This window comes from Chitinophaga arvensicola, from assembly GCF_900110835.1.
Classification (GTDB): domain Bacteria; phylum Bacteroidota; class Bacteroidia; order Chitinophagales; family Chitinophagaceae; genus Chitinophaga; species Chitinophaga arvensicola.
The window spans coordinates 1,571,078-1,628,748 of record NZ_FOJG01000001.1; the positions used below are offsets into that span (position 1 = coordinate 1,571,078).

Here is a 57,671-nt window from a genome sequence, read left to right on the forward strand (position 1 = left end):
TGCCTGCGTCATACAGGCTGAAAATAACATCGATATCTTCCGGGTTGCTATGAATAATGTACCTCATAGCTACAAAATTGAAACATAAAGCGCAAATAAAACAGATTCAGTTTTGTTTATTTTTACCATATCAGATGGCTTATTGTGCTTATCAGTGAGGTGTATGCTAATTATATCTATCTTTATAAAGTAACTAAGATTCTCAGATGAAACTAACGATATCCGGTTATTCTACAGCATTGTTTTCCACCTGGTACTTCCTGGAAGAACTGGGTATTTTAATGGATGCCGGCGATGGACTAACCGCAGCGCTTTTACAGAAAAGCAGGAAGATCAGTCATGTATTTATTTCACATGCCGACAGGGATCATCTCACGGGGTTATTGCAACTGAATCAGCTGAATGCCCGCGAAGGATTGCCGGTCATTTGTTATCCGAGAGACAGCAAATCTTTTCCGGCCATGGAGGAATTTTCAAAAAGATTTGATCCGCATATTCGCGGTACGCAGTGGCAGGCCGTAGGACCGGAAGAGGAGATATGGGTGAAAGATGATGTGGTAGTGGTGCCGGTGCGGAATGAGCATGTTACTACGGAGCCGCACATTATCCGGAGCCTGAGTTATAAAGTGATGCAGGTAAAACAGAAGGTGAAGCCGGAAATTGCAGCGCTTCCGCCAGAAGAAATCCGACAGATCATCCTCGAAAGAGGAAAAGAAAGTACCACTATGGAAGTAAGAACCAACCTGGTGGGGTATTCCGGTGATACGCCGGTGCAAGACCTGGCGCGTTGGGATCAGTCGGGAGTGCTGATCCATGAGGCTACTTTTTTAGCCAGCGAGGGAGATGTGAAACTTGTTGCGCACAAGAATAAACACAGTAAGCTGGAAGAAGTGATGGATATGGTAAGCCATATCCGTGTGGAGCAGCTGGTGCTGGGGCATTTCTCTTCCCGCTATAGTGCGGAGCAGATTGACCGGAGCATTAAAGATCTCTGTGAAAAATATGCGATCAATATCCCGGTGTTCCGGTTATTACCCGGACTAACGGTAAGGGATATACTTTCTACTACACCTGTTAATCAGTAAAAAGGACCGGCAAATATGCCGGTCCTTTTTTATTTGTACTATTACCAACCTTCGTTCTGTTTCATCTTCGGGTTTCTCAGTGTTTCATCCGTGTTGATGGGGATGAGGTACATCGCGTTTCGCCAGAGGCGGTCTTCCACTTTAAATTTCTCGTAACGGTAACCACCGGGAGCGCTTTCATCTGCAATGGGGCGCATACCATAAATTACCTTTTCTGTATTTTCTGCTATTTTCCACCGGCGTACATCCCAGAAGCGATGGTTTTCAAAAGCGAGTTCAATTCTTCTTTCGTTGTGGATGCGCTGGCGCATTTCGGCCTGACCTAATCCAGTAGGGAGTTCCGGCTGTCCGGCGCGGGAGCGTATCAGGTTAATATACCTGGCAATATCTGCATTACCGGGATCGTATTCATTCAGGGCTTCTGCATAGTTGAGGTAGCATTCTGCCAGGCGGAAGAGGATGCCATGTACATCTCTGCCCGGAGCCTGGTTGATGGTAATACTTTCGTCTGCCAGTTTGCGGCAGCTGTAGCCGGTTCTGCTATGATCGGTCTGTGTGCTTTGTTCGTCTTTGCCTCTTTCGAAGGTTTCGATCTTACGGCCTTTCCAGGCAGCGCCATTGTAGGAGATATCGGTATAGAAACGTTTGTCGCGGTTTTCATAAGGTTTAGCCGCATTGTAACCCGAGGCAGGATCTGTGATAGCTTTGCCATTGGCCATTTCATAATCATCGACCAGGTTCTGGGTGGGCGAGCAGCCGGACCAGCCGTTGCTGCCGTATGGAAAGAGGTAGCGGTCGTAGGAATCGTTGGTTTCCTTCATTCTCACCCAGATCACTTCTTTACTGAGGAGGGTGTTATTGGTAAACATATTGAGTCGGTCGGCCAGTGTATTTTCAAGTTTATACTCGGCGCCCTGTGTACCCTGGAGATCGATCACCTCTTTGGCAGCAGCGGCGGCTTTACGCCATTTTTCCGGATCAGTAGCACTGGTGCCGGTGCTGATATCACCCTGGTAGCTGGTTTTGCCGGCGATGGCCCAGAGCGGGCTGGCGCTGAACAGGAGCATCCTGGATTTTAAAGCCATACACGTGCCTTTGGTAACCCTGCCCACCTGTGTAGTAGGGTAGATAACGGGGAGACGTTTGATGGCTTCATCACAATCAGCAACGATCTGTGCCACACATTCATCGTAGGTGTTACGTGGCTGATTCAGTGCTACTTCATCTGATTGATCAATAGTTTTGGTGACGATGATAGCGCCGCCGTATTGACGGATCAGTTCTGCGAGATAATAAGCCCGCAGGAAATATACTTCGCCGATGCGGTTTTGTAAGGCACCGGGATTGTTGGCGTCGTCCGGCGTATTGTATTTTGCCACTCCCTCCAGGATGGCATTTGCCTGGCGGATGGCTACGTAGTTATCTCTCCAGGTGTTGCCGATAGGGTTGTTGGCGCCAGACCAGGAGCCGTTGTTAAAGCTCATGGAGCCCATCCAGGAAGAAGCATCTTTAGCTTCATCGGTGCCGGAAGACATAGAGTAGCCACCGAGATAGGTGTAAGCACCGCGCAGGCGGGAGTACAGGTTGCTGACCACCTGGTCGGTCATGGCGAAACTGGTAAAGATATCTTTGTCCTGTTGTTGTGTGGTGGCGGCTCTGTCGAGAAAGCCTTTTTTACAGGAAGCGATGGAACCCAGTAATACGATACCTAACAGCAGTTTCCACCAACCAGACATTTTTCTATAACGAGCGTACATAATTTTGAATTTAAAAAAGTTAACAGCTGTTTACTTAAAACCTAACATCAATTCCGAAGTTCCAGATCCGTTGGATAGGATACATGGCGCCGTTGCCATCGCCTATTTCCGGGTCTACCTGGTAGTCCTTCAGCTTATCCCAGGTAAGCAGGTTCATACCGTTGGCGTATATACGGAAATAGGAAAGTCCTACCGGTTTGATCCATTTTTTGGGTAATTGATAACCTATCTCCGCATTTTTAAGGCGCAGGTAACTGGCGTCTTTCACCCAGAAGGAAGAGGCCCGGTGATTATTGCCGTTGGTGCTGCTGTGCAGGCGTGGATAAGTGGCAGTAGCCGCTGTTTCAGGTGTCCAGCGGCCAAGGTGGAATGGTTTCACTTTTCCGCCCTGGAAGAATTCGTACACGGCTTCATTTTCCAGGCGCAGATCGGTATGTGTAGCGCCCTGGAATAGCAGGGAGATGTCGAAGCCTTTGTAAGCGGCGCCTAAAGTAGCTCCGAACATGATTTCCGGCGTACGTGCGTAACCGATAGCTGTTTCGTCGAAATTAGACTGTATATAATCGTAGGTATCTCCGGTGAGTTTTTTGTATTTGATATCGCCGGGACCATATTGGGAGAAGTTCTGGAACGGGCTGTTTTTTACATCGTTTTCATCTTTAAAGAATCCGTCGGCTACCAGTCCGAATTTGGTGTTAATCGGGTGACCGGTGCGTTTCATCCAGGGATATGCCTGTGGCACTTCATCCTGGAATACAATATTGTTGCGTGCGAAAGTAACATTGGGTTTGATGAAATAGGTTACGTTGCCGATGCGGTTTTCGTGGCTCAGTTCCAGTTCAAAGCCTTTATTGTCTACGATACCGATATTTTGTGCTTTGATATCCTGGCCAAATACATCAGAGAGAGTGCTACGTCTGATGAGGATCTGACTTCTTCTTTGTTTAAAAACATCCAGCGTGATGCCCAGCAAATTTTTCCAGAGGCGGGCTTCCAGTCCGATATTTGCCTGGCGGCCGCGTTCCCAGGTAACGCCGGGGTTGCCAATGGCGCCTTGTTTCCAGCCGTTTGCCTGGCCGGCGTTGGTACCAAAATAGTAGGGATCGCCACCACCCCAGGAGGTAAACCACAGGAAGCGGTCATCTCCTGCCTGGTCATTACCTACTTCACCATAGGAACCTCGTATTTTCAGGAAGCTGAGGAAGGATACATTGTCTTTGATGAAATTTTCTTCCGAGAGTACCCAGCCGGCAGATACCGATGGGAAGAAGCCATAGCGGCTTTCTTTGGGGAAGTTTTCAGATCCCTGGTAAGAGGCGCTCACTTCCAGCAGGTACTTTTGCATATAGTTGTAAGTACCACGGAACAGGAGCGACTGATACGCTTTAGGAATAGAGGCGCCACTTTCGGTAAGGCGGCGGTTCCAGAGCAACATACCGGTAGCTTCGTGTTTTCCGAATTGCCGGTTCCAGTTCATCACTGCTTCGAGATAAGTGCTGCGGTTAGCACCTCCACCGTTGAAGGAGCCGTTTGGATCTATTTTGGTATCCTGGCCGGATTGTTTGTAGCTGGTAATATTTCCCTGTGCATCGTAGAGCGGCTCAAATACGGCGTAATTGCGGCCATAGGTAGCGCTGGGGGTATTGGTGTTGTCGTAGGAGAAAGACGCTTTTGCAGTCAGATTTTTGGTGATGACATCCAGTTTACGGGTGAGTGCAAATGTTCCCTGAACGGTGTTGTTATAAAAGCGGCGGTATCCTTTCTGTGATAATTCCCCGAAGATATTGGACTGAAAGGTACCATTGCCCCACATAGAACCATTGGGGTTAAAGATGGGATAAATAGGCGCCATGCGGTTGGCGAGGTTCATGATATCGCCGGCGCTGTTGTTACCATCGCGGCGATCGGTCATGATACCGGCAATATCTACGCGGGCAGCCAGGGTAGGGGTAATATCCACGTCTACGTTAGCACGGAGGTTATAACGTTTGATGTTGTTATTGCCGTTATAGCCATCTGCATTTTCTTTGGAGTGCGCGTAAATACCATCCTGTACGTTGTATCCGGCAGAAATGAAGTAGCGGGCGATGTTGTTACCGCCGCTGACGTTCAGGTTGCCCTGGGCTACAGAAGAGGGTTTCATCATGAATTTGTAGTAATCGGTATTGGGGAGGGAGCCGTTTTTGTATCCTTCCAGTTGTTTTTGGTTAAATGCGGGTTCTGCTCCGTCGTTTACGAGTGCTTCATTGTAGAGAGTGGCGTAGTCGTAGGAACCCAGGTATTTCGGTAAGCGGGTGGCTTCGGTGATACCGGTAGAGGCGCGGAAGCTCACAGCAGGAGGGCCGGCTTTACCGCGTTTGGTAGTGATGAGGATAGCCCCGTTGGCGCCACGCATCCCGAGTACGGCGGTAGCCGCTGCATCTTTCAGGATGGTGAGGGTTTCGATGTCGTTGGGATCTACATAGTCCATAGGGCGTTCTATACCATCTACCATGATGATCGGAGAAGCGCCGTTGAGGGTGGCAACGCCCCGGATATAAAGGGAGCTGCCATCTACACCTGGTTCACCACTGCGCTGAGTGGTGATGAGGCCGGGAAGGCGGCCTGCCAGCGCGTTGGTGAGGTTAGATACCGGGCTTTGCACCAGTTCTTTGGTATTGATGGAAGCGATGGCGCCGGTAACGGTTGCTTTTTTCTGTTGGCCGTAAGCCACTACTACCACGTCTTTAAGACCGAAGCTGGCAGGTAGCAGGGTTACGTCTGTTTGATTGGATGCCGTTATTTCCACTTCCTTTGTTTCATATCCGATGAAAGAAAAGACAAGGACTTTCTGATTGGCGGGCACCTGCAGGCTGTAGGTACCATCGCTTTGTGTTTGTGTACCTCTGCTGGTGCCTTTTACCTGCACGGAAACGCCTGGTAGTACGGTGTTGGTTTTATTTTCCACCACAGAACCGATGATGGTGCGCATGGGGGCTGAATTGGTGGCGGCGGGCAGCGGATGAATGGTGGTATCGACGTTGGCGCTGAGTTGTTCTGCCGGACGAAAGATGACGATGATGTTATCGGATTGTTTAAAGTTGAGCTGCGTATCCGCCAGCAATAGTTCCAGTGTTTCTTTCACGCTGCGGGTAGCTTTGGAGAGATTCACATTTTTCCATTTATTGATTTGTTCCGGAGGGTAGGCCATCCGGAATCCGGAGAGGGCTTCTACTTTTCCCAGCGCATTTTTCAGCGTTTCATTTTTCAGTGTGAGTGTGATTTTTTTGGTAGACATGTCCTGTGCTTTCCCGGGAGAAGCCCATAGAACGGATGTCAGCATCAGCATACTCAGCGTCATTAAGGTAATGGTTTTCATCATGAGCCGCACATATTGGCTGATAGCGGGCAATAGACGGGTGCTCAGCTGTATTTGTACAGCTAATGAATTTTGCATAACGGGCAAGGATTTAAAAATTTGGAAATAGGTGGCCTTCACCGCAGTTGTGACGGCTATTTGTCAATGTTTTTTAGTGAATTAAATAGTGACTATTACAAGTTTTTAAGCAATTAATTTTGGTTTCATCGGCTTCCTTTTTTTCTATATTGTTTAACGATCTGGTATACTGTTTTTCGCTAAATTGATTTAGCAAAAAGGGCATGAAAAATCCTTCAAGTGAATAATGGTATTCACTTTTATCTCCTGGATGCAATACCGTTTTTTACTGGTTACATCCTTTTCCTCTGATCAGCACATCATGGCCGTTGTCTATTGTGTATGTTGCATTTCTTACCTGGCAAATGACATCCAATACTTCTTTCAGGGACTCTGTTCCTGTGAAAGAGACGCGTATGGGACATTGCTTCAGGGCTTCATTACTAAACTGTATGTTTACCTGGTAACGTCTGTTCAGGTTGGCAGCAATTGTTTCAAAAGTGGCATTTTCAAATGTCATATCAGTGGTGGTCCAGTTTATTTTTGCGCTGGCATTCACTGTTTGCTGAGCGGCGGTCGCATTTGTTGTATTATAAATAATTTGTTGATCAGGCGTTAATACGGCCAGTACTTTCCGGTCGTCTTCCACTTTTACCTTTCCACGTGTAACCGATACCGTTATTTCGTGTACACCCGGATAGGCCTGTATATTAAAAGCGGTACCCAATACGGTGGTCTTCAGCCTGCCCGTGTTAATGATAAAGGGTTTGAGGCTATCGCGCCGGATATCAAAGTAGGCTTCTCCGGAAAGTGTTACCTCCCTGTTGGTACCCGTAAAGGCCTCCGGGAACTGCAGCTGGCTGCCTGCATGGAGGATAACCGTACTGCCATCGGGCAGGGTGATATAGCGGTTAAAACGGGATGCTTCCATCGCGTAGCCGTTGGTTTGCCTGTTGTCGTGTAACAGGTAATAGCCTGCACCGATAGTGGCGACTACACCGATCCAGATGGCAGCATAGCGGAGCACCTTTTTCCACAGCGGTGTTTTTACCACCTGCATGGCAGCCGGCTGTCCCATACGCGATTTTAGTTCCTGCAGTTTTTGCCGGGTGAGCAATTGTGCCGCATCACTTTCCGGATCGATCACCTGATCCGGGAGTTGCCGGCCAAGCGCCGCATACCAGGCTTCCAGCGCTGCCAGTTCTGTTGCAGTACAGGTGCCCTGACTATATTTTTTTAATAAGTGATACAAGTTTTGATCATCCATAACTGCGATAACGTGGCTAGCTATTATTAAAAACACCAAATTAATCCGTTACCGTTATCTCCCCGGAAATTTTTTTTACAAGAGAACAGGGTTATACAAACCGCTAAAGAAAAAGTGAATTATTATTTAGATTTGATAAAATTTATTCCAATCGGACCAAACACGGAAAATACGGATTCGGCGCTGCTCAGTTTATGGCGGAATGGAGATGAAAGGGCATTTGAGATGATCTACTCCCGTCATTTTATCCGCCTGCTTAACCTGGCCTATAAAAAAACGGGTCATATGGAAGCATCGCAGGAACTGGTGCAGGATGTTTTTTTATCCCTTCACCGGCAGCTGCCCACGTTGCAGGAACACACCGTTCTGGAAAATTACCTCTTCATTGCCACCCGTAACCGCATTTTTAATTATCACCGGCAATTATTATTGCAATTGAAAAAGGAAGCGATGCTCCGGAATCATTTGCCTGTTGAATCCGGCGACAGCCAGGAAACGCTGGAACTAAAGGAACTGGAAACCAGGCTCCGTGCAAAGATCCAGGAACTTCCCCAGCAATGCCGTACAGTGTTCCTCCTGAGCCGCGATGAACAACTCTCCAATAAGGAAGTAGCAGAGCGGTTGCATATTTCCGTGAATACGGTAGAGCAACATATGCGCAAGGCACTCCGCATTCTCAGGGCTTCTTTCAATGATGAATTGTCCCTGATGTTATTACTCCTGCTACTGAAACACGCCACTCTCTGAAATTTTTTTTTGAAGTATTTGTTTTTGTGAATATTTATTTCCTACATTTGCATCCCGCTACACAGAAGTCGGAGACGGGGCGTAGCGTAGCCCGGTATCGCGCCTGCTTTGGGAGCAGGAGGTCGCAGGTTCGAATCCTGCCGCCCCGACTTAGAAAGAAGCCTTGCAGTTTTACTGCGAGGTTTTTTTTTGACCTTTTGTTACTTAGCAAGAATTCAATTGTTTATATACACGTGCCGCCTTAAACGAGCAGCATTTATGTTGACGCTTACAGAAGTACTGCTGGAAGGTGAACAGAAAGAGAAGGGAGCTGATTATACTAAAAGAGCCGTAGCATACATACCATTTGTAAACGGTCAATCTGAACAAATTCGCTTAAAAAACGCTTTCGAAAAACTAATCACCGAAAATTTCGTATAGTCGCCTGACTTGTTGAATTTATCAGAGAAATCAGTGAATTAGAATTATTGGTAAAACTGTTTGAGTCTACCGAGTAACATTTTCGCAAGCGCAGAAAAAGCCATCCAGGCAGGAGAAAGCTATTTGAATTTAGTTAGAGTAAGCGTCTTTTTCCTTTGTTCTTTAGCTACGGTCCAAAACGTATTTAAAGCTGTATTATCCTCCATCATTCGTTTGAGCCTTTCCATTGGAGGCTTGGAAAGCCAGATTTTAAGCTGTAATTGTTTTATATGAGCCGGTGTGTCTGTCATATTTCAAGAAGGTTGAAAGTGTTTATTTTTAGCTTGTCAATCCATGTTTTAATGTAGTCCCAATCTAAATTATCGAGCGAAGCCAGATTTTTGATATCCTCCATTTGTATCGGAGATTGAGAAGTCTGAATCCATATAAGTTTAGAAATAAGCAGATCTTCAACTGAAACTACATAGACAACTTGACCATAAAAATCTATTTGTACTCTTCTGCTGAATTCCATTTGCCTGAATGGATCAGACTTCAAAACAACAAAGTCTGCTTTAAAACCTGATGCATGATCAATAATGTTAAACATGCTTCGGCGATTTATGGCGTCTTGTATGGCATCTTTGTCACAATAATACCCATCTTCAAAATTTGCAATAAATCGATCAATATCTTTTGACTCAAGATGTATGATAAAATCAAAATCTCGTGTTGCTCTAGGTACAATATATAAACTCATTGCCACGCTGCCTGAAAGCATATATGGAATATTGAGTTTATGTAGTATTGCTATTATTTTTTCGAAAAAAGAGACCATATATAATTACAAGTTAGGGATACTCTGTGTGCGAAGCAAATTTTAAAACTAAATAAATGATTTTTATTAATTTATGATATGGTAATTTTCGAAATATCTATATTTCGATTAGGTCGGCAATAAAGAAGTTCGAAATGTGTCCTGCCGCCCCGACTTGACAGGACAAATGAGATTTATGCTCGTTTATCCTGTTTTTATTTAAGGGAAAATCCGGATCAAGTTGAAAAGTTGGGGGATGGTGTAATTTTTAAGCATAAAGTTTAGTTAATCTGTAGAGAAAAAATTCTATATCACGTACACCTCTTAGAGCATTCCTGAAGGATTTTATTTTTAGCATTAAAAGATTCTGCAGCAACATTTGTCACCCTGTTATTGAAGAAGTGGAGAATTTATTCTTGTAAAGGTGTTATCAATTCTTTTCTTTGTAAAAATACCAGGAAGTACTTTATGAAAAAGGCCGTGTCAACCCGATTAATGATTTTGCAAAAAAGCATTTGAACTCATTTATGTCAAAGGTTATCTGACAACGAGTATAGACGACATTATTGCCATAACTCAAGTAACAAAAGGCGCATTTTACTATCATTTTAAAATAAAAGATGAAATGGGCCTTGCTATCATCAACGAAATCCTGAAACCCACACTCACCAGCAGTTTTATTAAACCGTTACAAAGCGTTACAAAATTCATTAAGCGCAATTTATAATCTGATATTTTAAAGTTGAATTGTCCATTTCCACTATTTTTTAGCCCTCTGCTTTTGCTTCATAAAATTCACAAAAAATGAAATTTTCATTAGCATTAAAGGGATATATCCCCTTTAATGATTCGAAAAGGAAAAGGCACAGTAACATGACAGGAGTTGTTGAAAATTAAGGAAAGTCTTACTGTTAAGACGGCAGGTTTTTTTACGCGGCGGGTAATTTTGTAAAGACCTGATTTATAAGAATAACCAGCCACGCTATTGCTGGGCTAATCTTTTTCCTGATTTATCTGTACACGCTGGTGAAAAGAACCGGCAGGGTTGCGCTGCCGGTTCTTCAGTATACTAGAGCGCCGCAGGTACCTTGTCAGCTTTCGAATGACTGGCAGCTACATAGGTAGCCATTTTAGGTATCATATGGCTTAGGCATACACCTATGTTAAATGCTGCAGTAAAGTTCTGTGCAGTTGTTTTTACATTACCCTTTCCATCTTTTCCATTTACATCATCAGCAAAATGCCCTTCCCTATCCGTAATACCGGACATGAAAATAAAAGGTGCTTCACATAGCAGCCGTATTACGCCATGCGTGGTTTCCACCGAGCCTACAGGCTTCTTGTTACCGGTGTTAGCCAATACCTGCAGGCCGGCCTGATCAGAGGTGGCATAATCCGCATAGTTTGTGATATTCACGACGCTTACGCCAATATAGTCTTTGTCATTCATCACCTCAATATTAGGAGATGGATTCAGGTAAGGCTTTAATAAACCAGACTCTATTGCGCCGACTGTTGCTGCATCGAGGAGTTTGAAAAAGTCAGCCGAAATAGCAGATGGCAGCACTTTCTCAAAATGAGCCGGATCATCCCATTTACTTTGCGCGTTTTCGCCGTTAGGATGGAAATTATGGATAAAGATGTTGCTGCCCAGGGTGACACAGCCATTGTTATTGCTGTTATTCAATCCCAGTGCCGCAGTTCCCATAGCCACCACCAGGTCAGGCTGTTCCTTGCGATAGGCCAGCACCTTCGGAAGGCAGGCATGTTTGCCTTCTGAGCTGGATGGGTTCCACTGCGGATCCATAATGTCCTGTATACACCATAGTTCTACCGTAACGTGGGAAAAATTATCCCACACTGCCCTTGGTTTTGCAGTTCCCTGAGGAAAGGTCCAGGGATAGTTTAATTGGCCTGGATTAGGCAACGTTTGCGGACGAATGGTGTTATTCAACAGCGCATTCAATATGGGTTCTACTTCCCATGATTTGTTACCGATTAATACAATACGTTTCATAATGTGAGACTTGAGGGGGATGAATAATGGTTTTTTGAGTAATAGGATTATTGATAACGGCAATTTGCAGGTTAATAACGCAGGGCAGCAACAAAAGGTTTAAAACGGGAGAAATATGAGCATTGCCAAATATATAAGGATTCCTTATCAAATTAGTGCTGAATAAAATATTGAGATGATGAGGGGCCTTAAATATTTTTGAATATAAATATTCAGCTTTTTTTCCAAACGATCCTCTTTTTTCTTCTTGCCGGAATCCCTTTCAGATCTGCAATCCCGGAAAAAGCTTCCTTTGTTTTTGTGAATTGAAATGCCTGATTTTTTCAGCGCATAAATAACCTGTATAACGATGATATGCTGTTCACCGGATGTTACCCCGTCGCTATGATAAAATAATCACCTCCCGGTATCGGTTAATCCGGTTTGCTATGTTTATTTGGAATAATGAAAAAAAATACTAACTTCCTATTCCATATATCTAAATATAGCTGTTGTAACGCTTTATATACCTCAAAATAGATTTTATACCTCAATAACCATTTTCACTTTTAAAAATTAATACACTTATGGAACCTCAAGTAAAATCAGCAGCAATTTCCATTTCTGAAGCCATCTCTATATGCGGATGCGTCGCTATAGCAGTTGGTATTAACAAAAAAGCATCAAAGAACGGAGTAGACCCCGATCCCAATCCTTCCCTGGATGCGTATAAGGATATATGCGCAGACCCTACCTATGCCCTGTTATTAAATCCGGCATTTCTCAAGAGATTCAGGATACTATATAATATACAGATGCCAGAGAAAAGCAACTTTGTAAATGTCTGGTCTTATTTTGGTTTTATCGCACAGAATAAGATGACTAAAGATTATGTGATAGCCATCAGAGGTACGCAAAATCTTTTTGAAACCTTCGCAGATGAAGATATTATTCCAACGCTATTCAGGGAGTATAATAACGAGGCCCGTGTACCACAAGGCTTTTATAAACTTTTTGAAGCAGGCCGGATTGTATCCTTACCTGAAGATACAGACCCCATCACTCCTGTTTCGTTAAGCAAACTTGCCACCGATCCGGGTAAATATATGAACGGAGCGGGCCATCAACGGATAACAGTAACCGGGCATAGTCTGGGTGCTGCCGTGGCTACTTTCTTTGCTGCAGCTGCTACTGTTAAACTAGGGACGAAGTTTAATCTTAGCCTCTGTACTTTTGCGTCGCCTAAGACAGGCAACGAAGCATTTACCTCTCTCGCCAGCAGTACGATCGCCGAATGTCTGCGCATCTATAATGCAGAAGATACAGTTCCTGATCTTCCGGTATGGAAGGAAGCTAACAGCAACCTCTATACACATGTCACCGGAGGTTTCAAAATTGATTCAACAGGTGATCCAAATGTAAACCATGAAGGAGCAGGATGTGCACATCAACTTCCCGTTTACCTGTATCTGCTGGAGAAACTGGATGGCAACGATAACCCCGATATCATCAGCTCCGGAGATGACGCAAGATGCAGAGTCTCGTAATAAAAAAATAAGACCGGTGGCTAAATTTAGCCACCGGTCTTATTGCCTGGTTTATTCAGGTTAAATCAGATGCTTATTACGCGTTAATTTCAAGCTTATAGCCTTTACCCCTTACCACAACAATTTTGCTATCCGGATCGGGTTCAAGTTTTTTCCTGAGTTTTGATATAAACACATCCAGGCTACGACCCACAATAACCCCTTCATCTTCCCATATCTCTTTTTGCAGGCGACGTCTCTCTATGATCTCGTTGGGAGACGATGCGAAAATGAGCAGTAAACGTGTTTCCGTTCCGGTTAGGTCTATGGACTCTTTATTTATGACCAGCTGCCGCTTCTCTACATCAAATAAGACTGCGCCAAAAGTGAGTGTCCCGGTGCGCTGCGCCACTGGTAGAACTTTCGCTGGCTTAACAGATCTCAGAAAAATAAAACACACAAATGCCAGTAACGGTATACTACCCAGCAGATACCTGTTCTTTGCAGTATTTAAACCTGTTGGTTTGAATTTAACATCGATCATATAACATGCCCTGGGTTGCACTCTTCCTTTGCATGCAATAATGTCATCTTTTATGTTTTTGGATATGGCGTAACCGTAAGCTACACTGGCGTTACTACAGTTCAGAACATTCACAACATAATCACGCGCGAGCGGGTCCCGGGCCAACAAGCGCCGGGTAGTATTCACCAGGGAATCCGGTTGAAAAGTAAAATCATTCTCAAACCTGATCTGGTATTCATTTTCGGCGATCTTTTTTACCGGAAGTACCCTTGAGGTGCTGTCGCCCGACTGCAAAAGGACTTCATGTCCTATCCTGCGGAGCAAAACTTCCCTCCTGGCAATATCAAAGTCGTCGTTGCTGGTCATACTGTAAGCCACGCATATGACCGGGATAAACGCGAATAGTATAAATCCGTACAGGTAACTGCGTTTTCCGAAGAGGCGGTTTCGTACGTCAGGCATCATTTTGAGATTTATTACAAAGGTTACATTTTTATTTACAATCCTGATTACCAAGGCCGAAAGATATCAAAGTAATTTCATTGAATCAGCTTTGATATGATATGGAAAAAAAACGCGCTGTACAACCTGATGATCCTGCCGGCGGAAAGAGTACTTTATTTCCCTGCACAAGCTAAGCAAAAACATAACGCGAAGGCAGCTGCAAGGCCCATTGTCACAGAGATAATGTCAGCAGAAGGAATGTTTTTTGGGATTTTAGAAGCGAAGGATGAATGGCAGCCTTTCTTGTTACAACTTTTATAAATGGGGATGAAAGACTGCCTAAGATTACTTCAACCAGTTATAAACCGTCAGTACTGCATCGGCAAATACCTGTGGCGCTTCCTGTGGTACATTGTGACCCGTATCAGCAACGATATGGGTATGCTGACCGATAAACATGCCAGCGTGATCAGCTGTTCCACCTGGCTTAAGCGGGTCATTTGCGCCATCGATCGTTACTGTCGGCACTGTTATCTTCGGCTTTTGCGCCAGCCTGTCTTCAAGGCGCTGTAATGTAGGATCATTCACGGTATGGCCATGCATCCAGCGGTAGGTATGCACTACTACATCTACGAAATCAGGATTGTCAAATGATTTTGCCGTTCGGGCAAAAGTGGCTTCATCGAATTGCCAGTCGGGCGACCATTCGCGCCAGAGCATCCGTGGCAGTTCGTAACGGTTTTCAGCAAGGCATTCACGCCCGCGTTCCGATTGAAAAAGATGCTGATACCAGCAGACACGCTCCAGTGAAGGCGTTGCTGCATGCCGCTGCTGATTCACATCTACAATATCATAGCCGGCATATGATACAAGGCCGCCAATCTGTTCCGGCCACAGTGCCGCCGCTGTGCAGCAAGCATTGCCACCCCAATCAAAACCTGCAACAATTGGTTGTTTCAATTCCAATGCCTGGCAAAGCTGAATAACATCTCTGCCACGGGCACCCTGTTGTCCGCTACGCATCACATCGGCTGAAATGAAACGGGTTTCCCCGAAGCCCCGGGTAAAGGGCGCAATAACTCTTGCTCCTGCCTGTGTCAGAATGGAGGCCACCTCATTGAAAGAATGTGCATCGTAGGGGAATCCATGAGATAGCAGCACCGGCCAACCGTCGCTAGCACCATGTTCCAGGTAGGCGATTTGTAAACTATCGGTCGATATGATCTTAACTGGTTGCGCTGTCATAATCTGATTTTTTGATCGCTGAATGAATGGATGGGTTAATGCTTACCTGATGAACGAAGTTTTCACCATAGTCCGTGATACTTTCAAAATAGTGCCAATTGTTGATTTCCCCGGATAACGATTATATCCACAGTAAAAAAGGAAGTCCGCAGACACCATCTGCGGACTTCCTTTTTTACTGTGGATATAAATCAGCTTACTTTACTTCTTCAAAATCGCCAGGCTTCCAGCCTCCGTTAAAAGCAGCTTCTTCAGGACCATATATCCGGAAGTAGGTAAACCAGCCTTTTCCGGGAATAGTCTTGATCCATTGCTTTTCTTTTCCTGCCGGTGCTGTTGGCCCAAAGTATAAATCGATCGGAGAGGTGGTATTCAGGTCTTTGAGTTCGAATAAGGAACGGAGCGCAGCATATCCCTGATCGGTATTAATCTGGCTACGGGTTTCTGCATCGTATATAGTGACCGACCAGAATAATTTGGCAGGGACTGGTTGCGGAATGGTGAGTTTATATGTTTTGCTTCCATCAACATAATTACCCGATTGGTCATACAATCCAAGCCAGTATAATGAGCCATAGCCTGCCTTTCTTCTGAACATGGCGGGAGAAGCGCCGATAGCCTGATAAAACCATACTTCTCTTGCATCAATATCCACATAGGAAGGCGCATCAAAATCCCCGTTTTCAGGTCTTAATCCTGCCCACTCCCATCGGCGGTCTTTCCACACTACCCTGTCTTCTCTGCGGTCGGCAAAGGATTGTACCCGCATTTGTGCGTTGCCTGTTTTTGCTGCCCGTTCCAGTATTTGTTGCATCCGGGCATCGGGTGTAAATGGTTTTCCTTTTACGATGCCCAGTATGGCGAGTTCTCCATAGTAGGTGCGGTAACCTTCATACACCGGTTCCCGGTCGATTACTTTACTTAATACCTGCCAGTATTTAATATTGGTTTCCCATTCCAATGGGGTTGTATTCTGAGGTTTTCCTGTTAAATCCAGCCATTGAATGGGGGACGCAGCAGCAGATGAATTCAGCGGATAGAATTTTACGGTTTTGACTCTTTCCATGGCTGCTGATACATCACCTCCAATAGGTAAGGATCGTATGCCCACAGTGAGATTGTTGGAAGAAGACTTCCATACATGGTATCCTGCGGGAATATTGCCTTTGTATCCCGGAGGTAAAATCAGGTGTTTGCCACCCTTTCCTTCATCGGGACCGGGAATACCCATGTCGGCCACCCAGCGCTGGTTCACGTCCATTGCTACCACAATCAGCGGGCCGGGTGGCACTTCTATTACCATTGGCCCGCCAACCAGGTCAATCAGGATAGGTCCGTAAGGCGTATCAGAATTTAATGTAAAGCCGATCTGCATCGGCTTGGTATCTAAAGTTCCGGATACCGTATTCGGCTTGATGCCAATAGCAAGATTACCTTGCAGAATAGCCTCTCCGGAAACTGTTGGATAGAAAAATTTATAGGCCTGAACGGCACGATAAAAATCTGCATCATCATAAGCTTTCTGAACAGTTGCTTTTGTAGGATATCCACCGACGAACTCGTATTCAGATGGCAACGCATTTTTTGCAGCAGTAGTGTCATTACCGATATTTTTTTGCGAGGGCGACTGATTACAAGCCGCAAGTAATAATGCAGAAAGAGAAATGATGGAGATGTTCGTCATAACAAGGGTTTTAATAAATTAAAAATCGCCAGGTATGATGATTCATCGGAAATCTCAGGCATAAGACCCGAAGGCTAATTGATGGTTATGCAATAGGAATCGGGGTAACCGGTATCATGATAAGGGCCGGATAAAGGCACTTTTTATACAATGGGAAGTTTGTGTACGTTAAGAAACAAGCTAACCGGAAAAATTGTTCTGTTATTTGCAAATGTAGAACGCGCGGTATTTGTGCTGGGTGATGGTTGGTGTTTTCGGCAATACCCTGATGGCAGGCCGGATTTTAGCGGGTATTCAGTGGAATACAGTTCTGCCTGTTATGACCAACTTGATAAGCCGGAGTTTTTTTATTTTTATACGGTATTGTCCGACCAGGGGTTTAATGCTAGTGGAGTGCTAGTGTCAAGCTAGGTTCACCTGCATATAACTTACCCATAACTTATACTTAAGCCCTCGATATCCCGTACCTGTTAAATACAGGTTATGTAGAGGTAAAAGGCTTGTGCGTGACATTGTATTTAAAGATAAGCTATAGAATTGGTGAACAAATGCCACTGCCGGAAGCCGTGTATACTGAATAGGCATCGTTGAGACATCCTTTTGAGGCGCAAAGTATTTCGTCAGGAAGACTGGTGCAATTCAGGGAACTTGCACCAGTCTGTAAATCATTTCAAAGTTCAGATTTTTTTTTGTCGTTCGCCAGAATAACAGGTATGCTAAGAGCATCCTTTATACCAGCAACCTTATCACGCTTCTGTTCTTTTCTTTGCTTCCTGCGTCAGCGGTGTAAAGAAGTTCACCAGGTTACCATCGGTATCCCTGAATAACAGCGAACGGTTTCCCCAGGGCATGGTAGTGGGTTTTTGCACAATTCCTTCCTCAATATGGCCGGCTATCTGCTGGTAGCTGTTGTCCACATCGGGTACCTGGAATTCAATGATCACAGATCTGTTGCTGGCGGCGCTGGCCACCGCATCACCGCCAAAAAGGGCTAAGGTGCGTGTACTGCCTATTGCAAGGGCGGCAAGTGGTGTCCGTAGTTCGGCGAAATCATCCGTATACCAGGTAAAAGACATACCGGTAGCGGTTTCATAAAAGGCCACGAGGCGTTTAATATCGGCTGTAATAATCCGGACTGAAGAGAGATTCATATACATGTTATTTGTTTACAATAACACAAAGCTATTTCAGCCAAGTGACAGCCCTATGTCAGCAGCGAAAACGGAATATTTTTATTTCTTTCCCGGATTTACTGCGCCACATTCCCCGCCTCTATTCGCTGCTCTATCCGCGTCAATTTCCCATTTCTTGTAATCCCCTCTACCACGATCCTGTAAGCCTTACTATAATCGTTGTTGTAGAAACGTATTTTAACGGGCGCCCCTGCTGAATCTGCCCGTAGCATCGGGTTCCAGTACAAGGTCGTTCTGGCGTCGGGATGCGGATCACTGGCTGGATTACTATGATCAGGGGAATAGAATTCCCGGATAGCAGCATACCCGATGATCATTTCCTGTTTTAAGTTGGAAGGTCTTGGGTTAGTATAATTTTTCCGGCCTTTGGTATAAATGGCAATGGCGCCGCCTTCATCAAGCCCGAAAGGAGGGGTAAATGCCTTTACATAGGCTACCTCTGTAACCGGCAACGACATGAGGCTTTCGGCGTTTGAAATAGCTTCATTGTAATAAATAGCGGGTGGCATATAGCCTTTACCGGGCGCCATGGATCGGTATCCGGTCCATGTTATCTTAGGCGTGTCTGAAGCCGTAAGGGCGGCTTCAATTTTTAAACCGGGAACTTTCATCATCAGGTAAGTGAATATGTTCATGGCCAGATTAGCCTTTGGGTCGTCCTCTACATTTACGCTGTAGCCGAACATATTCCGGAACATCGAGTTTTTACCGGTATATTTTTCTTCCAGTAATTCTGTGCGCGATTTTCCTTTAATGTCTACTGTTTTTAATTGTATGGTTTTATCATCTATTTGCCAGACAACGGGTTGATACATCATATCACCGGGACGACCGGCGATTTTCGGCGCTGTGTTTAAAAGTGCCGGTTTGTAGGCCGGAATGGCTTTATCGAGTCTTTCCGGAATAAAATCTATATCAAATTCACTGAAATTGATGCGTTTGTCGGAAAACTGATAACTCACCTGGAGGTTATCAAAAACCAGTAGATTAGGCATGCTGAAATGTCCATCGCTGGATATGGGCAGGGTGAGCAGCTGCATGAGCGTATCGTATGCCGGTCGTAAGGAGAAGATGATCAGGTGTTTTCTGCTGGAGTCTTTCAATACCTTTTGCAGTGCTTGCAGCCTGTTTTCGGACAGCTGGCCGGAGAAAGAGAGATAGGTAGAATCCATGCCGTATTTTAATACGGGTTGTTCTTCCCGTAATATCTTTTCCCAGTTGTACCTGCGCCAGCCATGTGTAAGCATCAGGAGGTCCAGGTTTTCCTGTGTGTGGCTGGAATTATCTTTGAAATAACAGGACGGGCAGCGGATTGTCCCTTTCAGTTCGCTGCTCAGCAGCAGGTAAGAGATGATATGGTCGCTGTTATCTTTGGTGGTATCTGTACCATCGGTAACGGAAACGGCTAAATCAACCAGTAAGGAATCGGGTATGTTGACAGTGAATACATTGAGTCCTCTTTTATCGTGCGCAAGGGTGTCGGCTTTAAGTGTGGAGGTAAATTGGTATTCACCGTTGTTGATAAAGCCAATGCGTTCGACAAGGGGTTTCCAGCCGGCGTCAAAAATGGTGTAGCGTATGATGCCGCTTGGGAGCGTGGTAACCGGAACTTCTACCTGTGCGGTTGTTTCGTCGTTGAGTGATATGTTTGCTTCGTACACCAGTTCCTGGTTTTGAGTAGCCACCAGGTGTAGTTGCCGGTACGGGAGGGTAGTATCATCTGTTCGCTGGAGTTGCAGTAAATGCTTGCCGGCGCCTATATGCAGATTCATCACTACGCCTGTTTCTCTGGTTGCTGGTAAAGCCGTGTGGTGCTGCTTCCCGTCGGGGGCGGTCCAGTGCGCGCTGTAAGTATCGCCAGGCGTAGGTTGCAGATAAAAGTAGCCCATGCCATCGTGTTTCGACTGGAAGGAATCAATTGTTTCTCCGGAGGATGCGGTAATAATCCCCGACACCTGTACCGGTTGCTGGTAGCGGTCTACGGCCATAAAGGCAATTCTGTTAAACAGGCCCGTGACCATATCTCCACCTTCCGGGAAGAAAAACAGGGTGTCCCGTGGATCTGGCGCGGATGGTATCACCGTATCCTTTTCCTGGAAAATGGGCAGGGTTTTTCTGTAAAGAAATGCGGTATCAAAATTAAGCATCCATTTGGTGTATGCTTGTACATGCAGTGTTTTTCCGGTGTAGGAGGCTGGGACATCGAATTGACCATGGGTAGATGCATTCGCAACAGGGTAAGCATCGTGGGCAACGATGTGGCCACTGTCATCTGACCAGTCTACGTACATGGTTTTGGTAGATGCCGTCGGCATAGTACCCATTAAGCACCAGGCTTTGAACCAGACAGTTTCTCCTGGCTGGTAATAAGGTTTGTCGTATTGCAGGTATATATGCTCAACGGTTTCCTTAAGGGCAAATTTGTTAAGCGCCTGATTTACGGGAGATAGTTGTGAATAAGCGTGTAGCATGGCGGTTGTCAGTAATGACAGCAACAGCACACACTTCCTGAATGACGTGGAATGAGTGACCATAAGTGGGGACGTGGAATATCATAAATAAAGCGCGACCAACATGTACCTTCAGCCGTACACAGCTGACAGACATTATGCGGCCGCTTGCCAATCTATTAAATTATTTTGAATAATTAAATACTGTAACATTGAATACCACTCCCCCACAGCGATTGGCTGGAAATGACATCCATGTAAAGTGATCAAGTAGTGCCGGAATGTTGCTAAGGAGTTACTTTTAAGGAGAGCGCCGGATTTAATATAACTGGTTCCGCAGAATCCGTTTGATCATCTGTATAGTGGTGCGGCTCACATGCCCTTTGTATTTCTGGAGAATATTACTTTCGCTTTCTCCTTCGCTGAGTTCATTCACCACCCGCAGCCATTTGCCCAGGAATTCTGAATTAGGGGTACGGTATCTGAGGAGCCGTCGTACTGTTTCAATGATAGCTTTATGCACGGTGCCCTCGTGCAGTTCAAATACTTCGTCGTTGTTAAGTCCCAGTTTGATATCGTCGGCAATGCGGGAATAATCCTGCAGGTATTTTTCGTTGGCTTCCATTACCTGCAACATGGGATTATCGCTGAAGGTGATATCGGCGTATTTGCGATGCTGCTTCTGTAGGGCATGCAGGGCATAGTTCCGCGCAATGTTGTCGCAGATGATGAGATCGTCTTTACTCAGTTCAAACCATTCCCCTTTAACGCGTTTATGCTGGAAAACAATGTGCAGACTTTCTTCCAGGTCGGTCATGTTCTGGGCCGCGTATTGCCTGATGATGCGGAACATAACGGGCAGGTGTGTATGATAAGCGGCCAGCCGCTTATGCAGATCCTGGGTTTTGCCGATCTTATACAGGTTCTTACCTGTATTCAGGATATACACACATTTACCAACTTGTACTTGCTCCATGAGGTGACTTCGCGCTTGTGAAATTGAGAATTATATTATCAATTTACGACTATGATCGCTATGTACAAAATCAGTGGAGTTTGTCAGCCCTGATGGGGTGGTGTAAAAAGGGCGTCGTCAATTCTTTTTTTCTGCCGGAGATGGTGTCGCATATGCATTTCAGCGAATTGGAGCCATTCGCCGGCGTTGAAGAAGCCGAGTCCGGGGTGCCGGGTTTTTCCGTGTGCATGGGTGAAATCGGCGGTAGAGCCGAGATGATTTATTTCTTCCTTGATCAGCAGCAGCTGTTGTTTTAGCTGGTCTTTGCTGGCAGGTTGCGGGGAGTCGGGATCATTGGCCGGATTAGGCAGACGGGCATCCGGGAAGCGCTGTTGCGCAAAAATAGTGTTGGCATCTGGGTGCATTTGTTGCTCACGGTTGATGTTGCCTGACTGTAAAGCGGTTTTTATCTCCCCGATAAAATACCAGGTATCTGCAATGATATGTTCGTATACCTGACCAAGCGACCAGGTACCAGGGTGAGGTTGCTGGCAGAGCATTGTCAGCGTGTAGTCGTCCAGGTGAGTGATCCATTTGTCGATGGTGTCGTTGAATTGACGAAGTGTATCGGGTGTATTCATAACAGTGACGGATGTGGGTGGAATAACCTGGCAGGAAGATACGATCCGGCCAGGTTATTTTTATTATCCGTAAATGATAAATCCTTTTTCGATAGAATTTATTTTCCGGAATTTCAGGCGGAATACGCCGATGCCGTTGCTGCTGCCATTGGGATTGCTGTTCCCCTCAATGGTTTCGATGAATCCACCACTTACAGCGGTAACAATGCCGGTATGGCCGAAGCCGCCACCGTGATTTTTGATGAAGATGCTGCCGGGTACGATCAGGGAGGGATTATTGATGGCTTTGGCAGTCGTGATTTTTTGGCCCTGGGTATGGTTCCAGTGATCGAGGCAGCCGGCTGTTTTATAAACGGGATTGGGAATGCCCAGGTCGGCAGCAGCTTTCTTGAAGCACCAGTATACGAAAGCGGCGCACCAGTAATTACCGGGGGGTGTGTTGGTGCTGGCAAGATAGGCGTTTACCTGTGTGCCACGATTACTGCCCGGGGGCTCTTCCATCACGCCGATCTGTGTTTCCGCTACCGCAATGGCTTTTGCCAGCAGGGCATTGGGGGCATCGGTGTGCGGTTCAGCCGGCACATCGAAGAGGGCTTCCCAGGTAATGGCGCCTACTTCGCCGTCAACGATCAAAGGGTTGCCGAATTTGTCGCGGTGCAGGGCCTGAAATTGCTTTACGGCGGCTACTGTTTTTGGGCCATAGGTACCTGTACCTTGCAGTGCGCCGATGCCCAGTGCGATGAGTCTTTGTTGAATGGCTTTGACCACCTGGCTATTGGTTTCGCCGGTTTTGATCACTTTGTTGGGGTAATTCATTTGTTTTGTTTTTGAGGTTATATTACTATTTGCGAATGGGGTATGTTTTTGGGGCTACATCAGAGATAACAATCACTCCTAAAAAGTTACGAAAAAGTCTGGGCATTATGCAAAAAAAAGCCACCCCTGTTGGAGGGATGGCCTGTCACCTTCATTAGCTATTCAGCCGGGAAAAACTGTTTGCCCGGAAAAACCGTATCTCCGGTTTTTAGAAGTTGGTGTTGATGATTAAAGTATTGCGGTCGGCCGCGGCAAAGTCCATCGGGATAATACCGTATCTGCCATGTGTATTACTGGTAAAATAGGTATTGATCCGTGGGTTGATGTTGTTGGAAACGGTGGTGATACTGGGAATGCCGAAGATGAGGGATTTGTAGCCGCTGGTGAAATTGATATATAGCACGGACTGGCTACCACTCTGTGCTTCCGTGAACAGGTTGGTGATACCGGTCCATTTGTTGTTATTGTCGGGTACTACATACTGGTCCTGCACTCTCAGGGAGGAGTTGGTATTGTTGATGGAAAAAGTGGTGTTATCTGACCAGTTGGTGGCTTCGATGCCTTTGGGCGTAGCGGAGGCACCGAATCTTCTCAGCAGTACAATTTTACCTCTTACCGATCCGAGATTGGGCACTGCATCTCCGAGGTACCATTTTGAAGGTTGCAGTTGGGTGTAGCTGTCGAACGTTTGTTCAAAGCTGCGGGTGTTGTTGGTGGCGTCATATTCCTCTTTCACGCACATGATGATGGTTTCGGTAGGGTTGGCGGCGAGGAAATTGTAGCAGGCGGTTAATACGTCCGTAAAATTCAGGTTCTGGTAAATAGATCCGTGGTGAATGGCGAAGGCGTCGCCGATGTGACGGCAGCGGATGTCCAGGAAGCGGGTACCGGCATTGAGTTGTTCGCCGATAGTGAGGTTCTGGCATTTGGCCGTGCCGCTCACCGGTTCTACGCGGGCGCCGCTGTCGTGTGTGCCGGGAATAGAGAGGCTGGTGAGGGCGGTGTTGTCTGCTAAGGAGCCCATCCATCCGGTAAGGCTAACACTTAACGTGTTTACAATAGCGGCGTTGTTCACTGTTTCAATGCCTGCGGTGGCATTGGGATTTGTAAGGTCTTTTTTACAGCCAAAGAATGTACAGGTGGCCAGGGCCAGTGAGAGGATTTTCATGTTCATAGTGTGAGAATTTATATTTTATACTAAAAATACATGGGAGCAGTGTTTGGTTCATCGCAGTGAAAATTAATTGTGGGTTAACAAATTGTGGTGGTAAGTGAATGTTTTTGAAAGATGTAAAAGGTGTGATTTTTTATCAGCAAGGGAATACATATCTTTATGCCATCACATCAACCAGATTTTGCTTTTCGGGGAAACGTTTTAAATATATTTTGAATACCGTGCAATTAAATAGTGAACCAGATTTACTATTCAGGGTGTCGCAAGGCGATGAGGCTGCATTCGCGCAGTTGTTTCATACCTATCAGCATCGCCTGGGTGCTTTTGTGATGCAGTTGACCGGCTCCCGGGCACTGGCAGAGGAAATTGTACAGGAGATCTTTATCCGTATCTGGGAGAAGCGGGAGAAGCTGAGCCAGGTGGAGCATTTTCATTCGTACCTGTATGCAGTGGCCCGGAACTACAGTATATCCTTCCTTAAGAAGCTGGGCCGGGAACTGGCGCAGAAGCAGGCCTGGGAAATAAGTGTAGCAGATACGCAGGACCAGGAAGAAGATGCGGTTCTTAAAAACTACCGCCGTATTATAGACCAGGCTATTTCGGAGTTACCTGCGCAACGGCAGAAAGTGTATCTGTTAAGCCGGGACGAAGGTTTGCGGCAGGCGGAAATAGCTGAGCGGATGGCCATCTCCCTGGAAACCGTAAAAAAGCATATGGTACTGGCACTTCGTTCTATCCGGAGCTACGCCATGGCGCACCCGGAAATCAATGTATTATTGCTGATTTTAAGTCATCCTTTCCGGGGCTAAAAAAAATTTTTCTTCCCCATTACCTCTTTTTTTACTTCCTGCTGTCTTAATAGGTAGAATCAATCTATACCGATGGATAATACCAGGTTGCGTTACTTATTAAGCCAATATGCCAACAAGATGCTCACAGCTCCGGAACAGTCCGAGTTAAGTGACTTTTTGAATGCGGCAGATAACCAGACGCAACTGGAGTTATTGATAGAAGAAGCCTGGATACAATCCGGAGAGGAGGCGGATCCCACCTTTCCCTTACCCGAACTGAAGCCCGAACCGGTGGTGATGAAGCCGGTATATCGTCAGCGTTGGGCAGCAGCGGTGTTATTGCTGATTGTTGCCGGGGGCGCCTGGCTGTTAGCTACCAGGGAGCGCAAAACGAGCAAGGTAGCGGGTCCGGTGACCGAAAATAAAAAAGAAGATGTAGCGCCGGGTGGCAACAAAGCGATGCTTACCCTGGCCGATGGGAATACTATTGCACTGGACAGTAATCTAAATGGAGCGCTGACCCCACAAGGGAATGCGAGTCTGCATGCGAGTCCGGGTTTGCTGAAATATGATCCGGGGCATCCTTCTGTGAACAGTGGCGTAGCTTATAATGTACTGAGAACACCCAAAGGGGGGCAATACCGGCTGGAATTGCCGGATGGGTCCCGGGTGTGGCTGAATGCCGCTTCTTCTCTGAAATTTCCCACGGCTTTTGTAGGCAAGGAACGCCGGGTGGAGTTGAATGGCGAAGCTTATTTTGAAGTAGCTAAGAATGCCGGTCAACCTTTTTTTGTATCTGTAAACAAAGCAAATATAGCTGTACTCGGCACCAGTTTTAATGTAATGGCCTATGCCGATGAAGCGGGCATCAGGACCACTTTACTGGAAGGTGCTGTTAAAGTAACCGGAGGAACAGCCTCCAGTTTATTAAAACCCGGAGAGCAATCCCTGCTTGAGCCGGACGGTAAAATACAGGTGATAGAGAAGGCAGATATTGATCTGGCTGTTGCCTGGAAGAATGGGCTGACCTCTTTTAAGAGCGCCGACATCAAAACAATCATGCGACAAGTGGAAAGGTGGTACGATGTAGAGGTAGTATATAACGGAACTATACCGGCACGCAGTTTTACGGGAGATATTCCCCGGGACGCCAATCTGTCTGAATTATTACGATTACTGGAAATCAGCAAGATCCATTTTAAAATGGAGAATCATAGGCTGATCGTAATGCCGTAGCGTCTTTTAAGTTTATATCAACCAAATAATAATGCCTAACAATGAACAAGAGTCCCTAATGGAAGTGTAGGAACCGGCATAAAAAACCAGGAGCGATCTCACCCGCCCCTGGTCATAAACGCCTGGGTCAAAGCTGACATCAATGTTACCAGAAATCAGATTATCTAAACCCAAACACTACAAATGTATGCAATCTAATTGTCATGCAAAGCCCGTCTATGTACCTGGGCTATTATCAACCATCAAAGATCGTGTCCTGGCTGTCCGTCAAGCAGGCGTCCATCTGAAGCTAAAAAAACAACTGATTATGCAAATAAAATTAACAGCTATCCTCCTTACGGTAGTTTGTTTGCAGATCAGCGCCAAAACTCTGTCGCAACAGATAACCTTATCGCAGAAAAATGCGCCGATTCAGAAGGTGTTTGAAGAAATTAAAAAGCAATCAGGTTATAAATTCTGGTATGAAGATGCCATGCTGAAAAAAAGTAAGCCGGTAGATATCTCCATTCAGAATGCTTCTCTGGAAGACGTATTGGCGCTGCTTTTCAAGAATCAGCCTTTCAGCTACGAAGTGATCGGTAAGATCATTGCTGTAAAAGAGAAAGATATAAAACTGGAGAAAGCCATGCCCTTTATCGAGATCCCGGAAGTGGTGATCAGGAAGATAAGCGGGGTGGTAAAAGATAGCACCGGCGCACCTATACCAGGTGTAACCGTACTCGTGAAAGGTACCAAAACCGGTGCTTCTACCGATGTGCAGGGTCGTTTCAGCCTCGATGCTCCGGATGAAAATGTAGTACTGATATTCACTTCCGTAGGATTTGATGCGAAAACAGTAAACGTAGGTACCTCTTCTTTCGTGAATGTAACACTCTCAGCTGCATCCAGCGGATTGAATGAAATGGTGGTAACGGCATTGGGTATCAAACGTCCGAAAGGAACCGTAGGATATGCGATCAGCACCATTAAAGGAGATGAACTGACCAAAGCAGGTACTACGATGAACCCTTTCCTGGCGTTATATGGTAAAGCTGCCGGTGTGGGTGTAAATACAGGTGCTGCTGGTCCTCAGGGTGGTATCAGGATCAATATCCGTGGTGCTGCCAGTATGAACAACGACCAGAATGTGCGGCCTTTGTTTGTGGTAGATGGTGTGATCTTAAGTGACCGTAAAACAAAGATAGGTGGCGACATTGGTCAGGGATTTGATTATGGCGCCGGTATCAACGACATTAACCCGGATGATATCGAGTCAATCGACATCCTCAAAGGTGCAAAAGCAACCGTATTATACGGTAGTGATGCGGCAAACGGTGTAATGCTCATTACCACCAAGAGTGGCCGTAATGCCAAAGGATTTGGTATGACAGGTAACCTGCAGTACAGCGTGGAACAACCGGTATCTTACCTGAAGCTCCAGACAAAATATGGCCTTGGTGATAACCTGTATGATACTACCTATGCTACCATCAACGGTGTAAAAACCAGGCTGCTTCCAAACAAGCGTTTTAGCTTCGGTCCTGCTTTTGACGGTGCAGATGTGATGTTCTACGATAGCTCTATAGTAAAGAATTCCCCGCACGCCGGCAACTTCCTGTCGCTGTTCCGTAATGGTCATTCCAGTACTGCGAACGTAGCTATCGCAGGTAGCAACGAAAAAGGTAGCATGCGTGCTTCTTATACCAACTACAACTACCAGGATATTGCTGCAGAAAATGGTTGGCAGAAGAGAAACTCCTTTAGTTTCAACGGAACTTACAAGGCATCTGAACTGGCTTCCTTTGAAGTAATTTCCAATATCTACAATATCACCACGCAGAATCGCCGTTCCCAGAACGATGGTCCTGTAGCTTGGGGATACCCGGTAGATTACGACTACGATAAAATTTATCCTTACTATACAGATGCTACGGGCTACCAGCGGGATCTTTCCAATGCAAGGGTATCCGATGCATTTACCAGACTGGGTAGTTATATCTGGAACCAGAAGAATAACCGTTACAAGGATGATAAAGTGCATATGATCACTTCTGCCAAAGTAACGCTGAACTTTACCAAGAATCTCTTCCTCGTAGGACAGGCAGGTCTGGATTACGATAATACCAATTATACGACAGAACAAAGCGTAACGAGGATTATTCCTACGGTACAGGGTGGATCTTTCGGCGTAGCCAAAGAAAATTCTACTACCCAGACTTACCAGGCGTTGCTGAACTATAGCAAAAACTTCATGAACAACGATTTGCGGTTGTTTGCATTTGGAGGTGGTGTATATCGTCTGCGTACAGTTGATTACCTGGGAACCAATACTGTTGGCGGTCTTACTTTCCCTGACTGGTACTCTTTCGCTAACCAGCTGGGTACACCCAATGCAGATAATGCTTATCTGCTGAGAAACTATACCCGTGGATCCGATGTATTGTACAGTATGCTGGCATCTGTGGCCTTGTCATGGAAGAACGAAGTGACCCTGGAAGTGCAGGGAAGACAGGACTGGAACTCTACCCTCCCTCCGGAAAATAACAAGTACTTCTATCCTGGTGCGGCTGTTACCTGGAACTATACCGAGCGTTTTGCTATTCCTGCTGTTAACAGCGGACAGCTGAGAGTATCCTGGGCAGATGTGGGTAACGGTACTTCCCGTTATTTCTCCAACAGTCTTTACGGATATAACCGTATTCCGGGTACCGGCGCTAACTCCGTTTCCCCTCCGGGAAACCTGTTGCCAGGTGCATTGAAACCAGAGCGTAAAAGAGAATTTGAAGTAGGTGTGAATAACACTTTCCTGCCACAGGACAGAATCACCCTGGACTTCTCCTTCTATACCAATCACCGTTACAATCAGATTATCAGCCTGCCGATCTCCTCTGCTTCCAGCTCCACTGGTCTGACCGTGAATGCCGGCGATGTGAAAGCGTGGGGCTTTGAACTGGCTTTAACCGGTGCTCCGCTGGTAGGTAAAAACTATCGCTGGAACCTGACGCTGAATGCTGCAAAACAGGCTTCCAAAGTAATTTCCCTCTATCCGGGAGTTATCTACAATCCTTTCCAGAACCTGATCAATGGTTCAGCTGTGGCGATCCATGCTGACCAGGGACAGCCTTACGGAGAAATCATCACCTACGATTACAAACGCGACGAAGCGGGTAACAAAGTGGTTAACAACAATGGTATCTATGTGCTGGACGATCAGAAAACGATATCAGCAGGTAATGTAATGCCTAAATTATATGGTGGTTTCATTTCCGATTTCCAGTATAAGAACTTCAACTTCCGTATCGGTCTGGATTATAAATATGGTGGTACCATCTTCTCTTACACCAACAACCGTTTAACAGGTGTGGGTCAGCTGGAAAATACCATGAAGTACCGTGATGAAGAAAATGGCGGCTTGGCTTATTATATCAATGCAAACAACCAGAACGTTCCATGGCAGCATGGACAGGCTGCACCAGCCGGATCTAAAGATGGTAAAGTATACCATGATGGTCTGATCCTTCCTGGCGTTAAACTGGATGACAATGGTAAATATGTACCAAACGACATCATGACCAGCGCTTCTTCTTACTACAGCAGTTATGCAAATGACCTGGCTACCTCTTTCCCGCCAGACCGTTTGTTTGAAAATAACTACATCAAAGTAAGGGAAGTTGCTCTTTCCTATACATTACCAGCATCTATGGCTAAAAAAATCAAGATGCAACGGTTAACCGTTACAGCGGCTGCCCGTAACCTTTTCTACCTGTACAAATCCATCCCCAATATTGATCCGGAAGGAGCACTGGGCGCCGATGTATTCGTAGAGAATACCATCTATCCAACACAGCGGACTTATTCCCTGGGATTAAACGTGGCTTTCTAATGTATAAACTGAAAAAAATGAAAAAAGCTTATTTATATACATTGCTGCTGTCAGCGTCATTGTTCGGCGGCTGTAAAAAGGACTTGTCTGACCGTTACTATGACAAAGACAAGCTTACCAGCGGTGGCGGTACAGATGTGGTACCGGGTTTATTCACACAGCTGGTTACCAATAACAAAATTTTCGCGCAGGATTATGGCGAATGGTATTACCTGCTCAACGGCGGTACCAGTATCACCGGCTATGCGCAAATAGCACAGCGTTATGTATCTTATCGCTATGCCTGGTTCTCCGATTATAATGATCTGACCACTGGTAACGGCTTTGATGATTTTCCTATTACCGGACAATCATTTTTCCAAAGCAGCTATACCCGCCTGAAAAACTACGAAGAGCTCACCAATACAGTAGCTGCGCGTACCGGGCAGGATAAACTGGATGCTGATGTTTACCTGAAACTGGCCAGTTTTGTAAAATGCTATCAAAGCGCCAAACTGGTGGATTTCTTTAACAGCATTCCTTACTCCGACGCATTTCAGGGTGCCAAAGGTGGCGCACAATACCTGTTTCCTAAATACGACGATCCTAAAACCGTTTACCAGTCTGTAATCGCAGAAATTGGTACACTGATCGACGCATTACCAGGCGCTTATTCACAGATGTCGGCCTCCGGTCAGGGTATTTTCAAACAACAGGACCTCATTTTTAACGGAGACGTTAATAAATGGGTGGCCTTCATGAACTTTACCCGTCTGAAATTGCTGGTAAGAATTGCCGGTGTGGAAGAAGCATATGCCAAGCCGCTCATTCAGGCTGCATTAGCCAAGCCATTACCACAAACTGATCAGTACTGGTTCTACTGGTACGACATCGTTCCAACCGGTGGTGGTACCTGGATCCGTGGTGTGTATGAAAATACTTTCGCCTCTTTTATTCCTAACATCATCATGAAAAGGCTGAACTACGGTACACCTGCCTATGAAGAAGGAATCGATGATCCACGGCTGCCTGTACTGGCTATGCCTACCAAATACCTCGATTACCGCGGTGTATCTGCCAATATCGAAGCACAGGAAGCCCTGTACAATAGCGGCGAGAAATATTATCCTTATGCGGATAATGTAGTATCTTCTTTTGCACAGAATGCCAAATCAACCTATAACCACGCTACCTTCCACCAGAATGCGAAGATGCCGGTATATATGAGTTCATTGGCCGAACTGGATCTGCTCCTGGCAGAAATTGCCCTCAAAGGATTAGGTAATACAGGTAAATCTGCCGAAGAGCATATTAAAGATGAAGTAACACACTCCATCGCTTTCTGGTATAATATTAATCAGCTGAGCAGCTACGCTAAAACCCAGCTGACACCTGCTCAAATGGCGCTGGTATATCCTGCCAGACCATCTGCTGCCGTAGTAAGCGCATGGGGCGATGTGGTGAAAACCAAATTTACCCTTGCTGCCAGCCAGGATGATAAAATGGAAATTCTGATGCAACAGAAATACCTGCATCTGAACCTCTATCAGCCTTACGAACTGTGGACAGAGCTGAGAAGAACCCGTCACCCTAAGCTGGAACCCTTTACCTGGCATACTTCCGTATGGAAACCAATGCCGGAAAGAGTACGCTACCCAACTATTGAGTTGACCAACAACCCGGACAACTTCAAGAAAGTAGCTCCGGAAAATAATAATACCTCTCCCATTTTCTGGGTACCAGCCGCCGCAAAAGGTAAGGTGCCTTACTGGGATAATTATAATTATCAATAGCAGCGAACAGTGGAATATTGCAGGAAGCCGTCTCTTATAAAGAGACGGCTTCTTCATTTATAGGCATGAAAAAAGGATGTCCTTGTGAGACATCCTTTCGTTATTTATCTTCCCGTAGTATTAAAATTTAAACGCTACGCTTCCCACAAAATTTCTCGGTTTCTGTGGATTTACAGACCAGTAACCGGTATAATACACTTCGTTGGTGATGTTATTCACATTGAAGGATACCCTGAAATGTTTTGCATTGTAAAATACACCGGCATTCAGCAGGGCATAACTGGGCAGGTAAAAGACACCTGTTACACTGTTGTCGATCACTTTATACCTGCTGGCATAGTTACCACCTGCGCCGATACCGCAGTTTTTCAGCGCGCCGTTTACAAATTTATAGGTAGCCCAGAGATTGGCCAGGTTCTGTGGTCCTTGCCCGCCTGGAGCCCTGCCTGGCTGACTGTAAAAGTCATCGCCGTTACCTTCCAGTACTTTTGTATGGTTATAGCTGTAACCGGCAATGATGTTCAGTTCCTGTGTAGGATGAGCATTCAGGTCTATTTCAAATCCACGGCTGCCGAATTTACCACCCTGGGTAGAGTTCATCGGGTTTTTGCTGTCGGGGATTACTTTGTTGCCTACTTTAATATCGTATATAGATAAGGTTCCGTATAATTTATCTGCAAGGATATCTGTTTTGATACCAAATTCTACCTGGTTGGCGTGTTCCGGTTTGAACGACTGGGTACGTTCATAAGTTCCTTCTGTGTTATAAACAGAAGAAGGCGCTACATTCAGAAAGGCATTCATATAACTGGCAAAAACGGATACTTTATCAGGTACGATCTGGTATACCGCGCCAAATTTAGGCGACAGGGCAAACTGTTGGTAACCCTTGTCATCTTTGGCGTTTTTATCTCCTTTTGAATCGAAGTAATCGGCTCTGAGACTCAGCATTACAGACAATGCAGGCGTGATATTCAACACATCGGATACATAGGAGCTGTAGATACTGTTGGTAACGTTGGAGTTGTTACCGTCCGTGCCCGCGAGCAGGCCATATACCGCATCCTTTGTGAGCGGAACGGCCGGGAGTACTTCCTTGGTTTCCGGATTGGTATAATCGGTTACATCACCCTGTGGACTTACGTTTCTGCCGGTTGCCCAGCCGGAGCCCTGATCCACTACGTTGCGGTGGAAGTAGTCCAGCCCGATCAGCAGGCGGTTACGCAAACCACCGATTTTGAAATCGCCGTTGAAGTTTTGTTGTATGTCGAAGGTTTTGGTAGTCTGATTTTCGATGTGGAAATCCTGGCCAAACCATTTATCACCCGGGTCCTGGTCCCAGATATAAGTATAAACACCGTCGGATTTAGTTCTGCTACCGGAGAAAACGGTCTGGGAAGACCAGTTGCCGGAGAGCTTATACAGCATCTGTGCCTGTACGTTGATCCGTGGATTTTTGATGGTGAGTTCGTTGCTGGTGAATGATTCTTTCACATTAAGGTTCAGCTCCTGGATGTTTTTAAAATCGAGCGGAGCTGCGCGGTTGGTGTGAAAGAACACCGGTGGTACCGCTCTTTTTTCCTGGAGTATTTCTGCCATCACATGAAAGGAGAGACGGTCATTTACTTCATATACAAAAGAAGGTGCGATGAAAAGATCTTTCCGGAAACCCGCGTTCTGGAAGGAGTTTTCAGAAGTATAGGCTGCGTTCAGCCTCATCGCAATTTTTTTCTTTTTGCTGAGGAGGGTATTTACATCGGCGGTAACGCGGTTGAGGCCGAAGCTACCGATGCTGTATCCTACTTCTCCACCAAAGCCATAGTAAGGCTTTTTGGTGATGGTGTTGATAATACCGCCGTAGCTCACAAAGCTGGCGCCGAAGAGCGTACCGGAAGGGCCTTTCATGACTTGTACTTCTTCCACATCGGCGGGGTCAAGGTTGCCACTGGTGATGCCGGGCAGGCCGTTAATGAGAGACGGCTGTGCATCGAATCCACGGAGTGCGAAGTAGGAGGCGCCGTCTCCGGATCTGCCGGTAGACTGCCACGTTTGTACAATACCCGGTACATTACGCATTACATCATCGTAGGTGGTAATACCCTGCTGCTTCATGATTTCAGTGGAAACACTGTTATACACCTGCGGATTCTCCAGGTTTTTGAGCGGCATTTTAGCGACTACCTTGCTTTCCCGGTTCATGTTGCGGGAAGAAATAGTGATTTCGTTCAACTGGGCAGCGCTTTCGTTGAGGGTGAAATTTAGTTGCTGCGTTTGTCCGGCAGCCACTGCTACTTCTTTCAGCTGAGTGGCAGAGCCAACGGATGTAATGCGCAGGGTCCAGTTACCTGGTTTGATATTCCTGATGAGATATTCCCCTTTTTCATTGCTGATGCTACCAAGCCTGGTACGTTCTACCGTTATAGTAACATTAATAGCCGGCTGGCCATCACTGGTGGTGACAGTACCACCGATGGTACCGTTCTGGGCGTATACTGCTGCCGAACCGAAGAGGGCGCACAGTATTAATAAGAGTCTGGTCATTTAGATTCACTGGTTGATTGAAAACTTCCGCAAAGGTCCGACGACGAAAAGGGAAAAGTTTACGCAATCGGGAAAATTTTTTGCTGGAAGAGCTGTGCCAGCGCAGGTCTTGCCTGTTTCGGATGACTGTTGAGCCTGCCGTAAAATGTTGATAATGAGTACAACACTTTCCTGGAAGCGGTGTTGGCAGCATTTTTCAGTGCCATACTGCAATAGCCGCCGCTGCTACGGTAACGCCGAGTAAAGTATAGTAGGCGGTCTTCGTAAACGGTTTATTGCTGAACACGCCATTGATCACGGTCACCACGGCAAACAGCCCTGTTTTAGGTATTACTTTGTAATAATTCACATGCGGATACTTTAACGCCACCAGTATTACGCCGGTAACCAGCAGGATAATGCCCAGTATCAGTCCTTTATGATCCCGGAGCTGGGTGTGATAGCTGGACCAGAGCCTGGCCAGTGTAAACAGATAAGCGAGGAAGCATCCGAAATGCAGGAGTAAAACGAGATTAAAGAGCAGCATGAGGTTGTTTTTTAGCAGTGGAAGAAAGGTAATAGATACCCAGTAATAGGGCCAGTACAATGGCTACCAGGTGGGGAATAAGACTGGCGGTTAAATGTGCCGGGTAGTTAAGCACCAGGCTGAAATCCACCACAGGAACCATGGCGCCGGCCAGCATTACTACACCGAGGGCACGGCGTTCGCCGGTCCATAACACGCCCAGTATGACGATACCGGTAAACAGGTCGCGGATGCCTTTGATATAGTGGAAAGAGAAGTTACCATTTACCGGAACGCTAATACCAAAGCCAGTTTCAGCTCCCAATGGGTCCAGGAGGAAGCGGCCGCCGATAAATACCAGGATAAGACCCATAAACAGGGTGCCGTAGAAAGCAATCTTTTTCATTTGTGCATTGTTTAATGATGATGCAACAAAAGTAGACAGCGCTTTCCCGGCGTTCGTTCACCCAGGTTAATAAAAAGCTAAAGCGATAATCTTTTTCTGATCCGGCTTAGAGAAGGAGGTTTTACACCTACAAAAGAAGAAATATAATATTGGGGAACACGTTGTTGCAGATCGGGATAGTCATTTACAAAATGAAGGTATCGTTGCTCCGGCAGATCGGTATAAAGGGAGTTGAGTTTTTTGATGGCCTGCAGGTATAAAAACTCACAGATCAGGCGGCCAAACTTCTGCCCTTCTTTAACTTCGTTATAAATCCGTTGCAGGTTTTCGTACGAGAGCGTTAATATCTCTGTTGGTTCCAGGCATTCTATGTTACGCAGGGAAGGAGAGTGATCGAGGAAGCTTTCATAATTACAGGTCCAGTCGTTTTCTTTTCCGAAATCGAGGGTCACTTCTTCCCCGGAATCTTTGATGTTATAGTAGCGGATCAATCCTTTTTCAATAAACCCTGCTTCCCGGCATACCTGCCCTTCCCGCAGGAAGTGATCATTTTTTTGATATTGTTTGCTGACGAAGAGAGAAGAGATGAATTCTTTTTCTGCTTCATCGAGATGGATCAGGTATCCGAAACTACGGATCAGGTTAGTGTGTATGCTCATCGGGAATGCTATCGATTTGCGCCTGTATGCCCTGTTTTTCAGTGTCTGTTTTGGCCAGTTGCCAGGCCTTCTGAAAATTCAGTCTGGCTTTTTTGTTATCAATATTTTTATACAATTCTCCCAGTAAGATAAAGTAGAAATGATTATTCTCCAGCTTCAATTTTTCAGCTTCTATCAGCGCCGCTGCCTGTCCGTTTGCCTTATATAATGCAAAGGTGCGGTTCAGGGCTACGCTGGGGGAGTAATTGATCATGAGTAATGAATTATACAGCTGCAGGATCTCTTCCCATTTTTCCGGGGTATCTTCTTTCCGGCAGTGCCAGTAGGCAATCCTCGCTTCGAGATGGTAGGAGGTCACTTCGTTGCCGGCAGCAGATAATTGCAGGAAATGAATGCCCTGGTGTATGAGAGACTGATCCCAGAGGGTTTCATCCTGTGCTTCGTAGAGCACCGGTATGCCTTCGGGCGATTGACGGGCATTGAAGCGGGACGCATGAAAACACATCAGTGCGATCAATGCATTTGTTTTAGGCAGATTGGTTTTGTCGTATTCCGTCAGCATCAGCCCCAGGCGCAGGGCTTCTACGCAAAGGTCTTGCCGGAGGATCTCGTTTTGTGTCTGGGAGTAATATCCTTCGCTGAAAAGTAAGTAAATAATATGCAGCACATTATCGAGGCGTTGTGTAATTTCCTGTGCCGGCGGCAATTCCATCTTTATGTTTTCCGTGCGCAGTTTTTCTTTGGCGCGGAACAATCTTTTATTGATGGTTTCCTTATTGGATAGAAAGGCTTCTGCAATTTCATCGATACCAAATCCGCAGAGGATACGCAGTGCCAGTCCGATCTGCGCTTCGCTGGCAATAGCCGGATTGCAGACGGCAAACAGCATCTGTAGCTGACTGTCTTTGATATTTTCCTGTGAGAAGTTCAAGGCATCGGCATCTTCCACGAGTTCGTGCCGGGCGGTTACTTCCGGTCGTACTTTTTCGTCGAAAATTTTATTTCTTCTGAAATGATGGATCGTTTTCTGTTTGGCGACGGTATACAGCCAGGCAGCCGGATTTGGTGGCAGCCCTTTTGTATCCCAGGTTTCAGCGGCTACCAGGAAGGTTTCACTGACTATATCTTCCGCGATTTCAATGTGCTGTAATCCGTACAGCTTACTGATCACCGCCACCATCTTGGAGAATTCCTGTTTGAATAACTGCTTCAGCGATACTGGTTCCTTTTCCATATAACATAGTGAAACCACGCTGGCGCCAGCGTGGTTTTTTTTCGTTGTACCGTGAAGCCCGTATCACGGTACAACGGTTATTGCATGAGTTCTCTTACTTCCACACTGCCGCTGTAGTTTAATGCCGGACAGCCGTGTGCCAGGGTGGTGGCCTCTTCCAGGCTATCGGCCATTACTACGATAAAGCCACCGAGCCGCTCCCGGATCTCCACAAAAGGACCATCCGTGACTACACCACCGGCTTTGAGTACTTTCCCTTCCAATGCCAGGCGGGATCCTTTATTGACGAATTTTCCCTGTGCAGCGATACCGCCTATCCAGTCCTGCCAGTTCTTGTGCAGGTGCTGGTATTCTTCAGCGGAGAGTTTATCGTAGGCGTATTCTGACTGCCGGAATAATAATGCGAATTCTTTCATCTCGGTGTTATTTAAATCGTGCCTGAATATAGGAATTATTAGTTGGCTTTTGCAGCGAACATTCCGGGTTGATAATGGCCACCTGGTGTACGGAAGGCAATGTTGATCCGGTTGTAACTGTTAATGGTAGTTACCGCGATGGTCAGGTCTACAATTTCTTCTTCAGAAAAATGGTTACGCAATTCTTCATACACGGCATCCGGTACTTCATGCTGATGGATGGTGGTCAAGGCTTCTGCCCAGGCAAATGCAGCACGTTCGCGGTCGGTGTACACGATGGCTTCTCTCCAGCCTGCTATCATGTGGAGGCGTTGTTCTGTTTCTCCTTCTGCCCGTGCATCTTTGGCGTGCATATCCAGGCAGAAAGCGCAACCATTGATCTGTGATACACGGAAGTAGATCAGATGCAGCAAAGAGGCTTCTACGGATGCTTTGGCCAGGTAGGCGCCTACAGAAGATAATGCTTTGACTGCTTTTCCACCGGTGGTCATTAAGTTAATTCTTGGTTCCATTTTATTAAGTTTTGTATGTGATGAATTTGTTTGTTTATACCTGAATAAGGATCGGGAAAATCCGGATTGGACATCTGCCGGGAAATATTTTTAAATTTTTTTTCGGGAGAGATGTAAGCTTGATAATCTGGCGCTAATATATCAATTTTATCGACCATGTTTCTGGCCCGCCATTGGAATAAAAGACCGGATCCTTTAAAAGGGATTGATTATTTTAGGGATCTGATGATATTATCAACCCTGTTTGTCGCTTTAAAACTTACACATGAAATTTCTGATCAAAAGGATGTTGTTCCTGCTGTTGCTGGCGCCAGAACTCCTGCTGGCCCAACCGGTGAAAGTACTCACCAATCATATTGGCTACGAATTTAACCTGCCGAAGAAAGCAGTGGTAGTAGCAGACACGAAAGAGAATATTACCGGGTTTGAATTGATAGAAACCGCTACCGGCAAAAAGGTATATACCGGGAAAGTGAATTTCAGCGGACCGGTAGATAAATGGAAACACTGGCTTTTCTGGACCATCGATTTCAGCGGCTATACTACCAAAGGAAATTATTTTCTGCGGGTGAATGTAGCAGGCAAACCCGTGCAGTCCTATCCTTTTTCTATCGATAAAAATGTACTGGAACAGGCTACTATTTCTGATGTGGTATATTATTTCAAAGGGCAGCGCAGCTCCGGATTGCTGGACCAGGCAGATCATCACCTGTTGCTGGCCGGCAAAACAAAGGATACCATAGATGCGCATGGTGGCTGGTATGATGCCACCGGTGACTACGGAAAACACCTGTCTCATTTATCTTTTTCCTCCTATTTCAATCCTCAGCAGGTATCCCTCACGGTATGGAGCCTGCTGAAAACATATGACCTGCTGCAGCAGAAGCCAGGAACCGATTACCGGCAGTACCTGCGCCGGATCCAGGATGAAGCCATGTATGGGGCTGATTACCTGGTGCGGTTGAAGGCGCCCAATGGCTCCTTTTACCGGTCGGTGTCCGCCCCTGGTCCCGGTAAAATGGCGAAAGACCGCGTGATCCGCGCAGAAGATAAAGGCTACCGGATCAAACAGAATAAGGATCAGTCGTACAGCAGCAATTCTTCCGGGGAAGATAACGACTGGCGCAGTTACCAGTCGAGCTACCGTTCCGGGGCAGGACTGTCGATAGCGGCCCTGGCCATTGCTTCCACCTACGATACTTCCGGTGAATTTACCAACAGGGATTACCTGAAAGCTGCAGAGGAAGCCTTTGCTTTCCTGGAAAAAGAAAATGCCCGGATGACCAATGACGGGAAAGAGAATATTGTAGATGATTATTGCGCATTGAGTGCCGCAACCGAGTTATATAAAGCCACGAAGAAGCCGGTATACCTGGCAGCTGCCGGTAAGCGGGCCGCTCAGTTGGCGGACCGGCTGATCAGCAAAGGAAAATATACCAATTACTTCCGGGCAGATGATAAGGATCGTCCTTTCTTTCACCCGTCTGATGCGGGGCTGCCGGTGGTGGCGTTGCTGAACTACTATCCGTTGGCAACGGCGGCTGAGCAGGACAGATTGAAAACAACTATCCGCAAATCGGTACAGTATGAGCTGGCGGTAACAGCAGAAGTAAATAACCCGTTCGGCTATAGCCGGCAATACACAGAAGACACGGCAGGTGTGCGTAAAACGGCTTTCTTCTTCCCGCAGGGCAGTGAGGCATCGCCATGGTGGCAGGGAGAGAATGCCCGGTTGGGTTCCATTGCCACCGCTGCCCGGATGGCGGCTAAATTCTTCAAAACGGAACCTGCACTGAGCGACAGCCTGGAGAACCTGGCGTTGCAGCAGCTCAACTGGATCCTGGGGCTTAATCCTTTTGATGCCTGTATGTTGCAGGGCAGCGGGCATAATAACCCCGCTTATGGCTTCTTTGGCACCTTTGAATATACCAATGCCCCGGGTGGGATCGTGAACGGCATTACCGGCGGACTGACAAGTGAAAATGATATTGATTTCAACGTGTCTTATGCTACTACGGGTAAAGATTACGACTGGCGCTGGGCGGAGCAATGGTTACCCCATGCCGCCTGGTTCCTGCTGGCCGTAGCGGAGAAATAGGCAACTATTTGTAATCACATAATATTTAAGATTTCGTAAACACTTGGAAGGGCTGCAATTTTTTCTTTTGAGGGATGATTCAACTCAATTATCCGCGCAGGAAGAAAATGCTGGCCCTTCTTGTTTTTGCGTTACCTATCCTTACAGTATCCGTAAAAGCCCAGGAAATAAAGCCTTTATACAAGGATTCAATTCCTAACAGCATTGGCAAAATTGCACCTGCCGACGCACCTACCCTCACCATTTATAAGCCTGAAAAGCCCAACGGAGCGGCAGTTATCATCTTTCCCGGCGGTGCCTACGCTTTCCTGGCCTTTGCCGAAGAAGGCACGAAGATAGCAGAAGCGTTTATTACCAAAGGGGTAACAGCATTTGTAGTGAAGTACCGGTTGCCTTCAGATGCCACCATGCGGGATAAAAGTATGGGGCCCCTGCAGGATGCCCAGCAGGCGATCAAAACGGTGCGGATGAATGCCGCTACATGGGGAATTGATCCGCACAAGATAGGAATTGCCGGCTACTCTGCCGGAGGCCACGTAGCTTCTACGCTGGGCACGCACAGCGCCCGCAGCTACATACCCAACAAGGAAAATACAGATCTCCGCCCGGACTTTATGATCCTGGTATACCCGGTGATCAGCATGAATAAGGAACTGACACACCAGGGCTCCAGTATAAACCTGCTTGGTAACGATCCTTCCAAAGAGAAGATCGCTTTCTTTTCCAACGAAGAATGGGTAAATAATAATACACCTCCTGCTTATATCACGCATACCAACGATGATGCCGTGGTGAATGTAAATAACAGCGTCGCTTTTTACCAGGCTATGCAACGGGGAGGTATTCCGGCAGAACTACATCTTTTCCCTACCGGCAATCACGGCTTTACACAACGGTTACCCGTATACGAATGGCTGGATCCTATGCTGTGGTGGATGAAAAGAGGGGGCTGGATTCCCAATACCCCCTGATACTAAATCATGGCATAGCTGTATGAACGGGTGGTGGGGTTGGTGTGGCTGGTTTTGGTGCATGCAGCATCTTGATCAGCGGTCGCTCCACCTTGTAGTAAAAGAAGATACCCACGGCAATAGCCAGCACCATATGCACGATGATAGATACATCTGCATTCATGAAATAACCGGTGCGGGCATAAATCTGCGCAAGCAGGTAAAAGAAGGTATAGTGAGTCAGGTAAATAGAATAAGAGGCATCTCCGATCAGCAGGCCCGGTCGGTTGTTCCATAGCCGGTTCCATACGTCTTTCTTTTCCAGGAAGATACAGCCGGCCAGGATACACGCACTGGGCAAGCCCCATAACCATACCCTTTTCATGCTACCGGTGCCACTGGTCACGCTACCCAGTTCAGAAATATTTCCGAAGCCATGCCAGATGTTATAAATGTAACCACCTACACCCACTGCCAGCAACAGCCACGCAATACCCACCGGCACTTTTGCATGACGGTATAACCAGAAAATAATCACACCGAAAAGGAATTCCAGCATAATAGGATTGGTATAGAATATCAGCCTGAAATCCGTAGGTTTTAATAATACGCCGGCAAGTACCAGCGCAGGAATAACAAGTAACAGCAATAACGTTTTATATTTTGTGCGGAATAAAATCAATACAAAAAACAACATATAAAACCACCACTCATAACTCAGCGACCAGCCCACTACCAGGATAGGCGCCAGCCATTTCTGTGAGTTTAATACGGGCAACATAAAGATGGTATCTCTCCATCCATATAAAATAGCGGTGAGCGGGTAAAACTGATCGTATAAGCAAAACAGTACCATGTAGCATACACTGGCTACATAGTAAATCGGGTTGATCCTCAGAAAACGTTTCTTCAGGAAGTCGGCACCGTCGCGGGCGCCAAAGTAATTACTGGCTACATAGCTGATAATAAAACCAGAGATACCAAAGAACAGGTCTACGCCGATAGCACCGAAGTTTTCCAGGAAAAAAAACTTCTGTTGATGGGAAACAGCGAAGGCTTCCTGCAGATCAATGGCATGAACATGTACCACCAGGATAACTGCTACTGCTCTTAATAACTGTATGCTGTTAATCTTCATAATACGGGATACTGATTGAGGGTAAAGGATGGCAACACCGGTCACTTTTTGTGTATAGCAAGTTATAAAGCCCCGCTGTAATTACACCTCAGTCAGTATCCCTCTTTCAGCTGTGTGATAACAGCCACTTATCCTTACTGATTTCAAACCAGTTATGTAATATCCCGTCTTCGTAAAAAGTGCCGTTCTGCATGAAGCCAACCTTTTCCAGTACGCGCCGGGAGGCGGCGTTGCCGGCATCTGTCATGGCGAAGAGCTGATCCGCTTTCAGTTCGTTAAATCCATACGCCAGTGATGCAATGGCGCATTCCGTGGCATAGCCTTTTCCCCAGTATCTTTTAATAAACCGGTACCCTACATCGTAATAATTAACATGACCATTGACCGGTTCCTTGATGAGTTTCAATCCTGCCCATCCCACAAAATGATTGGTCTCTTTTTCTATAACCGCCCATCTGCCAATGCCATTGTCTTTATACTGCTGCCGGATCATCTCTATCACCGCACTTGATTCAGCGATCGTTTTTACGGGGTTATTGCCCAGGTAAAGATGTACCGCTTCGTCTGAGTCCAGTTCAAACATCCCGGCAGCATCCGCCGGTATAAGCTCCCGCAGTATGAGCTGCGGAGTGGATGTAAAAATCTTCATACAGGTGTGTCTTTGCACCCAATTTAGAATTATTTCCAGTAAGAAATGCCCGGTGTTTGATGAATAAACCTGGAATCGTTCAGTTGTTTCAGCATAAAATCAGCTACATCTGCCCGGGAAACTTTTACAGTGATATTCGGATCTGTGGGCGCAAAACCATACCGGTAGCGGCCTGTCAGTTCTCCATCTGTCAGGTTGCCCGGCCGTACAATCACCCAGTCGAGCGAACTGCCTTTGATATACTGTTCCTGTAACGCATGATCTGCAAATCCTTTCTTTAATATAAAAGGCACGATAATGTATTTGAAAATAAAGGGTGTTCTGTTCAGTACTTCCCGGCTATCGCCATAGCCCAGTGAAGTTTGACAGATAAACCGTTTCAATCCTTTCTTTTCCATGGCACGGATAATATTGCGGGTACCTTCCGAGCGCAATACGCCGGTTTTATTGGCGGGCATGCCGATGGCGGATAACACAGCGTCGTGGCCGGCTATAGCTGGTTCAATGGTATTGTAATCCAGTACGTCGCCTTTTACAATAGTGAGTTGTGGATGTTGCTGTTGCACCAGGGATGGGTTGCGTACAAATGCGGTAACAGTATGTCCCTGCCGGAGTGCCTGGGTAACCAATTCGCGTCCTGTGCCGCCGGTGGCGCCGAAAATAAGTAACTTCATCGTCTTTAATTTTATGATCCAAAATTAGGACGATGCTTACCCCGGAAATAGAACAAAACCGACAGGTGCTCAGGAATTTCTCAGCATGAAGTTGGTGCCGATCTCACTCGATTTTTTCTGGTACTGATAAGGGGAGAAGCCGGTGAATTCTTTGAAAGCCCGGATATAGTGCGACTGATCCGCATAGTCGTTTTCAAAAGCAATATCGGAAAGCTTGGTATAGTTATTACTTTTTAACTGCGCCAATGAGTGCTGAAAGCGGCATATACGCGAAAATAATTTGGGGGAGATGCCAACGCCCTGTTTGAACCGGCGCTCAAAACTTCTTTCCGTTAACTGCAACTCCTGCTGTAAGTCTTTCAACGCAATGCTGCCCCTGGAGGCAATGATCTGCGACAATGCATACTGTGTAACAGTGTCGGTAGTTGTACTGCTTTTATTGATCTGTTGGAACAGGAAGGCGGCAATGATATCGATTTTCCCGGCTAACGACAAGGTATTCCCCAGCTTTTCTGCCAGGTGAAAATCTTTCGTTCTATCCAGTAAGCCGAGGTCTAAGCAGCTATTGGTCAGTTCATCCGCATTTAAGCCAAAAACAGATTTCAGCGCATTGGGATAGCAACATACCCCGATGGCATACACGCCGCCGGTTAATTCAAGTGTAGTGGCTTTAGTGGTTTGCCCATACAGCAACAGATCCGGCAAAGGCTTCTTTTCCTGGTAAAAAATGCCGTCGGCCGATTGCTGGAAAATCAATCCCGGGCATCCATCTGCTACCGGTCCGAAGATATGTGGTGTGGCAGATACACCGCCGCTCTCCAGCGTCCAGAAATAACGGACGTGGTGCTTAAGATAGGATGGCGGTGGTATTTCCTGGTATTTCATTTACTACAGATGAATTAACTTCAAGTTAAGAATTTTTACTGATTTCATAATAATCTACTAAATTTGTAGACTAATCGACTCCCCATGAGAATTGCATTACATCATTTTATCAGCTGCATCGCATTATTGGTTCTTACCAGCACCGGATTTGCTCAAAACAAGATTGTTGTGTTTCAATCGGATTTCGGCCTGAAAGATGGCGCCGTATCCGCCATGAAAGGCGTGGCCTCCGGCGTTTCTTTTGATCTGAAATTATATGATCTGACGCATGAAATACCTGCTTATAATATCTGGGAAGCGGCTTACCGGCTGCAACAAACCGTTCCCTACTGGCCTGCAGGCACCGTGTTTGTATCGGTAGTAGATCCCGGCGTTGGTACCAGCCGTAAATCGGTGGTGCTCAAAACCAACAGCGGCCACTTTATTGTGACGCCCGATAATGGCACCCTTACCCTGATTGCCGCCTCTGAAGGCATCGCGGAAATACGGGAGATCAACGAAGCCGTGAACCGGCGGAAAGACTCCCAGAAATCCTATACGTTCCATGGCCGGGATGTGTATGCCTATACCGGCGCGCGACTGGCAGCCGGTGCTATCACCTTTGACCAGGTAGGACCCGTGCTACCTGCCCAGGTAGTAAAAATTCCTTACCAGGCCCCCGCATTGGAAGGAGGAAAGCTGAAAGGCAACATTTCTATTTTAGATGTGCAGTATGGCAACGTATGGACCAACATCACGGGCGATTTACTGAACCAGCTGCATCCGCAATACGGCGATATCCTGCATGTCACTTTCTTCCATAACGGCAAAAAGGTACACGAAACAGATGCGCCTTACAGCCAAACTTTTGGCGCCGTGGCCGAAGGAAAACCGCTCAGTTACCTCAACAGCCTGCTGCAATTATCGTTTGCACTGAACCAGGGCAACTTTGCCGCCACTTATCATATAGGCAGCGGTAGTGAGTGGAGCGTGGAAGTCACCTTGTCTCCCAAAAAATAAATCCCTACCGATGATAAAATATCTATACCCTGCTTTTATACTTTTCCCCATCAGCATGGCCGCTACGGCGCAAGGCACCGCAGATACCATCCCGGCGCCGGCTGTACGTACCCTGAATGAAGTGGTGACCGTAGGTACCCGCAGCAGCGGGCGCACCAGGTTGAACACAGTAGCACCCGTAGATGTATTCCATCTCTCAAAAATACAGGTACTCACCCCGCAGAACGACCTGAATCAGATCCTGCAATATATTTCCCCGTCGTTCAACTCCAACCGGCAGTCATCTTCCGACGGCAGCGAACATATAGATCCGGCCAGTATCCGGGGCCTCGGACCTGATCAGCTATTGGTGCTGATCAACGGAAAACGCCGTCATACTACATCGCTGGTAAATAACCAGGGAACGGTAGGCAACGGTTCCGTAGGCACCGACCTGAATGCGATTCCCGCAGCAGCGATCGAGCGCATTGAAGTGCTGCGCGACGGCGCCTCTGCACAATACGGCTCCGACGCCATTGCAGGGGTGATCAACATTGTACTGAAACAAAACACGCATCAGCTTTTTGCAGCGTTAACAGGTGGGGTGACTTCCCGTGGCGATGGTGGCCTCGGACAATTGAGTCTTAATTATGGCGCCGGTCTGGGTAAACAGGGCGGTTATATCAATATCACCGGAGAGGCTTACCAACGAGGAAAAACCACCCGTGCGCAAAACAATAACCTGATCATTTTTGACCAGTCGGCCCTCAATAACTTCTTCGCCTACGACTTCACCGATGATCCGGCGGCTTCCCGGAAGTACGACGACGATATGCTGAAACAGAAAGGATTGAAAAGAGATGATTTCAACTTTCAGATAGGTGATGCACAGATAAAAAACGGCGGCGTCTTTTATAATTTATCACTTCCCTTCGGCAATGGGAAAAGCGAATTCTATTCATTTGGCGGTTACAGCTACCGGCAAGGCGAAGGCTTTGGCTTCCGCCGGTTACCCAGCGACCCTACCGTAAATGTATATACGATTTATCCGGATGGTTTTCAGCCAACCACGGATTCCCGGATCCATGACCGCTCCATTGCAGTAGGTGTGAAACATAAACTGGGCGAATGGCAGGCAGATCTGAGTAATACCCTGGGGGATAACCGCTTCGATTATAAAGTAGATCATACGGTGAATGCTTCCCTGGAAAGCGCCTCCCCTACCAGCTTTAAAGCCGGTGGGCATGAATTTTTGCAAAACACCACCAACCTGGATTTCAGCCGTCGTTTTGCAAATGTGGCTGCAGGTCTGAACCTGGCCTTTGGTGCGGAATTTCGGGTCGATGATTATCGCATCCGTAGCGGCGAAGAGGCTTCCTGGAAAAATTATGCATTGGTAGTGGGAAATGATGGCACCGTGACAAATCCATCCGGACTGGCTGGTGGATCGCAGTCTTTTACCGGCTTCTCTCCTGATAATGCCATCCATAAAAACAGGAATAACACGGGTATTTATGTAGATGGGGAACTGGATATTACTTCCCGGTGGTTGATCAGCGCGGCATCGCGACTGGAACACTACAGTGATTTTGGTACCGCATTAAGTGGCAAGTTTGCTACCCGGTATAAAATTTCAGAGGTGTTCAATGTACGCGGCGCTATCAGTAATGGCTTCCGTGCGCCCTCATTGCATCAGCAATACTTTAGTTACGTGAGTACCGATATCCTGCCGGATAACACCCTCGGACAGTCAGGATTTTTTACCAACCAGAGTGCGGTGGCAAAGGCATTGGGCATTCCTAAACTGAAACAGGAAACCTCTGTGAACTATAGCCTTGGCTTTACTGCGCAGGCGGCCCGTAATTTCAGTATTTCGGTAGATGGTTATCTTACGCAGATCAAAAACAGGATCGTATTAACCGGCAGCTTCGGCTTTGATGCCAACGGCAATCCGGTGGAAGCGATACAGAAGATCATCAACCCGCTGGGCGCCAGCTCCGCAAGGTTCTTCAGTAACGGCATCGATACCCGTACAGCGGGTATTGATGTGGTAGCGGATTACAACCTGCGTTCCGGTCCGCATGGCTTTAATGCGTCGCTGGGCTTTAATTACAACAAGAATACCATCACGGGTGATTTACATATCCCGGCCGGTTTAAAAGGACAGGAACAGATCTTCTTTTCGCCAAACGACAGCATCCTGATTACAGAAGGTACACCACGGGTGAAAGCGAATCTGTCGCTTACCTATAGCTATAAGAAATTTAGTGTGCTGTTGCGGAATGTGTATTTCGGAGAAGTATCCCGCAATAGTTTCCCTTTTGGAGAAGTGCAGGTGCATAAGGGGAAAGTGGTAACGGATCTGTCTTTCAGCTACAATTTGCAGCCCTTTACATTTACCGTGGGTGCTAACAATATCCTGGATGTATTCCCGGATGAACAGGTTTATGGTAACAGTTATTTTGGTGTGTTTAAGTATGCATCTGTGCAGATGGGCACATTGGGCTCATTTTATTTTGCACGGGTAGCCGTGAATATCAATCATTAGATTTTCCGGTATAAAAAAGATACAATAAAGTAATGCCATAAATGTCAGCGCGGCGCCGGGTGAAGCTCTTCATGTAAGAACCCTTCAACTCTATGGCGCCGTTCTTCTTTTTGCCCAACCCGATCCTGATACCCGCATTCGCCATGGGTCCTACTGAGTGTTGCATGGTAGAATCTATAAAGGTATTATTTCGTGGGTCCTTATGCGTTACATTCACCGGTCCGTAGTGATAACCAAGTCCTCCACCGGCAAAGAACCCCATACTGTTTTTAGCCGCCCCGGTAGAAAAGGCGCCGAAGTTGAATTGTATCACCAACGGAATATCCACCATGGCGCGCGCCTTTGTAAAAGGGCCTTCTTCATCTTCATCCGTGGCGTAATAGATCATATTGCCATCCAGATCATAATACCAATCTGTTTTTTTGCCCGGACTGTGCCCTGATCCGCCAAAGGAAAATGGAATGCCCAGTGAAAGTGACATGTTTTCCCTCTCCACCACATTGTAGCGGATGGAATACGTAAGCCCTACGCTGGTTACACTTTTGGAAGAAGTACGGTCTATAAAAACAGGGAATCCCAGCGAATGGAAGAAGCGTTGTGGAAATGCATGGAGTCCAACCATACAGGCAATTGCTAACAGAACAATTTTTTTCATACAGCGGTGGCGGGATTAAAGGTGGTGACATAAAGGTAAAGTAAAAAGCTATTGAAACAGCGCAGTGCTTTGATCGCTTTTTGCCTTCTTATCTTGTGCTGTCGTAATAGGGTGGTTTACTCCCTGCAACTGGTTGGCAGCGGGTTTTATCAGCTACAATAACGTTACTTCCTCTCAGCATTACACCCCTAATATTTTGAACAGGGAATCCTTGTAATGATTCCCGATAGGGATATCCTGCTGGCCGATGTAGATGCAATTACCTTGTATGTGTGAAATCTTGTTTTTGTGGATCATAAACGACCGGTGTACGCGGAGAAAGAGCGCCGGTGGCAGCGTGGCTTCCAGTTGGGAAAAGGAGATGTTGGAAACAATCACCTGTTGGGAAGTAACTACCCTGGTATAGTTGCCCCGGGCTTCCGCATACAGGATATCATCGTATTGCACCTGGTATATTTTCCCGGCAGCTTTCAGGAAGATATGTTGTCCGGCGGATTGTATTTTCTGCCTGGCTTTATCTACCGCTACTATAAACCGTTCCAGTGAAAATGGTTTTACCAGGTAGTCGCAGGCGGCCAGGTCAAAGGCATCCGTGGCGTATTCCTTATACGCAGTGGTGAATATGACGGCGGGTACTTCTTTCAATGTTCTCAAAAAACTGATGCCATTCAGCACCGGCATATTGATATCTAAGAACAACAGTTGTACGGGAATGGTTTCCAATATACTTTTCGCTTCCAGTGCGTCGCCGCAGCTTCCTGCTATATGTAAAAAAGGAAGATGACTGCAATAGGCTGCTACTATTTCCCGCGCAATGGGTGCATCATCGATGATCAGGCAGTTTATCATTACTGTGGCGTATTAAGTGTTAAGGTGGCAGTATAATTACCATCAGTGATGGTCGTGTGATATTCATAGCCGTTGTTATACAGCAACTCCATGCGTTTGAGTGTGTTGGCCAGTCCTACGCCGCCATTTTTACCAGGCATGGACGCTTCTTTTTCCCCGAAGGAATTTTTAACAGTAAAGCATATACGTTTATTGGTGATGCTTAAACGGATATCTATGTATATGTTTTTGGCTGTGGTATTAACGGCATGCTTAAAGGCGTTTTCCACGAATACAATTAACAGCATAGGGGCTATTTTGATGTGGGTATCTGTAACGGGCGCTATGCTGGTATGCAGCACTAATCTGCTGCCAATATTGGTTCTGGCCAGTTCAATATAGTTATCGATATAGGCGAGTTCGGCTGTAAGCGGTACAAAGGTTTGTTTGGCGTCATATACGGAATAACGTAACAGGTCCGATAATTTGAGGATCATTTCGGGCATGCGTTCGTGCTTTGTCAGCGACAGTCCGTAGAGATTATTTAATGTGTTAAAAAGGAAATGGGGACTTAGCTGTGATAGCAACAGATCAAGTTCACTTTTTTGTTGTGTAGCAGTGGCATATTGTTCCCGGAGGGTATGCCGGAGTAGTTTCAGGAATACGCCCATGCAAAAGCCGATGAAGATTACCGGGGCAATAGCTATCATCGTCAGTACCCTGGATCCCTGGTAGCGGATATGATATACAAGATCGAAAACGGTACCATGAGCAATCGTAATAATGCTCCAGCAGAGTAAAAAAGAAAGGGTAAAGAATATCGGCTTTCCTGTCAGCAGATATTTTCCACACAAATACCTGCCGAAGTAAATAAAGAACAGAAAATGAAGTACAGTGAAGTACCAGAACTGCGCGTCTCCTCCACGTGGGTTGCCGGTATAAAAAACGATGGCGATAAAGCCACAGATCCAGAAGCCGGCGAGGAAGAGCAGATGCAGTGCTTTGTTTTGACTGGTAAGCGCTGCCAGCAGGCGGTTGCCAGGAATAATGTCTCCTGTTGCGATGAAGGTGGCGGATGTATTTTTCATGTTTCGAATGTCACAAACTATCCGCAACAAGGTAAATCAATAGGATGTATATTCCATTTATCTGGATGGAAAGGTGTTTTGAAGGGACAAAATAATCAGCGACTCAGCTCCTCTACTGTTTGGCGGATATGTTTTATCCGGCCACGCCAGATCTTCCAGTTGGCATATACCTGCATTGCCATAATGAGTGCCAGTGCGAACAGCGTAGCATATTTAGACCCGTTCCATTGAATGCCGGCCAGCAGGAAAGTCATGACGCCTGCAAATCCCAGTACTTTTGTGCAGATGGCCCATGCTGCGTATATCCTGATTGCCCGCAGTTTTTGCCGCATATGATCCAGTAAATTATTTTCCTCTCCGGGATGGGTGGCCATTCTATAGCCGATAACGTTATTGGCCAGCATGCAGGCTACGGAAAATACCAGCAGGGCATTGAGATAGAAAGGCTTTTTGTCGCCGTCGAAAAAGTCATAGTATACCAACAGAAAGGCTACATAACCGATGGCTTCAATGATCATTTGCGTCCGGATTCTTTTTAGTACCGGTGAAGTGTGTTTTCGGATGATGCCCTGCAGGTCGGTAATGGTCCGGTGGGGGGCGGGAGTAGCGTCCCAGGCTGCTTTTAAAGGATCCATGTGGTTATAATTTTAGCATGTTTTTGATCTTGCTTTTAATCCGGTTGAGTTTAACGCCTACATAGTTTTCATCGATACCGGTGATCTCTGCAATTTCCTGGTAGCTCATATCTTCGAGGTACAGGGCGATGATGGCCTTTTCTGCATCGTTGAGCCGTTTCAGTGCGGCAAACAGTTGATCCTGTTGCGGACTGGTGCCGCCGTGGCTACCTGTGGGTAGTTCCGGTAACTGGTCGGTATAGGTAATGTGTGGCTTCTTCCGGCGGAAGTCTGCCAGTGCGGTATTCAGTGCAATCCGGTATATCCAGGTGCTGATCCTGGCATGGCCCTGAAAGGAGGAATAGGACTTCCATAACTGGTAGATCATTTCCTGGAAAAGGTCTTCCCTGTCTTCCCGGGTATCGCGGTACAGGCGGCACAACTTATGCAGGATGCCCTGGTGCTGCTGTATTGTATCGAGAAATGCGGGTTGGTCCATGAAAGGGTATTTATCAGGGTTAGTTGTAATCGGAGGCAAAAACTTACAGGCAGGCAGAAATATTTTTGTGCCGGTAGCGGAAGATAGTGATCATCCGGATATCAACTTTCCTTTGTATGTTTGTTTTATCATGCACTATCTACAAATCATCCACAAATTATACAACTTACCGGAAGATGTCAATCACGGTTATGACGAAGCTGAAATTGCCCTGTTGGAGCGCCGTTTACAGGTACAATTACCTGCGTCGCTGCGCCAGTATTATCTTTCAGTAGGTAAGAATAAAATGGTGAACGACAGTTTTAACCGGTTAACCTCTCTGGGGGAAATTGGTTTTTCGGAAGATGATCACCTGGTTTTTTATGAGGAGAATCAGGCAGTGGTGTTATGGGGTATTGCGAAAGCAGACCTGCCGGCTCCCAATCCGCCGGTGTATGGCACTTACGATAGTGCACGCCAGGAATGGTTTATGGATGCTGATACCACGGAACATTTTTTATTGTCGATGGCCTGGTGGAACGGCGCCCTGGGCGGACTTACCCATACCGCTTTTACGGACCTGGAAGAAGACCTGACCCCGGAGCGCATCGCTGCTGTTACCGCCAACTGGCAGGAGCAACCGGGTGTATCCAACCAATTGTTGCGATTCTTTACCAACGATTTTGAAGATATCCTGGTGTTTTCCACGGAGCAAAACGGGCAGGTAAATGGCGTATATGCAGGCACCAACCGCCAGGAAAAATATAAAGCTATGCTGCATACACTGCAGATGGAATGGTGCTATCGTTCAGACCGGGACGAATAATAGCGGTACCAGCCTACCGTGAATAGCAGTCCGTAGAAAACGCCGCCCAGCGCTACGGCGAGATAATCCATTCCTTTGCAGGGAATGTGATGGACGTATTCATTAACAATCAATACCACTCCGCTTATAACAGTTACCATCGTCCAGAAAAAGGCCTGCTGAGCAGTACTTTTTTTCGGGAGACTGTTTACCCGTGGGATCTTCAGAAAAAAGTACAGCAGGATCAGTAATCCGGCAACGGAGCTGAGGTACTGCATGAGATACCACATTTTCATCGGATGCTGTACCACTATGATATCCTTTTGGAGGAACGCAAGGTGGGTAACAAATCCGCCTTCTCCATGTGTAAACGCATCCAGAAAGAAATGGGTGAGTACGCCAAGTATAATAGAAGATAGCACTACCCAGTAATGCTGACGGAAATAACTGTTCCAGTTGAATGTGCGGAACAGCTGTAGCCTCGTACCTGCCCATGCCGGCAGGTAAGGCAGCAGCATAGGTTTTACCACCTGGTGGTATAGCCAGGCCAGTAGCAGTGCTAACGGTATATCATATACGAAAATTCCCCACCACTGATGGCCGCTGTTAAAATAGGGATTCAGTAAAATAAAATAGTAGAAGTCCGGTACCATGCTGCCGATAATCAGACCGGTGGCAGAAAGGTATTGCCGGGAGGTATTGGTAAAGGGAACAACTATCGCTGCGTGTGATATTGTGAATGGCATCTTCTAATGGTAATTGTACATAAATTTAAATTAATTATAATAATTTATGTGGGTATTATAAAGAAATGTTAATGTTACAATCGTCCATCATTTCCGGTAAAATGTCCAACGCAAGTGAACGGGTTTACACTTACTTTTATAAGGTCTTTGAAAACATAAAAAACAATGTGCTATGGCAAACTGGAAAATTGATGAATCACACAGTGAAATAGGATTCAAAGTTAAACATCTCATGATTACAAACGTGAGTGGATATTTTACCCGTTTCACCGGGACGATCCAGACGGACAGCGACGACTTTCATGACGCTACTATTTCTTTTGAAGCAGCGGCAGATAGTATCGATACGCAGAACAGGCAGCGCGATGAACATCTGCGCAATGGCGAATTTTTTGACGCAGCGAATCACCCCAAGATCAGCTTTGTCTCCAAAAGAGTAAAAAAGATCGATGACGAACAGTATAAATTACTGGGTGATCTGACGATTAAAGGAGAAACACATCCTATTGAACTGGAAGTGACACATGGCGGTGTTACCGTGGATCCCTACGGACAAACGAAAGCAGGTTTTGCCCTCAAAGGCCGCCTCCATCGCGCCGATTATGGCCTGCGCTGGAATGCCACCACCGAAGCAGGTGGTATTGTACTCAGCGATGAGGTGAAGCTGAATATGGAAATACAACTGGTGAAAGAATAGCTTTCCCACAGATAAAGTATAAATGCGGCGGAGCAGAAAGGACATCCTTCTTGTTCCGCCGCATTTTGTTAAAGAAGGAAAGCTTGCTGCTATTGGCTATCTTTGTGGCTGCTAATGAAGTCACATGAAATTTGAACAATATAATATCTCCTCAGAAATAAAGGAAAGCCTGGAAGAAATGGGCTTTAAAAAGCCTACGGATATACAATTCAAGGCGATTCCCTCTATCCTGAACGGAGACGATGTAATGGCGATTGCGCAGACAGGTACCGGTAAAACCGCCGCTTTTGCCATTCCCATCCTGCACCGCCTGCAGAAGGAGGATCGCCGCTACCGTAAAGATAAATACGAAGTAAAATGCCTGGTAATGGTGCCCACCCGGGAACTGGCCATCCAGATTGCAGAAGTGTTTCAGTCGATCGCCCAGTACACCGACCTGAGCATCCTTGCTCTTGTAGGCGGGGTGGATCAGGGACCGCAGATCAAAGTACTGGAGAAAGGCGTAGACGTACTGATTGCCACTCCTGGCCGTATGTTCGACCAGATCAACCAGGGACATATTGACCTGAGCCAGGTGAGCACCCTTGTGCTCGATGAAGCGGATCATATGCTGGATCTCGGTTTTATCCGCGATATCCGCGATGTGATCAAACATATTCCCCGCGAGCATCAGACGCTGTTTTTTTCCGCCACCCTGAACAAAGACATTAAGGACCTGGCCTATTCTGTTGTGAATAATCCTATCCGCATACAGATATCTCCCAAAGATCCGGTGGCTAAAAACGTTAGTCACGCCGTGGCCTTTGTGGAAATGGACGATAAACGCTTTTTCCTGGAACGCCTGATCAAGGAATTCCCTGAAAGTAAAATTCTTGTATTTGTACGTACCAAAGTGCGCGCAGAACGTGTGATGGCCGCCATGGCCCGTATTGGCATCAAATCCCTCACCATGCACGGTGGCAAGGAACAGGGCGATCGCCTGGATGTAATGGATATCTTTAAAAAGGGAGAAATCAAAGTACTGGTGACCACCGATGTAAATGCAAGAGGAATCGACATCCCTAACGTAGACTACGTGGTGAACTACGATTTGCCGGATGTACCTGAAAATTATGTTCACCGGGTGGGTCGTACCGGCCGTGGTGTGCAGAAAGGACAGGCAGTTTCCTTCTGCAGCACGGAAGAAAAACCGGTGCTGGAAGAAATCCAGAAATTCCTGGGTAAGCCGATCACGGAAATGAAGATCAATAAAGATGATTACCGTGAAACAATCAGTTTCTCTGAAGATGTACCCAACGATAACTGGCAGCTGCTGCTCGATGAACATAATAAAGAGATGGCGGAGCTGGAGAAGAAAGTGAAGAAAAGAGCGGCGGCGAATGTGAAGAAGAAAGCGAAGAAGAAATAAAATGATTGAAGGATATAAAAGGCTGTTCCATCAGGAATGGCCTTTTTTAATGCGATAAAGTTGGCAAAAAATGCCAATTTATTTGTAATTTCAAGGATGAAGATCATAGCAAAATCATCAGGAGTATCTATAGATGTTTTAGTTCAATTGGTTTTATGAGCCAGAAGAAATCAAAAATTCAGAAATCTAAGGATGAGTTGGAAGCGTCTTTTGTTTTTCCGGTAAAGCTCTCTCAACAGCATAAGAAAGAAGCGGCGCTGCTGCTGGCGGAGGCAAGGAAGAAGCGGCGACAGGAAGCCTCGGATAAGGACAAGCTGATCAGTGGTCTGTTAAGCCTCCGTTTCCAATTGGAAGACTATATCAATGGAAATACCTTTAATCCGGATTTGTCATTTGGCTATTTTTTGAGTGAATATGTGAGTTTATTGGAGAAGAAAAGGAAAGTATTTGCAGAAGAGATCAGCATAGATGAAACACTGTTAAGCCAGTTAATTAATTTAAAACGTGACCCGCCTGATTATGTAACAGTCAGATTGGAGTTGCATTCCAATCGTGCTATCCCGGCCGATTACTGGTATCGGCTGGTGGAGAAAAGGAGGGAACATTTTATTAGAACAGATAAGTCGATCAGGAAAAAAGAAAAGCAGTTTGTACAGAACAAACTTAATGTTCACATCAGTTAGATAAAATAAAAAACGGTCCCGGCTTACACCGGGACCGACACTCAAAACACTATCTAATCTGTAACTATTGCTTTACTGCTTCTAAGTTCACCGTGATATCAACAGTAGGAGCTACTGCCCACACACCGGAAGGTAATTTGTCTGCATATTTTACACCGAAATCAAGACGGTTAATAGTCGCTTTAGCGGTGAACCCTGCTCTTCTTAAACCCCATGGATCTTTAATTACACCGTTGTAAGTAACGTCGAAGGTTACACGTTTTGTAGTGTTGCGGATAGTAAGATCTGCTAACAGTACATATTTGTCGCCTGCTACTTTCTTAAAGGAAACACTTTTCAGGGTGAGAGAAGGATATTCTGCCACATTGAAGAAGTCGTCTGTTTTCAGGTGACCATCACGCTGATCTACACCAGTGGAGATGCTGGTAGCATCTACGGTGAAGTCTATTTTTGCATTCTGGAAATTAGTGCTGTCGGCGGTTTCAATGGTGCCATTGAATTTGGTGAAATGGCCTTGTACATAGCTCAGTCCAAGGTGTTTTACACCAAAGTTGATGCTGGTATGCGCAGGATCCGCATTCCATTTTACCTGTGCAAAAGTGACGATACTGGCTAAAACCAGGAGGGTGGTGAAAAAGAAACTTTTCTTCATGATTGCTTTTTTATTGAGTTGAATAAATTGTTATCTGGAAAGTTGACGGTCGGCAGACCAGCGGCCGGCGCCTTTAATGATCAGGGCGATGTTGATACCGATCACCAGCAGGTGATATTCAAATCCCTCTCCTGCCTGTGTGCCGCCCCAGTTCATAAAGAACCCGTTAGCTGAATGTATGTTCATGGCCACCAGCATAATCACGGTGAGCATGGCTGCCCAGATCCTGGTGGTAAAGCCGAAGAGGATCAGCAGGGAGCCGATGCTTTCAGTGAATATTACCAGGAACGCCAGGATAGCAGGTGTTCCCTGTGAGGTGAAATAGCCCATGGTGGCTTTAAAACCATAGCCTCCGAATAAGCCCAGTAATTTCTGTGCGCCATGTGGTAACATCACCAATGCTACGGTGATACGAACTATAAACGAAGTAAGGTTGTCGTCTGTTCGAAGTAATCGTTTAAACATAAGGGTATATTTATTGTCGTTTGTACCTTTATTGTATATACAACAGTTGAGGCAAAAAAAATCAACTACGGAGTTTGTCCAGCAATTCGCTGATGGTAGCCACTTCTTCCGGGGTCAGTTTTTTGGTAATTTCCCGGTGATTCTTCTCCATAATAGGATCCAATTCGCGTAATAAAGCCTTGCCCTTTTCTGTGATCTCAATTTCTACTTTACGACGGTTGCTGTCGCACTGCTCACGGGTCAATAATCCTTTCTGGCGTAATTTCTCCACCAGCCTGGTGGCATTGCTCATTTTGTCCATCATACGCTCCTGGATATCCAGCAGGTTTAATGCGCGGGGACTGCTCCCGCGAAGTATCCGTAATACATTGAATTGCTGGGCAGACAGGTCATACTGCTTCAACGCCTGATTAGCGCTTACCTCCAGCCAATTACCGGTAAAGATGATATTGAGCATGGCTTTTTGGTATTCGTCCTTAAATCTCGTTTGTTTCAGTTCCTCTTCCAGTTTCATAATTACATTTACAACTGTTGTTTATACAACAAAGGTAGTTGTATTTT

52 protein-coding genes, 1 tRNA gene and 1 pseudogene (1 of these 54 cut by a window edge) are annotated in these 57,671 nt (G+C 46.3%); 18 read left to right on the plus strand and 36 right to left on the minus strand.

The features are described from left to right. A protein-coding gene (locus BMW79_RS06710; RefSeq protein WP_089892228.1) for a GNAT family N-acetyltransferase crosses the window boundary here: on the minus strand, positions 1-67 show its 5' end (the start). The gene continues 443 nt to the left of window position 1, outside the view; 67 of the gene's 510 nt are visible here — the first part of the coding sequence; the start codon lies at positions 65-67; its stop codon lies beyond the left edge, outside the window. A 139-nt stretch (positions 68-206) separates the two neighbouring features. Between BMW79_RS06710 and BMW79_RS06715 the strand changes: the two genes are divergently transcribed. Then, positions 207-1,085 (plus strand): MBL fold metallo-hydrolase, encoded by an 879-nt coding sequence (locus BMW79_RS06715; RefSeq protein ID WP_089892231.1) that lies wholly within the window; start codon positions 207-209, stop codon positions 1,083-1,085. Between the two features lie 41 nt (positions 1,086-1,126). Here the strand turns inward: BMW79_RS06715 and BMW79_RS06720 are convergent, their stop codons facing one another. From BMW79_RS06720 to BMW79_RS06730, 3 genes are all read right to left on the minus strand, one after another. Continuing rightward, entirely contained in the window at positions 1,127-2,842 is a 1,716-nt protein-coding gene (locus tag BMW79_RS06720; RefSeq protein WP_089892234.1) for a RagB/SusD family nutrient uptake outer membrane protein, read from the minus strand. Positions 2,843-2,876: 34 nt separating this feature from the next. Then, the gene (locus tag BMW79_RS06725) at positions 2,877-6,278 is read right to left on the minus strand and encodes a TonB-dependent receptor (RefSeq protein WP_089892237.1); all 3,402 of its coding nucleotides are present in this window, start codon (positions 6,276-6,278) and stop codon (positions 2,877-2,879) included. 265 nt (positions 6,279-6,543) lie between these two features. After that, entirely contained in the window at positions 6,544-7,509 is a 966-nt protein-coding gene (locus tag BMW79_RS06730) for a FecR family protein (protein WP_177192063.1), read from the minus strand. A gap of 147 nt (positions 7,510-7,656) precedes the next feature. Here BMW79_RS06730 and BMW79_RS06735 point away from each other — a divergent pair, with 147 nt between their 5' ends. Beyond that, on the plus strand, positions 7,657-8,271 hold the full coding sequence (locus tag BMW79_RS06735; RefSeq protein ID WP_177192064.1) for an RNA polymerase sigma-70 factor: 615 nt from the start codon (positions 7,657-7,659) through the stop codon (positions 8,269-8,271). A 75-nt stretch (positions 8,272-8,346) separates the two neighbouring features. Beyond that, a tRNA-Pro gene (locus BMW79_RS06740) sits at positions 8,347-8,420 on the plus strand. Between the two features lie 557 nt (positions 8,421-8,977). On the opposite strand, the gene BMW79_RS06745 is transcribed toward BMW79_RS06740, so the two are convergent. Next, the gene (locus BMW79_RS06745) at positions 8,978-9,508 is read right to left on the minus strand and encodes a DUF6036 family nucleotidyltransferase (RefSeq protein WP_089892246.1); all 531 of its coding nucleotides are present in this window, start codon (positions 9,506-9,508) and stop codon (positions 8,978-8,980) included. 499 nt (positions 9,509-10,007) lie between these two features. On the opposite strand from BMW79_RS06745, the pseudogene BMW79_RS34375 reads away from it, so the two are divergent. Beyond that, positions 10,008-10,214, plus strand: a pseudogene (locus tag BMW79_RS34375) (TetR/AcrR family transcriptional regulator); the annotation flags it as partial. 342 nt (positions 10,215-10,556) lie between these two features. On the opposite strand, the gene BMW79_RS06760 reads toward BMW79_RS34375, so the two are convergent. Then, positions 10,557-11,504 carry a hypothetical protein gene (locus BMW79_RS06760; protein ID WP_089892249.1) on the minus strand — a complete coding sequence of 316 codons (948 nt, stop codon included), beginning with the start codon at positions 11,502-11,504 and terminating at the stop codon, positions 10,557-10,559. A gap of 566 nt (positions 11,505-12,070) precedes the next feature. On the opposite strand from BMW79_RS06760, the gene BMW79_RS06765 reads away from it, so the two are divergent. After that, a complete protein-coding gene (locus BMW79_RS06765) occupies positions 12,071-13,030 on the plus strand; it encodes a lipase family protein (protein ID WP_089892252.1) in 960 nt (319 codons plus the stop codon). Between the two features lie 76 nt (positions 13,031-13,106). Here BMW79_RS06765 and BMW79_RS06770 read toward each other — a convergent pair whose 3' ends face one another. Then, positions 13,107-13,997 carry a winged helix-turn-helix domain-containing protein gene (locus BMW79_RS06770; protein ID WP_089896806.1) on the minus strand — a complete coding sequence of 297 codons (891 nt, stop codon included), beginning with the start codon at positions 13,995-13,997 and terminating at the stop codon, positions 13,107-13,109. 96 nt (positions 13,998-14,093) lie between these two features. Here BMW79_RS06770 and BMW79_RS06775 point away from each other — a divergent pair, with 96 nt between their 5' ends. Next, positions 14,094-14,300, plus strand: a complete 207-nt coding sequence (locus BMW79_RS06775; RefSeq protein ID WP_089892255.1) for a hypothetical protein — start codon at positions 14,094-14,096, stop codon at positions 14,298-14,300. A gap of 24 nt (positions 14,301-14,324) precedes the next feature. Here BMW79_RS06775 and BMW79_RS06780 read toward each other — a convergent pair whose 3' ends face one another. The 8 genes from BMW79_RS06780 to BMW79_RS06815 all read right to left on the minus strand — a co-directional run bounded on the left by BMW79_RS06780 (position 14,325) and on the right by BMW79_RS06815 (position 24,137). Then, on the minus strand, positions 14,325-15,224 hold the full coding sequence (locus tag BMW79_RS06780; RefSeq protein WP_089892257.1) for an alpha/beta fold hydrolase: 900 nt from the start codon (positions 15,222-15,224) through the stop codon (positions 14,325-14,327). A gap of 196 nt (positions 15,225-15,420) precedes the next feature. Beyond that, positions 15,421-16,908 carry a DUF1254 domain-containing protein gene (locus BMW79_RS06785; RefSeq protein WP_089892260.1) on the minus strand — a complete coding sequence of 496 codons (1,488 nt, stop codon included), beginning with the start codon at positions 16,906-16,908 and terminating at the stop codon, positions 15,421-15,423. Between the two features lie 746 nt (positions 16,909-17,654). Beyond that, on the minus strand, positions 17,655-18,059 hold the full coding sequence (locus tag BMW79_RS06790; RefSeq protein WP_089896807.1) for a VOC family protein: 405 nt from the start codon (positions 18,057-18,059) through the stop codon (positions 17,655-17,657). Between the two features lie 98 nt (positions 18,060-18,157). Continuing rightward, on the minus strand, positions 18,158-20,635 hold the full coding sequence (locus BMW79_RS06795) for a hypothetical protein (protein ID WP_143059096.1): 2,478 nt from the start codon (positions 20,633-20,635) through the stop codon (positions 18,158-18,160). 235 nt (positions 20,636-20,870) lie between these two features. Continuing rightward, entirely contained in the window at positions 20,871-21,527 is a 657-nt protein-coding gene (locus tag BMW79_RS06800; protein ID WP_089892265.1) for a GIY-YIG nuclease family protein, read from the minus strand. 83 nt (positions 21,528-21,610) lie between these two features. Next, positions 21,611-22,147: a DinB family protein gene (locus BMW79_RS06805; RefSeq protein ID WP_089892269.1), complete on the minus strand. Its 537-nt coding sequence runs from the start codon at positions 22,145-22,147 to the stop codon at positions 21,611-21,613. A gap of 63 nt (positions 22,148-22,210) precedes the next feature. Next, entirely contained in the window at positions 22,211-22,963 is a 753-nt protein-coding gene (locus BMW79_RS06810; protein ID WP_089892272.1) for a CHAP domain-containing protein, read from the minus strand. Between the two features lie 208 nt (positions 22,964-23,171). Beyond that, complete coding sequence (locus tag BMW79_RS06815; protein WP_089892275.1) at positions 23,172-24,137, minus strand: phosphatidylinositol-specific phospholipase C; 966 nt, start codon at positions 24,135-24,137, stop codon at positions 23,172-23,174. Between the two features lie 221 nt (positions 24,138-24,358). On the opposite strand from BMW79_RS06815, the gene BMW79_RS06820 reads away from it, so the two are divergent. From BMW79_RS06820 to BMW79_RS06835, 4 genes are all read left to right on the plus strand, one after another. Next, on the plus strand, positions 24,359-24,946 hold the full coding sequence (locus BMW79_RS06820) for an RNA polymerase sigma-70 factor (RefSeq protein WP_177192065.1): 588 nt from the start codon (positions 24,359-24,361) through the stop codon (positions 24,944-24,946). A gap of 72 nt (positions 24,947-25,018) precedes the next feature. Then, positions 25,019-26,164 carry a FecR family protein gene (locus BMW79_RS06825; protein ID WP_089892281.1) on the plus strand — a complete coding sequence of 382 codons (1,146 nt, stop codon included), beginning with the start codon at positions 25,019-25,021 and terminating at the stop codon, positions 26,162-26,164. Positions 26,165-26,471: 307 nt separating this feature from the next. Then, positions 26,472-30,026 (plus strand): SusC/RagA family TonB-linked outer membrane protein, encoded by a 3,555-nt coding sequence (locus BMW79_RS06830; RefSeq protein WP_218150285.1) that lies wholly within the window; start codon positions 26,472-26,474, stop codon positions 30,024-30,026. A 17-nt stretch (positions 30,027-30,043) separates the two neighbouring features. Next, entirely contained in the window at positions 30,044-31,798 is a 1,755-nt protein-coding gene (locus BMW79_RS06835; protein ID WP_177192066.1) for a SusD/RagB family nutrient-binding outer membrane lipoprotein, read from the plus strand. Between the two features lie 120 nt (positions 31,799-31,918). Here BMW79_RS06835 and BMW79_RS06840 read toward each other — a convergent pair whose 3' ends face one another. From BMW79_RS06840 to BMW79_RS06870, 8 genes are all read right to left on the minus strand, one after another. Beyond that, positions 31,919-34,339, minus strand: a complete 2,421-nt coding sequence (locus BMW79_RS06840; protein ID WP_089892287.1) for a TonB-dependent receptor — start codon at positions 34,337-34,339, stop codon at positions 31,919-31,921. A 59-nt stretch (positions 34,340-34,398) separates the two neighbouring features. Then, positions 34,399-34,545 carry a hypothetical protein gene (locus BMW79_RS33835; RefSeq protein WP_177192067.1) on the minus strand — a complete coding sequence of 49 codons (147 nt, stop codon included), beginning with the start codon at positions 34,543-34,545 and terminating at the stop codon, positions 34,399-34,401. Further along, positions 34,536-34,865 carry a hypothetical protein gene (locus tag BMW79_RS06845; RefSeq protein WP_089892290.1) on the minus strand — a complete coding sequence of 110 codons (330 nt, stop codon included), beginning with the start codon at positions 34,863-34,865 and terminating at the stop codon, positions 34,536-34,538. Before BMW79_RS06845 ends, BMW79_RS33835 begins: the two co-directional genes overlap by 10 nt. Further along, the gene (locus BMW79_RS06850) at positions 34,852-35,250 is read right to left on the minus strand and encodes a DUF4267 domain-containing protein (RefSeq protein ID WP_089892292.1); all 399 of its coding nucleotides are present in this window, start codon (positions 35,248-35,250) and stop codon (positions 34,852-34,854) included. The genes BMW79_RS06845 and BMW79_RS06850 overlap by 14 nt, the downstream gene beginning before the upstream one ends. 77 nt (positions 35,251-35,327) lie before the next feature. Beyond that, the gene (locus BMW79_RS06855) at positions 35,328-35,909 is read right to left on the minus strand and encodes a Crp/Fnr family transcriptional regulator (RefSeq protein ID WP_245752402.1); all 582 of its coding nucleotides are present in this window, start codon (positions 35,907-35,909) and stop codon (positions 35,328-35,330) included. Further along, positions 35,893-37,143: an RNA polymerase sigma factor gene (locus BMW79_RS06860; RefSeq protein WP_089892295.1), complete on the minus strand. Its 1,251-nt coding sequence runs from the start codon at positions 37,141-37,143 to the stop codon at positions 35,893-35,895. Before BMW79_RS06860 ends, BMW79_RS06855 begins: the two co-directional genes overlap by 17 nt. Positions 37,144-37,220: 77 nt before the next feature. Beyond that, positions 37,221-37,559 carry a YciI family protein gene (locus BMW79_RS06865; protein WP_089892298.1) on the minus strand — a complete coding sequence of 113 codons (339 nt, stop codon included), beginning with the start codon at positions 37,557-37,559 and terminating at the stop codon, positions 37,221-37,223. A 38-nt stretch (positions 37,560-37,597) separates the two neighbouring features. After that, a complete protein-coding gene (locus BMW79_RS06870) occupies positions 37,598-38,071 on the minus strand; it encodes a carboxymuconolactone decarboxylase family protein (protein ID WP_089892301.1) in 474 nt (157 codons plus the stop codon). Positions 38,072-38,336: 265 nt separating this feature from the next. Here BMW79_RS06870 and BMW79_RS06880 point away from each other — a divergent pair, with 265 nt between their 5' ends. Together BMW79_RS06880 and BMW79_RS06885 are read left to right on the plus strand one after the other, a co-directional pair. Beyond that, the gene (locus BMW79_RS06880; protein ID WP_218150286.1) at positions 38,337-40,169 is read left to right on the plus strand and encodes a glycoside hydrolase family 9 protein; all 1,833 of its coding nucleotides are present in this window, start codon (positions 38,337-38,339) and stop codon (positions 40,167-40,169) included. A 74-nt stretch (positions 40,170-40,243) separates the two neighbouring features. Continuing rightward, positions 40,244-41,140, plus strand: a complete 897-nt coding sequence (locus BMW79_RS06885; protein WP_089892307.1) for an alpha/beta hydrolase — start codon at positions 40,244-40,246, stop codon at positions 41,138-41,140. A gap of 7 nt (positions 41,141-41,147) precedes the next feature. On the opposite strand, the gene BMW79_RS06890 is transcribed toward BMW79_RS06885, so the two are convergent. The 4 genes from BMW79_RS06890 to BMW79_RS06905 all read right to left on the minus strand — a co-directional run bounded on the left by BMW79_RS06890 (position 41,148) and on the right by BMW79_RS06905 (position 44,465). After that, entirely contained in the window at positions 41,148-42,257 is a 1,110-nt protein-coding gene (locus tag BMW79_RS06890) for an acyltransferase family protein (protein WP_089892310.1), read from the minus strand. 106 nt (positions 42,258-42,363) lie between these two features. Beyond that, the gene (locus tag BMW79_RS06895; protein WP_089892313.1) at positions 42,364-42,906 is read right to left on the minus strand and encodes a GNAT family N-acetyltransferase; all 543 of its coding nucleotides are present in this window, start codon (positions 42,904-42,906) and stop codon (positions 42,364-42,366) included. A 29-nt stretch (positions 42,907-42,935) separates the two neighbouring features. Then, a complete protein-coding gene (locus tag BMW79_RS06900; protein ID WP_089892314.1) occupies positions 42,936-43,580 on the minus strand; it encodes an NAD(P)-dependent oxidoreductase in 645 nt (214 codons plus the stop codon). A 69-nt stretch (positions 43,581-43,649) separates the two neighbouring features. Then, positions 43,650-44,465 (minus strand): helix-turn-helix domain-containing protein, encoded by an 816-nt coding sequence (locus BMW79_RS06905; RefSeq protein WP_089892317.1) that lies wholly within the window; start codon positions 44,463-44,465, stop codon positions 43,650-43,652. 84 nt (positions 44,466-44,549) lie between these two features. Between BMW79_RS06905 and BMW79_RS06910 the strand changes: the two genes are divergently transcribed. Beyond that, positions 44,550-45,464 carry an SAM hydrolase/SAM-dependent halogenase family protein gene (locus BMW79_RS06910; protein WP_089892320.1) on the plus strand — a complete coding sequence of 305 codons (915 nt, stop codon included), beginning with the start codon at positions 44,550-44,552 and terminating at the stop codon, positions 45,462-45,464. A gap of 10 nt (positions 45,465-45,474) precedes the next feature. Further along, the gene (locus BMW79_RS06915) at positions 45,475-47,991 is read left to right on the plus strand and encodes a TonB-dependent receptor plug domain-containing protein (RefSeq protein ID WP_089892323.1); all 2,517 of its coding nucleotides are present in this window, start codon (positions 45,475-45,477) and stop codon (positions 47,989-47,991) included. Here the strand turns inward: BMW79_RS06915 and BMW79_RS06920 are convergent. From BMW79_RS06920 to BMW79_RS06940, 5 genes are all read right to left on the minus strand, one after another. Further along, positions 47,981-48,646 carry a hypothetical protein gene (locus BMW79_RS06920; protein WP_089892325.1) on the minus strand — a complete coding sequence of 222 codons (666 nt, stop codon included), beginning with the start codon at positions 48,644-48,646 and terminating at the stop codon, positions 47,981-47,983. The genes BMW79_RS06915 and BMW79_RS06920 overlap by 11 nt on opposite strands. Before the next feature lie 180 nt (positions 48,647-48,826). Beyond that, positions 48,827-49,495 carry a LytR/AlgR family response regulator transcription factor gene (locus BMW79_RS06925; RefSeq protein WP_089892328.1) on the minus strand — a complete coding sequence of 223 codons (669 nt, stop codon included), beginning with the start codon at positions 49,493-49,495 and terminating at the stop codon, positions 48,827-48,829. Further along, on the minus strand, positions 49,495-50,562 hold the full coding sequence (locus BMW79_RS06930; protein ID WP_089892331.1) for a sensor histidine kinase: 1,068 nt from the start codon (positions 50,560-50,562) through the stop codon (positions 49,495-49,497). Before BMW79_RS06930 ends, BMW79_RS06925 begins: the two co-directional genes overlap by 1 nt. A 95-nt stretch (positions 50,563-50,657) precedes the next feature. After that, a complete protein-coding gene (locus tag BMW79_RS06935; RefSeq protein WP_089892334.1) occupies positions 50,658-51,197 on the minus strand; it encodes a hypothetical protein in 540 nt (179 codons plus the stop codon). 4 nt (positions 51,198-51,201) lie between these two features. Beyond that, positions 51,202-51,675, minus strand: a complete 474-nt coding sequence (locus BMW79_RS06940; RefSeq protein WP_089892337.1) for an RNA polymerase sigma factor — start codon at positions 51,673-51,675, stop codon at positions 51,202-51,204. Here BMW79_RS06940 and BMW79_RS06945 point away from each other — a divergent pair. Further along, on the plus strand, positions 51,674-52,480 hold the full coding sequence (locus BMW79_RS06945; RefSeq protein WP_089892340.1) for an SMI1/KNR4 family protein: 807 nt from the start codon (positions 51,674-51,676) through the stop codon (positions 52,478-52,480). The genes BMW79_RS06940 and BMW79_RS06945 overlap by 2 nt on opposite strands. On the opposite strand, the gene BMW79_RS06950 is transcribed toward BMW79_RS06945, so the two are convergent. After that, positions 52,456-53,205, minus strand: coding sequence for a DUF4184 family protein (locus tag BMW79_RS06950; protein WP_089892343.1), 750 nt, complete (start codon positions 53,203-53,205; stop codon positions 52,456-52,458). The genes BMW79_RS06945 and BMW79_RS06950 overlap by 25 nt on opposite strands. A 172-nt stretch (positions 53,206-53,377) precedes the next feature. Between BMW79_RS06950 and BMW79_RS06955 the strand changes: the two genes are divergently transcribed. From BMW79_RS06955 to BMW79_RS06965, 3 genes are all read left to right on the plus strand, one after another. Further along, positions 53,378-53,902: a YceI family protein gene (locus BMW79_RS06955; protein ID WP_089892346.1), complete on the plus strand. Its 525-nt coding sequence runs from the start codon at positions 53,378-53,380 to the stop codon at positions 53,900-53,902. Between the two features lie 124 nt (positions 53,903-54,026). After that, entirely contained in the window at positions 54,027-55,310 is a 1,284-nt protein-coding gene (locus tag BMW79_RS06960; protein ID WP_089892349.1) for a DEAD/DEAH box helicase, read from the plus strand. A gap of 155 nt (positions 55,311-55,465) precedes the next feature. Continuing rightward, complete coding sequence (locus tag BMW79_RS06965) at positions 55,466-55,993, plus strand: hypothetical protein (RefSeq protein ID WP_089892351.1); 528 nt, start codon at positions 55,466-55,468, stop codon at positions 55,991-55,993. Between the two features lie 64 nt (positions 55,994-56,057). On the opposite strand, the gene BMW79_RS06970 is transcribed toward BMW79_RS06965, so the two are convergent. The 3 genes from BMW79_RS06970 to BMW79_RS06980 form a co-directional block, all read right to left on the minus strand. Next, a complete protein-coding gene (locus BMW79_RS06970) occupies positions 56,058-56,645 on the minus strand; it encodes a YceI family protein (RefSeq protein WP_089892353.1) in 588 nt (195 codons plus the stop codon). Between the two features lie 30 nt (positions 56,646-56,675). Next, a complete protein-coding gene (locus BMW79_RS06975; protein WP_089892356.1) occupies positions 56,676-57,110 on the minus strand; it encodes a DoxX family protein in 435 nt (144 codons plus the stop codon). Between the two features lie 61 nt (positions 57,111-57,171). Further along, positions 57,172-57,624, minus strand: coding sequence for a MarR family winged helix-turn-helix transcriptional regulator (locus BMW79_RS06980; RefSeq protein ID WP_089892359.1), 453 nt, complete (start codon positions 57,622-57,624; stop codon positions 57,172-57,174). Positions 57,625-57,671: the final 47 nt, after the last annotated feature.

Bases quoted from the DNA above. Each gene is read 5' to 3' on its own strand.
- BMW79_RS06715 (WP_089892231.1), top strand. From the start codon at position 207: ATGAAACTAACGATATCCGGTTATTCTACAGCATTGTTTTCCACCTGG.
- BMW79_RS06720 (WP_089892234.1), bottom strand. From the start codon at position 2,842: ATGTACGCTCGTTATAGAAAAATGTCTGGTTGGTGGAAACTGCTGTTA.
- BMW79_RS06725 (WP_089892237.1), bottom strand. From the start codon at position 6,278: ATGCAAAATTCATTAGCTGTACAAATACAGCTGAGCACCCGTCTATTG.
- BMW79_RS06745 (WP_089892246.1), bottom strand. From the start codon at position 9,508: ATGGTCTCTTTTTTCGAAAAAATAATAGCAATACTACATAAACTCAAT.
- BMW79_RS06760 (WP_089892249.1), bottom strand. From the start codon at position 11,504: ATGAAACGTATTGTATTAATCGGTAACAAATCATGGGAAGTAGAACCC.
- BMW79_RS06765 (WP_089892252.1), top strand. From the start codon at position 12,071: ATGGAACCTCAAGTAAAATCAGCAGCAATTTCCATTTCTGAAGCCATC.
- BMW79_RS06770 (WP_089896806.1), bottom strand. From the start codon at position 13,997: ATGCCTGACGTACGAAACCGCCTCTTCGGAAAACGCAGTTACCTGTAC.
- BMW79_RS06775 (WP_089892255.1), top strand. From the start codon at position 14,094: ATGATATGGAAAAAAAACGCGCTGTACAACCTGATGATCCTGCCGGCG.
- BMW79_RS06780 (WP_089892257.1), bottom strand. From the start codon at position 15,224: ATGACAGCGCAACCAGTTAAGATCATATCGACCGATAGTTTACAAATC.
- BMW79_RS06785 (WP_089892260.1), bottom strand. From the start codon at position 16,908: ATGACGAACATCTCCATCATTTCTCTTTCTGCATTATTACTTGCGGCT.
- BMW79_RS06790 (WP_089896807.1), bottom strand. From the start codon at position 18,059: ATGAATCTCTCTTCAGTCCGGATTATTACAGCCGATATTAAACGCCTC.
- BMW79_RS06795 (WP_143059096.1), bottom strand. From the start codon at position 20,635: ATGGTCACTCATTCCACGTCATTCAGGAAGTGTGTGCTGTTGCTGTCA.
- BMW79_RS06800 (WP_089892265.1), bottom strand. From the start codon at position 21,527: ATGGAGCAAGTACAAGTTGGTAAATGTGTGTATATCCTGAATACAGGT.
- BMW79_RS06805 (WP_089892269.1), bottom strand. From the start codon at position 22,147: ATGAATACACCCGATACACTTCGTCAATTCAACGACACCATCGACAAA.
- BMW79_RS06810 (WP_089892272.1), bottom strand. From the start codon at position 22,963: ATGAATTACCCCAACAAAGTGATCAAAACCGGCGAAACCAATAGCCAG.
- BMW79_RS06815 (WP_089892275.1), bottom strand. From the start codon at position 24,137: ATGAACATGAAAATCCTCTCACTGGCCCTGGCCACCTGTACATTCTTT.
- BMW79_RS06825 (WP_089892281.1), top strand. From the start codon at position 25,019: ATGGATAATACCAGGTTGCGTTACTTATTAAGCCAATATGCCAACAAG.
- BMW79_RS06830 (WP_218150285.1), top strand. From the start codon at position 26,472: ATGCAAATAAAATTAACAGCTATCCTCCTTACGGTAGTTTGTTTGCAG.
- BMW79_RS06835 (WP_177192066.1), top strand. From the start codon at position 30,044: ATGAAAAAAGCTTATTTATATACATTGCTGCTGTCAGCGTCATTGTTC.
- BMW79_RS06840 (WP_089892287.1), bottom strand. From the start codon at position 34,339: ATGACCAGACTCTTATTAATACTGTGCGCCCTCTTCGGTTCGGCAGCA.
- BMW79_RS33835 (WP_177192067.1), bottom strand. From the start codon at position 34,545: ATGGCACTGAAAAATGCTGCCAACACCGCTTCCAGGAAAGTGTTGTAC.
- BMW79_RS06845 (WP_089892290.1), bottom strand. From the start codon at position 34,865: ATGCTGCTCTTTAATCTCGTTTTACTCCTGCATTTCGGATGCTTCCTC.
- BMW79_RS06850 (WP_089892292.1), bottom strand. From the start codon at position 35,250: ATGAAAAAGATTGCTTTCTACGGCACCCTGTTTATGGGTCTTATCCTG.
- BMW79_RS06855 (WP_245752402.1), bottom strand. From the start codon at position 35,909: ATGAGCATACACACTAACCTGATCCGTAGTTTCGGATACCTGATCCAT.
- BMW79_RS06860 (WP_089892295.1), bottom strand. From the start codon at position 37,143: ATGGAAAAGGAACCAGTATCGCTGAAGCAGTTATTCAAACAGGAATTC.
- BMW79_RS06865 (WP_089892298.1), bottom strand. From the start codon at position 37,559: ATGAAAGAATTCGCATTATTATTCCGGCAGTCAGAATACGCCTACGAT.
- BMW79_RS06870 (WP_089892301.1), bottom strand. From the start codon at position 38,071: ATGGAACCAAGAATTAACTTAATGACCACCGGTGGAAAAGCAGTCAAA.
- BMW79_RS06880 (WP_218150286.1), top strand. From the start codon at position 38,337: ATGAAATTTCTGATCAAAAGGATGTTGTTCCTGCTGTTGCTGGCGCCA.
- BMW79_RS06885 (WP_089892307.1), top strand. From the start codon at position 40,244: ATGATTCAACTCAATTATCCGCGCAGGAAGAAAATGCTGGCCCTTCTT.
- BMW79_RS06890 (WP_089892310.1), bottom strand. From the start codon at position 42,257: ATGAAGATTAACAGCATACAGTTATTAAGAGCAGTAGCAGTTATCCTG.
- BMW79_RS06895 (WP_089892313.1), bottom strand. From the start codon at position 42,906: ATGAAGATTTTTACATCCACTCCGCAGCTCATACTGCGGGAGCTTATA.
- BMW79_RS06900 (WP_089892314.1), bottom strand. From the start codon at position 43,580: ATGAAGTTACTTATTTTCGGCGCCACCGGCGGCACAGGACGCGAATTG.
- BMW79_RS06905 (WP_089892317.1), bottom strand. From the start codon at position 44,465: ATGAAATACCAGGAAATACCACCGCCATCCTATCTTAAGCACCACGTC.
- BMW79_RS06910 (WP_089892320.1), top strand. From the start codon at position 44,550: ATGAGAATTGCATTACATCATTTTATCAGCTGCATCGCATTATTGGTT.
- BMW79_RS06915 (WP_089892323.1), top strand. From the start codon at position 45,475: ATGATAAAATATCTATACCCTGCTTTTATACTTTTCCCCATCAGCATG.
- BMW79_RS06920 (WP_089892325.1), bottom strand. From the start codon at position 48,646: ATGAAAAAAATTGTTCTGTTAGCAATTGCCTGTATGGTTGGACTCCAT.
- BMW79_RS06925 (WP_089892328.1), bottom strand. From the start codon at position 49,495: ATGATAAACTGCCTGATCATCGATGATGCACCCATTGCGCGGGAAATA.
- BMW79_RS06930 (WP_089892331.1), bottom strand. From the start codon at position 50,562: ATGAAAAATACATCCGCCACCTTCATCGCAACAGGAGACATTATTCCT.
- BMW79_RS06935 (WP_089892334.1), bottom strand. From the start codon at position 51,197: ATGGATCCTTTAAAAGCAGCCTGGGACGCTACTCCCGCCCCCCACCGG.
- BMW79_RS06945 (WP_089892340.1), top strand. From the start codon at position 51,674: ATGAAAGGGTATTTATCAGGGTTAGTTGTAATCGGAGGCAAAAACTTA.
- BMW79_RS06940 (WP_089892337.1), bottom strand. From the start codon at position 51,675: ATGGACCAACCCGCATTTCTCGATACAATACAGCAGCACCAGGGCATC.
- BMW79_RS06950 (WP_089892343.1), bottom strand. From the start codon at position 53,205: ATGCCATTCACAATATCACACGCAGCGATAGTTGTTCCCTTTACCAAT.
- BMW79_RS06955 (WP_089892346.1), top strand. From the start codon at position 53,378: ATGGCAAACTGGAAAATTGATGAATCACACAGTGAAATAGGATTCAAA.
- BMW79_RS06960 (WP_089892349.1), top strand. From the start codon at position 54,027: ATGAAATTTGAACAATATAATATCTCCTCAGAAATAAAGGAAAGCCTG.
- BMW79_RS06965 (WP_089892351.1), top strand. From the start codon at position 55,466: ATGAGCCAGAAGAAATCAAAAATTCAGAAATCTAAGGATGAGTTGGAA.
- BMW79_RS06970 (WP_089892353.1), bottom strand. From the start codon at position 56,645: ATGAAGAAAAGTTTCTTTTTCACCACCCTCCTGGTTTTAGCCAGTATC.
- BMW79_RS06975 (WP_089892356.1), bottom strand. From the start codon at position 57,110: ATGTTTAAACGATTACTTCGAACAGACGACAACCTTACTTCGTTTATA.
- BMW79_RS06980 (WP_089892359.1), bottom strand. From the start codon at position 57,624: ATGAAACTGGAAGAGGAACTGAAACAAACGAGATTTAAGGACGAATAC.